Annotated in this window: 76 protein-coding genes (2 of these 76 running past the window's edge); 6 read left to right on the forward strand and 70 right to left on the reverse strand. The window is 36.4% G+C overall.

What is annotated here, in order from left to right:
• Positions 1-197 carry the 5' portion of an ABC transporter ATP-binding protein gene (locus AC4PID_RS00335; protein WP_492133592.1) on the reverse strand. 736 nt of this gene lie to the left of the window's left edge, so 197 of the gene's 933 nt are visible here — the first part of the coding sequence; its start codon is at positions 195-197; the stop codon falls past the left edge of the window.
• Between the two features lie 280 nt (positions 198-477).
• On the opposite strand from AC4PID_RS00335, the gene AC4PID_RS00340 reads away from it, so the two are divergent.
• Entirely contained in the window at positions 478-1587 is a 1110-nt protein-coding gene (locus AC4PID_RS00340; RefSeq protein WP_492133593.1) for a sensor histidine kinase, read from the forward strand.
• Between the two features lie 12 nt (positions 1588-1599).
• Positions 1600-2226 (forward strand): response regulator, encoded by a 627-nt coding sequence (locus tag AC4PID_RS00345; RefSeq protein WP_492133594.1) that lies wholly within the window; start codon positions 1600-1602, stop codon positions 2224-2226.
• 315 nt (positions 2227-2541) lie between these two features.
• On the opposite strand, the gene AC4PID_RS00350 is transcribed toward AC4PID_RS00345, so the two are convergent.
• The 16 genes from AC4PID_RS00350 to AC4PID_RS00425 all read right to left on the reverse strand — a co-directional run bounded on the left by AC4PID_RS00350 (position 2542) and on the right by AC4PID_RS00425 (position 16323).
• Entirely contained in the window at positions 2542-3069 is a 528-nt protein-coding gene (locus tag AC4PID_RS00350) for a stage III sporulation protein AH (protein WP_492133595.1), read from the reverse strand.
• A 150-nt stretch (positions 3070-3219) separates the two neighbouring features.
• Positions 3220-4074 carry an SDR family oxidoreductase gene (locus tag AC4PID_RS00355; RefSeq protein ID WP_492133596.1) on the reverse strand — a complete coding sequence of 285 codons (855 nt, stop codon included), beginning with the start codon at positions 4072-4074 and terminating at the stop codon, positions 3220-3222.
• Positions 4075-4485, reverse strand: coding sequence for a MarR family winged helix-turn-helix transcriptional regulator (locus tag AC4PID_RS00360; RefSeq protein ID WP_492133597.1), 411 nt, complete (start codon positions 4483-4485; stop codon positions 4075-4077).
• A 143-nt stretch (positions 4486-4628) separates the two neighbouring features.
• Positions 4629-5006 carry a DUF3592 domain-containing protein gene (locus AC4PID_RS00365; protein WP_492133598.1) on the reverse strand — a complete coding sequence of 126 codons (378 nt, stop codon included), beginning with the start codon at positions 5004-5006 and terminating at the stop codon, positions 4629-4631.
• 9 nt (positions 5007-5015) lie between these two features.
• Positions 5016-5336, reverse strand: a complete 321-nt coding sequence (locus tag AC4PID_RS00370) for a hypothetical protein (protein WP_492133599.1) — start codon at positions 5334-5336, stop codon at positions 5016-5018.
• Between the two features lie 215 nt (positions 5337-5551).
• Positions 5552-6961, reverse strand: coding sequence for a flavocytochrome c (locus tag AC4PID_RS00375; protein ID WP_492133600.1), 1410 nt, complete (start codon positions 6959-6961; stop codon positions 5552-5554).
• Entirely contained in the window at positions 6958-7656 is a 699-nt protein-coding gene (locus tag AC4PID_RS00380; RefSeq protein WP_492133601.1) for a response regulator, read from the reverse strand. The genes AC4PID_RS00375 and AC4PID_RS00380 overlap by 4 nt, the downstream gene beginning before the upstream one ends.
• Positions 7653-9215, reverse strand: coding sequence for a sensor histidine kinase (locus AC4PID_RS00385; protein WP_492133602.1), 1563 nt, complete (start codon positions 9213-9215; stop codon positions 7653-7655). The genes AC4PID_RS00380 and AC4PID_RS00385 overlap by 4 nt, the downstream gene beginning before the upstream one ends.
• Positions 9216-9337: 122 nt before the next feature.
• Complete coding sequence (locus AC4PID_RS00390; RefSeq protein ID WP_492133603.1) at positions 9338-11095, reverse strand: flavocytochrome c; 1758 nt, start codon at positions 11093-11095, stop codon at positions 9338-9340.
• Between the two features lie 210 nt (positions 11096-11305).
• Positions 11306-12556, reverse strand: coding sequence for an HD-GYP domain-containing protein (locus AC4PID_RS00395; protein WP_492133604.1), 1251 nt, complete (start codon positions 12554-12556; stop codon positions 11306-11308).
• 85 nt (positions 12557-12641) lie between these two features.
• Positions 12642-13076: an NUDIX domain-containing protein gene (locus AC4PID_RS00400; RefSeq protein WP_492133605.1), complete on the reverse strand. Its 435-nt coding sequence runs from the start codon at positions 13074-13076 to the stop codon at positions 12642-12644.
• Between the two features lie 42 nt (positions 13077-13118).
• A complete protein-coding gene (locus tag AC4PID_RS00405; RefSeq protein ID WP_492133606.1) occupies positions 13119-13493 on the reverse strand; it encodes a hypothetical protein in 375 nt (124 codons plus the stop codon).
• Entirely contained in the window at positions 13483-14235 is a 753-nt protein-coding gene (locus tag AC4PID_RS00410; RefSeq protein ID WP_492133607.1) for a nitroreductase family protein, read from the reverse strand. Before AC4PID_RS00410 ends, AC4PID_RS00405 begins: the two co-directional genes overlap by 11 nt.
• A 73-nt stretch (positions 14236-14308) precedes the next feature.
• Positions 14309-14881, reverse strand: coding sequence for a class I SAM-dependent methyltransferase (locus AC4PID_RS00415; RefSeq protein ID WP_492133608.1), 573 nt, complete (start codon positions 14879-14881; stop codon positions 14309-14311).
• Between the two features lie 13 nt (positions 14882-14894).
• Positions 14895-15587 carry a tyrosine-protein phosphatase gene (locus AC4PID_RS00420; protein WP_492133609.1) on the reverse strand — a complete coding sequence of 231 codons (693 nt, stop codon included), beginning with the start codon at positions 15585-15587 and terminating at the stop codon, positions 14895-14897.
• A gap of 181 nt (positions 15588-15768) precedes the next feature.
• Positions 15769-16323 carry a beta-class carbonic anhydrase gene (locus AC4PID_RS00425; protein WP_492133610.1) on the reverse strand — a complete coding sequence of 185 codons (555 nt, stop codon included), beginning with the start codon at positions 16321-16323 and terminating at the stop codon, positions 15769-15771.
• A gap of 213 nt (positions 16324-16536) precedes the next feature.
• Here AC4PID_RS00425 and AC4PID_RS00430 point away from each other — a divergent pair, with 213 nt between their 5' ends.
• Positions 16537-16953, forward strand: a complete 417-nt coding sequence (locus AC4PID_RS00430; protein ID WP_492133611.1) for a hypothetical protein — start codon at positions 16537-16539, stop codon at positions 16951-16953.
• Position 16954: 1 nt separating this feature from the next.
• Complete coding sequence (locus AC4PID_RS00435; protein ID WP_492133612.1) at positions 16955-17167, forward strand: helix-turn-helix transcriptional regulator; 213 nt, start codon at positions 16955-16957, stop codon at positions 17165-17167.
• A 91-nt stretch (positions 17168-17258) separates the two neighbouring features.
• Here the strand turns inward: AC4PID_RS00435 and AC4PID_RS00440 are convergent, their stop codons facing one another.
• The 6 genes from AC4PID_RS00440 to AC4PID_RS00465 form a co-directional block, all read right to left on the reverse strand.
• Positions 17259-17864 carry a class I SAM-dependent methyltransferase gene (locus AC4PID_RS00440; RefSeq protein WP_492133613.1) on the reverse strand — a complete coding sequence of 202 codons (606 nt, stop codon included), beginning with the start codon at positions 17862-17864 and terminating at the stop codon, positions 17259-17261.
• Between the two features lie 104 nt (positions 17865-17968).
• On the reverse strand, positions 17969-18472 hold the full coding sequence (locus AC4PID_RS00445) for a GNAT family N-acetyltransferase (protein ID WP_492133614.1): 504 nt from the start codon (positions 18470-18472) through the stop codon (positions 17969-17971).
• A gap of 3 nt (positions 18473-18475) precedes the next feature.
• Positions 18476-19111 (reverse strand): non-canonical purine NTP pyrophosphatase, encoded by a 636-nt coding sequence (locus AC4PID_RS00450; protein ID WP_492133615.1) that lies wholly within the window; start codon positions 19109-19111, stop codon positions 18476-18478.
• Between the two features lie 32 nt (positions 19112-19143).
• Entirely contained in the window at positions 19144-19683 is a 540-nt protein-coding gene (locus AC4PID_RS00455; protein WP_492133616.1) for a GNAT family N-acetyltransferase, read from the reverse strand.
• Positions 19683-20765, reverse strand: a complete 1083-nt coding sequence (locus AC4PID_RS00460) for a hypothetical protein (RefSeq protein ID WP_492133617.1) — start codon at positions 20763-20765, stop codon at positions 19683-19685. Before AC4PID_RS00460 ends, AC4PID_RS00455 begins: the two co-directional genes overlap by 1 nt.
• Positions 20766-20794: 29 nt before the next feature.
• Positions 20795-21061: a hypothetical protein gene (locus AC4PID_RS00465; protein WP_492133618.1), complete on the reverse strand. Its 267-nt coding sequence runs from the start codon at positions 21059-21061 to the stop codon at positions 20795-20797.
• Positions 21062-21212: 151 nt separating this feature from the next.
• Here AC4PID_RS00465 and AC4PID_RS00470 point away from each other — a divergent pair, with 151 nt between their 5' ends.
• Positions 21213-22349: a S8 family peptidase gene (locus AC4PID_RS00470; RefSeq protein WP_492133619.1), complete on the forward strand. Its 1137-nt coding sequence runs from the start codon at positions 21213-21215 to the stop codon at positions 22347-22349.
• 42 nt (positions 22350-22391) lie between these two features.
• Here the strand turns inward: AC4PID_RS00470 and AC4PID_RS00475 are convergent, their stop codons facing one another.
• The 6 genes from AC4PID_RS00475 to AC4PID_RS00500 form a co-directional block, all read right to left on the reverse strand.
• On the reverse strand, positions 22392-23006 hold the full coding sequence (locus AC4PID_RS00475) for a DJ-1/PfpI family protein (protein WP_492133620.1): 615 nt from the start codon (positions 23004-23006) through the stop codon (positions 22392-22394).
• 14 nt (positions 23007-23020) lie between these two features.
• A complete protein-coding gene (locus AC4PID_RS00480) occupies positions 23021-23554 on the reverse strand; it encodes an AAA family ATPase (protein WP_492133621.1) in 534 nt (177 codons plus the stop codon).
• A 136-nt stretch (positions 23555-23690) separates the two neighbouring features.
• Positions 23691-24392, reverse strand: a complete 702-nt coding sequence (locus tag AC4PID_RS00485) for a hypothetical protein (protein ID WP_492133622.1) — start codon at positions 24390-24392, stop codon at positions 23691-23693.
• Between the two features lie 19 nt (positions 24393-24411).
• Positions 24412-25194, reverse strand: a complete 783-nt coding sequence (locus AC4PID_RS00490) for a GNAT family N-acetyltransferase (protein ID WP_492133623.1) — start codon at positions 25192-25194, stop codon at positions 24412-24414.
• A gap of 70 nt (positions 25195-25264) precedes the next feature.
• Positions 25265-25483, reverse strand: coding sequence for a hypothetical protein (locus AC4PID_RS00495; RefSeq protein WP_492133624.1), 219 nt, complete (start codon positions 25481-25483; stop codon positions 25265-25267).
• Positions 25484-25613: 130 nt separating this feature from the next.
• Positions 25614-25988: a pyridoxamine 5'-phosphate oxidase family protein gene (locus AC4PID_RS00500; protein ID WP_492133625.1), complete on the reverse strand. Its 375-nt coding sequence runs from the start codon at positions 25986-25988 to the stop codon at positions 25614-25616.
• A 205-nt stretch (positions 25989-26193) separates the two neighbouring features.
• Here AC4PID_RS00500 and AC4PID_RS00505 point away from each other — a divergent pair, with 205 nt between their 5' ends.
• A complete protein-coding gene (locus AC4PID_RS00505) occupies positions 26194-26688 on the forward strand; it encodes an RrF2 family transcriptional regulator (protein ID WP_492133626.1) in 495 nt (164 codons plus the stop codon).
• 121 nt (positions 26689-26809) lie between these two features.
• Here the strand turns inward: AC4PID_RS00505 and AC4PID_RS00510 are convergent, their stop codons facing one another.
• From AC4PID_RS00510 to AC4PID_RS00710, 41 genes are all read right to left on the reverse strand, one after another.
• Positions 26810-28891, reverse strand: coding sequence for a methyl-accepting chemotaxis protein (locus AC4PID_RS00510; RefSeq protein WP_492133627.1), 2082 nt, complete (start codon positions 28889-28891; stop codon positions 26810-26812).
• A gap of 94 nt (positions 28892-28985) precedes the next feature.
• Positions 28986-29339 (reverse strand): YciI family protein, encoded by a 354-nt coding sequence (locus AC4PID_RS00515; RefSeq protein WP_492133628.1) that lies wholly within the window; start codon positions 29337-29339, stop codon positions 28986-28988.
• Positions 29340-29366: 27 nt separating this feature from the next.
• The gene (locus AC4PID_RS00520) at positions 29367-29609 is read right to left on the reverse strand and encodes a hypothetical protein (protein WP_492133629.1); all 243 of its coding nucleotides are present in this window, start codon (positions 29607-29609) and stop codon (positions 29367-29369) included.
• A gap of 30 nt (positions 29610-29639) precedes the next feature.
• A complete protein-coding gene (locus AC4PID_RS00525; RefSeq protein WP_492133630.1) occupies positions 29640-30161 on the reverse strand; it encodes a GNAT family N-acetyltransferase in 522 nt (173 codons plus the stop codon).
• Between the two features lie 26 nt (positions 30162-30187).
• Positions 30188-30604: a hypothetical protein gene (locus AC4PID_RS00530; protein ID WP_492133631.1), complete on the reverse strand. Its 417-nt coding sequence runs from the start codon at positions 30602-30604 to the stop codon at positions 30188-30190.
• A gap of 27 nt (positions 30605-30631) precedes the next feature.
• The gene (locus AC4PID_RS00535) at positions 30632-31012 is read right to left on the reverse strand and encodes an iron chaperone (RefSeq protein ID WP_492133632.1); all 381 of its coding nucleotides are present in this window, start codon (positions 31010-31012) and stop codon (positions 30632-30634) included.
• Positions 31013-31062: 50 nt separating this feature from the next.
• A complete protein-coding gene (locus AC4PID_RS00540; protein WP_492133633.1) occupies positions 31063-31704 on the reverse strand; it encodes a putative signal transducing protein in 642 nt (213 codons plus the stop codon).
• A 37-nt stretch (positions 31705-31741) separates the two neighbouring features.
• Positions 31742-32461, reverse strand: a complete 720-nt coding sequence (locus AC4PID_RS00545) for a hypothetical protein (protein ID WP_492133634.1) — start codon at positions 32459-32461, stop codon at positions 31742-31744.
• Positions 32462-32598: 137 nt separating this feature from the next.
• Entirely contained in the window at positions 32599-33429 is an 831-nt protein-coding gene (locus tag AC4PID_RS00550; RefSeq protein WP_492133635.1) for a hypothetical protein, read from the reverse strand.
• A 71-nt stretch (positions 33430-33500) separates the two neighbouring features.
• Entirely contained in the window at positions 33501-33926 is a 426-nt protein-coding gene (locus AC4PID_RS00555; RefSeq protein ID WP_492133636.1) for a VOC family protein, read from the reverse strand.
• A 49-nt stretch (positions 33927-33975) separates the two neighbouring features.
• Positions 33976-34422: a VOC family protein gene (locus AC4PID_RS00560; protein WP_492133637.1), complete on the reverse strand. Its 447-nt coding sequence runs from the start codon at positions 34420-34422 to the stop codon at positions 33976-33978.
• Positions 34423-34456: 34 nt separating this feature from the next.
• Complete coding sequence (locus AC4PID_RS00565) at positions 34457-34777, reverse strand: hypothetical protein (RefSeq protein ID WP_492133638.1); 321 nt, start codon at positions 34775-34777, stop codon at positions 34457-34459.
• 29 nt (positions 34778-34806) lie between these two features.
• Positions 34807-35106, reverse strand: a complete 300-nt coding sequence (locus AC4PID_RS00570) for a hypothetical protein (RefSeq protein WP_492133639.1) — start codon at positions 35104-35106, stop codon at positions 34807-34809.
• 24 nt (positions 35107-35130) lie between these two features.
• A complete protein-coding gene (locus AC4PID_RS00575; RefSeq protein ID WP_492133640.1) occupies positions 35131-35748 on the reverse strand; it encodes a hypothetical protein in 618 nt (205 codons plus the stop codon).
• 33 nt (positions 35749-35781) lie between these two features.
• Positions 35782-36582: an aminoglycoside adenylyltransferase domain-containing protein gene (locus AC4PID_RS00580; protein WP_492133641.1), complete on the reverse strand. Its 801-nt coding sequence runs from the start codon at positions 36580-36582 to the stop codon at positions 35782-35784.
• Entirely contained in the window at positions 36583-37617 is a 1035-nt protein-coding gene (locus AC4PID_RS00585) for a DUF5700 domain-containing putative Zn-dependent protease (RefSeq protein ID WP_492133642.1), read from the reverse strand. It lies immediately after the preceding gene.
• Positions 37618-37633: 16 nt separating this feature from the next.
• Positions 37634-38128 (reverse strand): hypothetical protein, encoded by a 495-nt coding sequence (locus AC4PID_RS00590; RefSeq protein WP_492133643.1) that lies wholly within the window; start codon positions 38126-38128, stop codon positions 37634-37636.
• A gap of 24 nt (positions 38129-38152) precedes the next feature.
• Entirely contained in the window at positions 38153-38701 is a 549-nt protein-coding gene (locus tag AC4PID_RS00595; RefSeq protein ID WP_492133644.1) for a hypothetical protein, read from the reverse strand.
• Between the two features lie 16 nt (positions 38702-38717).
• A complete protein-coding gene (locus AC4PID_RS00600) occupies positions 38718-39032 on the reverse strand; it encodes a hypothetical protein (protein ID WP_492133645.1) in 315 nt (104 codons plus the stop codon).
• A gap of 25 nt (positions 39033-39057) precedes the next feature.
• The gene (locus AC4PID_RS00605) at positions 39058-39261 is read right to left on the reverse strand and encodes a hypothetical protein (protein WP_492133646.1); all 204 of its coding nucleotides are present in this window, start codon (positions 39259-39261) and stop codon (positions 39058-39060) included.
• On the reverse strand, positions 39258-40115 hold the full coding sequence (locus AC4PID_RS00610; RefSeq protein ID WP_492133647.1) for an RsiV family protein: 858 nt from the start codon (positions 40113-40115) through the stop codon (positions 39258-39260). The genes AC4PID_RS00605 and AC4PID_RS00610 overlap by 4 nt, the downstream gene beginning before the upstream one ends.
• Before the next feature lie 160 nt (positions 40116-40275).
• Positions 40276-40416: a hypothetical protein gene (locus tag AC4PID_RS00615; RefSeq protein ID WP_492133648.1), complete on the reverse strand. Its 141-nt coding sequence runs from the start codon at positions 40414-40416 to the stop codon at positions 40276-40278.
• A gap of 126 nt (positions 40417-40542) precedes the next feature.
• Positions 40543-41325, reverse strand: a complete 783-nt coding sequence (locus AC4PID_RS00620; protein ID WP_492133649.1) for a class I SAM-dependent methyltransferase — start codon at positions 41323-41325, stop codon at positions 40543-40545.
• A gap of 29 nt (positions 41326-41354) precedes the next feature.
• On the reverse strand, positions 41355-42563 hold the full coding sequence (locus tag AC4PID_RS00625) for a S41 family peptidase (protein ID WP_492133650.1): 1209 nt from the start codon (positions 42561-42563) through the stop codon (positions 41355-41357).
• A gap of 16 nt (positions 42564-42579) precedes the next feature.
• The gene (locus tag AC4PID_RS00630; RefSeq protein WP_492133651.1) at positions 42580-43155 is read right to left on the reverse strand and encodes a GNAT family N-acetyltransferase; all 576 of its coding nucleotides are present in this window, start codon (positions 43153-43155) and stop codon (positions 42580-42582) included.
• A gap of 44 nt (positions 43156-43199) precedes the next feature.
• Complete coding sequence (locus AC4PID_RS00635) at positions 43200-43922, reverse strand: class I SAM-dependent methyltransferase (protein ID WP_492133652.1); 723 nt, start codon at positions 43920-43922, stop codon at positions 43200-43202.
• 10 nt (positions 43923-43932) lie between these two features.
• Positions 43933-44889, reverse strand: a complete 957-nt coding sequence (locus AC4PID_RS00640) for an amidohydrolase family protein (RefSeq protein ID WP_492133653.1) — start codon at positions 44887-44889, stop codon at positions 43933-43935.
• Positions 44890-44910: 21 nt separating this feature from the next.
• Positions 44911-45519 (reverse strand): YdcF family protein, encoded by a 609-nt coding sequence (locus AC4PID_RS00645; RefSeq protein WP_492133654.1) that lies wholly within the window; start codon positions 45517-45519, stop codon positions 44911-44913.
• Between the two features lie 39 nt (positions 45520-45558).
• Positions 45559-46182 carry a hypothetical protein gene (locus AC4PID_RS00650; RefSeq protein ID WP_492133655.1) on the reverse strand — a complete coding sequence of 208 codons (624 nt, stop codon included), beginning with the start codon at positions 46180-46182 and terminating at the stop codon, positions 45559-45561.
• Between the two features lie 20 nt (positions 46183-46202).
• Entirely contained in the window at positions 46203-46727 is a 525-nt protein-coding gene (locus AC4PID_RS00655) for a GNAT family N-acetyltransferase (protein WP_492133656.1), read from the reverse strand.
• A 27-nt stretch (positions 46728-46754) separates the two neighbouring features.
• Positions 46755-47159 carry a GFA family protein gene (locus tag AC4PID_RS00660; RefSeq protein WP_492133657.1) on the reverse strand — a complete coding sequence of 135 codons (405 nt, stop codon included), beginning with the start codon at positions 47157-47159 and terminating at the stop codon, positions 46755-46757.
• 58 nt (positions 47160-47217) lie between these two features.
• Positions 47218-47664 (reverse strand): hypothetical protein, encoded by a 447-nt coding sequence (locus AC4PID_RS00665; RefSeq protein WP_492133658.1) that lies wholly within the window; start codon positions 47662-47664, stop codon positions 47218-47220.
• 15 nt (positions 47665-47679) lie between these two features.
• Positions 47680-48087 carry an NUDIX domain-containing protein gene (locus AC4PID_RS00670; RefSeq protein WP_492133659.1) on the reverse strand — a complete coding sequence of 136 codons (408 nt, stop codon included), beginning with the start codon at positions 48085-48087 and terminating at the stop codon, positions 47680-47682.
• A gap of 13 nt (positions 48088-48100) precedes the next feature.
• Entirely contained in the window at positions 48101-48625 is a 525-nt protein-coding gene (locus tag AC4PID_RS00675) for a P-loop nucleotide/nucleoside kinase family protein (RefSeq protein ID WP_492133660.1), read from the reverse strand.
• Positions 48625-49233 carry a class I SAM-dependent methyltransferase gene (locus tag AC4PID_RS00680; protein ID WP_492133661.1) on the reverse strand — a complete coding sequence of 203 codons (609 nt, stop codon included), beginning with the start codon at positions 49231-49233 and terminating at the stop codon, positions 48625-48627. The genes AC4PID_RS00675 and AC4PID_RS00680 overlap by 1 nt, the downstream gene beginning before the upstream one ends.
• A gap of 20 nt (positions 49234-49253) precedes the next feature.
• The gene (locus AC4PID_RS00685) at positions 49254-49874 is read right to left on the reverse strand and encodes a hypothetical protein (RefSeq protein ID WP_492133662.1); all 621 of its coding nucleotides are present in this window, start codon (positions 49872-49874) and stop codon (positions 49254-49256) included.
• Positions 49861-50169: a hypothetical protein gene (locus AC4PID_RS00690; protein WP_492133663.1), complete on the reverse strand. Its 309-nt coding sequence runs from the start codon at positions 50167-50169 to the stop codon at positions 49861-49863. The genes AC4PID_RS00685 and AC4PID_RS00690 overlap by 14 nt, the downstream gene beginning before the upstream one ends.
• Before the next feature lie 208 nt (positions 50170-50377).
• Complete coding sequence (locus tag AC4PID_RS00695; RefSeq protein WP_492133664.1) at positions 50378-51091, reverse strand: LytR/AlgR family response regulator transcription factor; 714 nt, start codon at positions 51089-51091, stop codon at positions 50378-50380.
• 91 nt (positions 51092-51182) lie between these two features.
• Positions 51183-54107: a glycoside hydrolase family 3 N-terminal domain-containing protein gene (locus AC4PID_RS00700; protein WP_492133665.1), complete on the reverse strand. Its 2925-nt coding sequence runs from the start codon at positions 54105-54107 to the stop codon at positions 51183-51185.
• 34 nt (positions 54108-54141) lie between these two features.
• Entirely contained in the window at positions 54142-54660 is a 519-nt protein-coding gene (locus AC4PID_RS00705) for a hypothetical protein (protein WP_492133666.1), read from the reverse strand.
• On the reverse strand, positions 54657-55509 hold the 3' end of the coding sequence (locus AC4PID_RS00710) for a glycoside hydrolase family 3 C-terminal domain-containing protein (RefSeq protein WP_492133667.1). The gene runs 1544 nt beyond the window's last position; the window shows 853 of its 2397 coding nt (coding positions 1545-2397); its start codon lies beyond the right edge, outside the window; the stop codon is at positions 54657-54659. The genes AC4PID_RS00705 and AC4PID_RS00710 overlap by 4 nt, the downstream gene beginning before the upstream one ends.

Here is a 55509-nt window from a genome sequence, read left to right on the forward strand (position 1 = left end):
ATGGATTTCCCAAACAGCTCTATTTCGCCCTTGTCGTATTTGAGTAACGATAATAAACAGTTGATGGTCGTCGTTTTGCCAGAGCCATTTGGGCCAAGCAAACCGAAGATTTCACCTTCTTTTACATCAAAGTTGAGATGGTCGATAGCGACCAAATCGCCGTAGCGTTTAACCAGTTGATTGACTTTAACGATCATATTTTCCTCCTATAGTATAATGGATCATTATTTATGAGTTGATTAGAATACCTTTACTTATAGATTTACGTTTTTCATCAGGTTCTATTATTTGCTAGAATGTTGAAAGTTGACTAGATAAAACCTTTAAATCGTTTTTTCCTAGGTTACTTTTATTATAGCGATTAAATAGCAGGCTGTTCAGTGTCACCCATCATGAATCCTGATGACATTTGTCACCTTGTCACCTTTCATTTGTTACTGTAAACTGAATCTATACTGTTTCTATAGGAGGCCACTTTTGTCGATTAGGAAACTACCTGCATTCGCTGTCATTATACTGACCGTCATCACGATACAACTGAGTTTACCCAGTCATACGACTGCGGTTTTACCCTTTATCATATGTGCCATAACGACCGGTATCATTTTATACTTTGACGCGCTTTGGATTAGTCGGATTGCGCTGGGATTTTATGTACTGCTCAGCCTCTATCAGCACGACTATCTGTTTTTTCTGCCGATTCTAGGCTACAGTCACTATCGACTGAATGCACCGTTTGACGTTGGCATCCTGTTGCTTCCATTATTTAGCTATGCACTCGATGTACAGTTTAATACGTCCAGCTTCGTCCTCATCGGATTAACGCTTATGGCAATCGTTATCAAACATCAAGCGTTAAGCTATGACCACATCAGAGAAAAGCTACATATGCAAAGCGATAATATGCGAGAGCTATCCCTATCGCTGCTTGAGCAAAATAGGCAGCTTCTAGAACATCAGGACGAGTCGGTTCATCTCGCCACTCTTGACGAGCGCAATCGAATTGCAAGGGAGATACACGACCACGTTGGACATCAGCTCACACGTGTGCTTCTGCAAATAGGCGCACAGCTCACAGTGAATAAGGAAGATCCAGCACTGCTTTCGATGAAAGCCTCGCTAGACAACGCCATGGACAGCCTTAGAAACAGCGTCCACGATCTGCACGATACTTCTCTTGATCTAGAGAGTCAATTGAAGGGCATCACCAGCGACTTTGACTTTTGTCCGATTCGATTAACGCTTCATCTATCCGATACGCCATCGGCAAAGCTCAGTTATGCCATACTCGCCATCGTCAAAGAGGGTTTATCCAACATCATCAAGCACACGAAGGCTTCTAAAGCAAGTGTATCACTCATTGAGCATCCCAGCTTTTATCAGCTGATTATATTTAACGATACCCATGAGCAGGATCAATCCTACTCAATGAACAACCAGTCGATTCTTTCTCCAGACGAACTGGTTCAGAATACTTCCGGTATCGGGCTTAAGAACATCGAACAGCGTGTCGCAGATCTAGGCGGTCGCTTTTTAATCCGTACGCAGACAGGCTATGAGCTTTTTATCACCTTTCCAAAATCCTAAAAGGAGGCACCTATGAGAATCCTACTCGTCGATGACGATCCTATCGTATGTATGTCACTTAAAACGATTATAGAAGCTGATCCAGACCTCACCATCGTCGCTACTGGTACAAATGGTATGGAGGCGATCGCACTTTATAAGCAGCACCAGCCAGATATTCTGTTAATGGACATTCGCATGCCAGAGATGACGGGGATTGAGGCGGCAGAGTCACTGTTAAGTGACGACGCTGCTGCCAAAATTCTGTTTCTTACCACCTTCTCAGATGACGAATATATCATAAAAGCGCTCCGGATCGGTGCGAAGGGCTATCTACTGAAACAGCATTTTGACAGCATCGTACCGTCTGTTAAAACGGTGTTATCGGGGCAAAATGTGTACGGGGATGAGATTATGACCAGACTGCCTGAGATGATGTCGCGCCCACAGACGGTGTCTGCCGCCACAATCGGGCTGAGTGAAAAAGAGTTACAGATCGTAGAAAAAGTATCAGAAGGGCTGTCTAATAAAGAAATTTCAGATACACTATACCTCAGCGAGGGCACTGTCAGAAACTATATCAGTACCATACTTGAAAAGCTAGAGCTAAGAGATCGGACACAGCTAGCAATCTATTATTATAAGCATCTAAGACCTTAAACACTCTGTCTAACTAAGCCTAATAACAAACAAAATCCTGCAACACGCCAAAGTATGATTTATACTCACTTGGCCAGTTGCAGGATTTTTATTATATATTTTACAATGAAGCATTTTTATATTTTTATATTTTTATATTTTTATATTTTTATGTTTTTATGTTTTTATGTTTTTATGTTTTTATGCTTTTATATTTTTAAGTTTTTAAGTTTCTATTTTAATGAAGTTTAAGTATAAAAAAGCAGTTATTATCTAGCAAAGAATAACTACTCTATAAATACAGATTCTTTTGTAAATAATACCCTATTCTTATTATTAAGTAATATCAGTAAATTCATGAATAGAATCAACCTTAATATTTTTCAGTTTATTCCTATTGGTGAGAAAAACTTCATTGAGTTTATTGTCAATAAATGTAAATTCTTTTTCATGTGTAGTAGAAGTAAATATATATTTGCCTTTATAACGAAAAGATAAATCTTCAGGAAAGTTTGGTTGAACCCAATCAAATAAACCATTAGATAAATTAATGATTGATTTCATCACTTCTGAAGTACTTTTGTAATAATATACAGTTGCAGGTATAGTATTTTCATCAATATAAAGTTCAGTATTTGCCCAGCTAAACTGTTTTCTAACATCTATTAAATATGGTGATAACTGATTCAATATGATTTCTTGATTAGCATTTTTATTAATATCCTCTCTGGATACTAAAATAAATTCATCAGAATTATCAAATAAAATCTGAAGTAGCATATTAAAATCTTTATCTGTAACATTAGTACGTGAAATGTATGCAGTACACATTCTAGACATATCAATAGTTTGCTTTTCTGTCATAATTTAAAACTCCTTTATTCCATTAGTTTTATTTTAGAATATGTAAATCAGTGGAATCTCCATTTAATTATAATAGGATTAATAACTAATATTATTTAGGTTTTAGCAAGGTACAGCAATATTTTATTCTTTTTTTTATGTTTTATTTTTTCATTTTAGATTCCAAACAGCTTTATGATCTTCAATAAATTCTTGGATACTTCTAGGAGGGCGTCCTAGAATTTCATTAGCCGTTTGTGTCACATGATTGGCCATCCCTAGCTTGGTCGTCAAGTACAGCACGGTCATTACAGTGGCATACTCTTTTTTTACACCTGACAAAATAGCATCTTTTCTAAACCTAAGCAAACTTGGATTAGCATAGGTAATCGTTCTGCCAAGTGTCGTCGATAACCGCTTAGCTACCTCGTAATAGTCGATGGCTTCACTACCAGTAATCGTATATTTTTGATTGCGATGCTTTTTATCGATGAGACATTTCCCAATGATTTCACCAATATCTCTTGTATCTATAAAGCTTATTTTCGCTTTTCCTGATGGAATATAAACTTCATCTCTTTCAATGATTTCTTTTGCATGCGGCTCTATTAGATTCTGCATGAAAAAGCTAGGTCTAATAAAGGTAAACTCTACTCCTGAATTTTCTACGATTTTCTCAATCTTATGATGTGGTGGGAATGGATTTTTTTCAACGCCTAATAAAGATAAGAAAACGATATGCTTCACCCCTTCTGAAACACAAGCAGCAATAAAGGGCTCAAAGATTACCTTTACATCCGTTAATTGAGGGGGTCTCATTAAAAAGACAGATTCGATTCCCTTTAGTGCGTCATTAAAGGTCGTGACGTCTTCAAAATTCAGAGTTCTAATTTCATTTTCTGACTTAGTCTTTAAATACTTTTGAGATGAGCGAACGCCTATGTGATAGGGTATCTTTATCTCATCCAGATAATCACCGACTGCTTTCCCAACATTTCCATTATAACCCGTTATCAATATGGACATCTAACCCTCCAGATTTGTAAGTAATTTAACCAGATACGATTCAAAAGTCGCCATCGTTTCGTTATCAAAATCGCTAAATATAACCTCTGTCACTTTATCAGCGATTTGCCTTGCTTCATCGAGTCTATCTATACCTAACTCGGTAAGTGAAAGGTATTCTGCACGACGATCTGTCTCATGAGGTGTTTTTACGATCAACGACATCTGCCCCAATCTTTTAACAATCCCTGAAATGGTTGGCTTATCAGAACCCAGTTGAACAGCCAGTTCGGATGCAAGCACTTTATTATTTGAAATCTGTATGCGGTTAAGCACTGAAAACTGTGCTGCCGTTAAGTTGATTTGACCAAGCTCAATGTCGAGTTTATTTCTCAAATGTCTAGAGGTTTTAATAATCAAATAGGGTAACATATTCGCTCCTTAGAAAAGAAATGTCCATCATTTAGTTAGCACGCTAACCACATAGTTAGTGTACTAACTATAATGAAAATTGTCAACAAAAAAAAATAAAAAACGACTGCATTCTCTTTCAAGAAATACAATCGTTTAATTGGTTAAACTAAAAAGGTAAACGCAGCACAGATGACTGCCATTACCAAATATACAATTACTTGCATCAGATTAAATGGATAGAGATGCACTGGATTTTCAGTATCATAATAGACCTTATGCTTGTCGCCTTTTTTAAAGGAAAGCGGCACTTGAATCTTATTTTCTGATACGTAGTTTCTGCCTTCTACAGTATATTTCAGTGTAGCTCGCTTAACGTTTCCTCTTCGAACGAAAGCAGGTCGAGAAGTTTCTGTTTCCAAAATCTCACCTGTTGTTGTACCAGTGTGAGAAGCCTTGCTTTTAAACCATACCACTTGGTAAAGCGCAAATACCGCTAGACCTGCAGCCAATGTCCATAAAAGCATATCTTTTGTACTCATAATTACCCCTTATAAAAAATTAATGAACGCAACAATCGTAAATACGACGCCGGATATCCCCCAGTGCGCATATCGATTGATGGTCTTTTCGTGATAAGCCTCACGATAAGCATAGGATAAATGGTGATAAACAGCATCTTCATCAGCCTTTTGATCGCCTCTTTTATGGCTTAACCAAAAGAGACAGCCATTCCCTAACATAAATGGTATAAGAAAAGTGCCAGTATGTAAATAATAATCCAATAAATAAGTTATACCAAGTCCAATCCCAATGATCACGCTTGACTTAAGCACGAACTTAAAGAAATGCAAAAGCGACCTTTTAAGCATAAAACCCCACCTTTCGACTTTATTAAATCAAACTTATCACACAGGTATTAAAAATGGATTAAATAATCCTAAAAAAATCCCAACAAGTTATTGATTGCTGGGATTTCTTAATCTTCTCTTAAGTTAAACTCATATTTTCATTTTTAGATTCTTATTTCTTTGCTATTATTAAGTACTTTATTTTTTTGCTTTTACGCTTTTATGCTTCTATGCTTTTACTCTTCACCCAATCGTCCCGCGATTCTACCAAACACCACGGCATCTAAAAGTGAGTTCCCACCAAGGCGATTGAGGCCGTGAATGCCACCAGTTGCTTCACCAGAAGCATATAGACCGATGATTGGCTGTCCGCTTTCGTCTATCACTCTAGCACGTTCATCAATTAAGATCCCGCCCATACAGTAATGCACTCCGGGCAGTACTTGTATGGCATAATATGGCCCCTCCTCTAGCTTCCGTTCTAATGATTTTCTATCGAAGTCCAGATCGACACCTTCATTCACATAACGGTTATAATCCATTATCGTTTGTTCCAAGCTTTGACGGTCGACGCGAATGCTTTCAGCAAGTCCTTCGATTGTATCAGAGGCGTCAACGATTGCCATATTGATGTAGTCATTGGTAGCAGCAAGTGATTTTTTTATGGCTTCGTTAAACACCAGATAAACTTCCTGATCAGGCTGCATTAATATGTCTTCACTGAGCAAATCCCTATTTTCTAATTCGTCTGCAAATCGCTTGCCTTTATTGTTGACTAGAATACCACCGTTTCCCCTCAATGCCTCTGTGATCAGCATGCCGTATTCATAGGACACAGTCGGGTGTGTTTGAATGTACGACATATCGACCAGCTTAACCTTTAATGGCGCAACCAAACCGATAAAATCCCCAGTTGCACTAGGGCTGTTGGTCGTTTTATAGCCCTTTAGCTTCTGATTATAATACACGTATTGCTCTGGGCTACCACCAAAACCACCGGTCGCGATAATGACGTTTTCAGTGTGTATGGTATACGATCGACCTGTACGATCAATGACTTTCACGCCTTCGACAGAACCGCCTGCATCCGTTATAATCTCAATCGCCTTGGTTTCCAGTCTCAGGTCGATGTCCAACCCATCGATGGTTTTTTTGAGTATGCTGACGATTTCACTTCCCACTGGCTCGCCACCAGATGGTCGATGCGTACGCGCAACGCTGTGTCCTGCTAATATGCCGATATCTGAAAGATCTGCTCCCATCTCGATTAGCCAATCAAGTGCACTGGCACTTTCATCTGCAAGCTTTTCAACCATAATTAGATTATTTTCTGAATGACCAGAAACCAACACATCCGATACAAACAAATCTTTTCTATCCTCAATGCCTTTGAGCTTTTGAAACGGTGAACCAACGATGTTAATCCCAGCGGTCGCCCTTGCGGTATTGCCACCCACATAGGGCATTTTCTCTAATAAAATGACACTTTTCCCTAAATTATTCGCTTCAATCGCTGCACTCATACCGCTTGCCCCTGCACCGATGACGATAACATCTGCAGTATCGGTGACAACTGCACCTTTATAAATCAAACCTAGAATAAGAACGATTAAAATTCCTATGCCTAAGATTAAACCTTTTTTCACTCGCTTTTCCCCTTCCAAACATAGTATTTATTAGGTCTACCGATTTTACCATAATTGAGCTGTTCTTCGACTTCGTCAAGGCTAACCATATATTCCAGATACCGTCTAACCGTTACTCTTGCAAGCTCTGTCTTTTCAGCAATTTCCTGAGCGGTCTGCTTTTCACCAACTTCAAGCAACGCCTCCTTAACTAAGGTATACGTCATTGGATTGATGCCCTTTTCCATAAATGCATCTCGCTCCATTGTCACTGCTTTAGGAAGAACCTGCGATGTTGATAGCATTTTATCGATGTCCTCTTGAACGATACTTTGCTTTTCTGAAAAGACAGATCGCTTCTGAGACACCTTGAAAACCGCTTCACTAAACCTTTCAAAGGAAAATGGCTTTATTAAATAATCGATTGCACCCAGTCTAAATACCGTCGCTACAGTTTCATAGCTATTATCAGCGGTAATCAGCACCACTTCGATATCCAGTGCATTCGCCCTCGCCCAAGCTAAAAGATCAGGTCCTCTGCCTTCACCAAGATAAACATCGAGCAATATCAACTGTATGTTTTCCGTCTCAAGCACTGCCTTAGCAGATTCAATAGAACTCGCCTCATAGATTTCAAAGCTGGCATCGATTTTTTTAAGATAGCCTTTATTAATGGTTCTCACCATAGGATCGTCTTCAACGATTAATACTCTCATGCGTTACTCCGTTTCATAGGAATTGTGATGACGATAACCAGTCCATGATCATTGGATAAACTGATTTGTCCGCCAAGCGCCACTGTTATTTTTCTTACGATATCTAGACCGTATCCTCTGTCCTCGCCTTTTGTACTAAAACCTCTTTCGAAGCATTTGGCCATCAGTTCTTCTGTCATCCCCGGACCACTGTCTGAAACTTCAAGGGTCAAGGTATCATCATCCTGAAAGATGCCAACCTTTATTCGCTTTTCTTCAAACGGCTGAATTGCCTCTTCTGCATTGTCGATTAGATTACCCAGTATAGAGGTTAAATCCTCTTCCTTAGCTTGCTCAGGTAAACTCTGCAGATACGATTCTTCATCTATTGTAAACGTAATTTGTTTCTCTGTTAGCCTTGAATGCTTCGTCAACAGTAAGCCGCCTATTGAAGCCACTTTGATTTTATCCTGAATCGCTTTTAACATAGCTTGTCTTGGTGCGGTAATCGCTTCAATATATGCCAGCGCATCTGTATCAGCACCCAGCTGAATTAAACCAGAGATGGCATGTAGTTTGTTCATAAACTCATGATTTTGAGCTCTTAGAGCATGCGTCAACTGTTTCATCTCAGTAAGCTCCTCAGCACGCTTTCGCACAAGACTCATATCTTCAATTTTAATCAGGTAGCCCAGTTTATCATGGAATTGAAGGAGCTTGTGAATGCCCACCACAAGGATTCTACTTTGTGGCAGACGCCATTCAAACTGAAAGGTTGTTTTATCTCGCCAAAAAGCTTCAGTAAGATAGAGCTGGAAAGGTAGCTCTGAAATCGAGTCGCCTTCTTTTATGGACATGTCTAGTAAAAGCTTTGCATTTTCATTTACCAAAATAAAATGTCCTTTATGATCGGTTGCAAGGATGCCTTCGCCGATCTGCTCGATGATGATATCCTTCTGCTTAAGCAAAAGCGCAATTTCACTTGGTTCAAGACCAGATGTATCGCGTTTGATGTTTCTCGATAAGAGATATGCACTGATAACCCCTACACCTACGGCAACACCAGCGAATAGGGTTAGCCAAATGATCTGACCCTTCATCGTCTGCAAAACTCTTCCATTAAAAATGCCGACAACGACTATGCCAGTTTTCACACCATCGGTATAGATTGGCGCATAGCCTTCCACTGTGGCATCTAGGGATAGCGCGTAATAATACGAGGGCGTACTGCTCAGCAAATCACCTTTGATTTCATCGATGCCAAGTTTAGTATTGACCCGTTCTGGTAGTGGATGCGCGTAGAATCGTCCTTCTGTGTTGATCACATAGAGATACTGGATACCCGTTTTTAGGTAGAGACTTTCTACCGCTTGATTGACTGCTAAGTAGCCATTAGGTAAGGTCATATTCTGTTGTACATCTCTGTTTTCAGCGATGATAACCGCTTGATCCATAGCATCGAGAGCAACTTGCTTTTGTATAGAATCAAACCAGGTGCTATACATAACCGCAACCAGCACCATTACCAACGTCACCACCAATGTGGTCACCAAAGCCATCATTTTATATTGTAATTTCATAATTCACCTTTTTATATAGTCGTAGATATTTTAACATATTTATGTAAATGCAAAAAGAGAAGACTTCTCTTCTCTCATGCATTGGGGTCCTGCTTTTCATTTAGGTTGGTTATGAGGAATTTCTATTGTGTCACAGACAAAGCAGCATTTTTACCTGCGATACGTCCGAAAATTGTGATGTCTGCCATAGCGTTACCACCTAAGCGGTTGTTACCATGAACGCCACCTGTAACTTCACCAGCAGCGTATAAACCGCTGATAACGATGTCGCTGTTATTTAAAACTTCACCATTTGTGTTGATTTTTAAACCACCCATTGTATGGTGGACTGCTGGCGCAACTTCTACTGCATAGTATGGGCCAACATTAACTGGTCTTGCCATATCTTGTCTCGCAAAGTCAGCATCTGTGCCTTCAGCAACATAGCCGTTGTACGTGTCTAAAGTCGCTTGAAGTGTCGCTGCATCTAAACCCAGCTCAGCTGCAATTGCTTCTACTGTTTCGCCTTCTATTAAGAAGCCTTTTTTATAGTAACCTTCAATTGCTTTTAAAGATTCTCTTACACCTTGATCAAAGAAAAGATAGCCACTTGCACCTTCTTGTGCTAATAAAGCGTCTGAAACAACTGCTCTAGTATCTAACTCATTAACAAAACGCTCTGCATTTCTATTGACTAAGATTGCACCATTTCCTCTAACCGCTTCAGTAATCATGTAGTTGTTAGATGGCATAACTGTTGGATGCGTTTGGATTTGTTCCATGTCCACATAAGCAACATCTAAGTTTTTAGCAAACTCTAAAACATCTCCTGTTGCACCTGGATGATTCGTAGTGCCGTATCCTTCTAATGCTGGATCGTATTTCACTACAAGCTCGTTGTTTGCTGAGAAACCACCTGTAGCAACGATAACTGCTTTCGAGTTAATATTGAAGTTACCATTTGCTGACTCTACTACAACGCCACTTACAGCATTGCTATCGCCAATAATTTCAACGACTTTGCTTTCTAACAAAATCTCAATACCAAGATCCTGTGCTTTTGCATATAATACGTCAACGATGTGCTGACCTACTGGTGCACCACCTGTTGGACGATGTGTTCTATCTTTACTAGCGCCACCCATTCTACCAACATCGGTTAAGTCTGCGCCTAAGCTCATTAACCAATCCACAGTACCTGCTGAGTTTTCTGCAAGGACTCTTACAAGATCAGGGTTGTTTAAATTGCCGCCACCCTTCATTGTATCTTCAATGAAGATCGCAACTGTATCATCGATGCCTTTTTCTTTTTGTACACTTGTTTCAGCAGCATTGAGTCCACCTGTTGCGTATTTTGTATTACCGCCTACCATAGGCATTTTTTCAACGACGATAACTTTGGCACCGTTTTGTGTCGCTTCTATAGCTGCGGTTAAGCCAGCACCACCTGCGCCAATGATAACGATGTCTGTTTCTCTATCTTCTAATTTAACAGCTTCTTTTTCAGACTCAGTTGTCTCGATGGCTTGATTCGCACCTTCAACATAAGCTTTTGCTAACGCGTCATTTACAGCATCTAAAACACCTTTAGACGTTAAACTCGCACCAGCTATGCCATCTACTTGGCCTGAGTTTGCTTTAAGAATTTTATCTAATAATTGATTTGCAGGATCAACTGCAAACTCTGATTCGTGAAATTCTACTAGTTCAATTTTCTCGATTTCAGTTTCAGAAACAACCACAGACACTTTTATAACGCCTGCATGTCCTTGACCTTCACCTTCATAAGTACCAGCATTAAAAATTGCTTCACTAATTGTCTCTTCTGATTTGCTACAGCCTGCTAATGCACCCACTGTAAGCATTGTAAGAATGAGTACCCAGATTAAGCTCTTTCTCATTTTATCCTCCATGTTGTCTTTAGAGTTCTATACTCTAATTCATTGATCTACAAATGGAGTATATAAATTTGATAATACTTTATCAATATTCTGGTCATATTGAATCTTTTTGTTCATTTAGTTCATGAAAAAAAGTCTAAAACAGTGATGATCATCACTTACTTTAGACTTTAGGACATGTATTTATTAATAAAGTTTGCATTAAATCTTTTACTTTAACGTTAAGAGACACATTTGACTGCCTGCCCAAGCCTTTAAATTTTGAACAAATTCAAAGAGTTCATCGATATTGTTTAGAATAATTTGGTAGACCTCCATCGATAATTTTTCTGGTGCATATGTAGCGAGCAGTTCAACTAACTCTTCTTTTCCAAGTGCACTTCTGTAAGGGCGATCCTCAGTAAGTGCTGAGAAAATATCTGCATAAGCCAATATGTCCATTTGAATATCAAACTGGTTTTCACTTAACTTTCTTGGATAACCAGAACCATCGCGTTTTTCATGATGTGATGACGCCCACTTAGTGATTCGGTTAAATCCATGAATTGAGTTCAGGATAATATTGGTATATAACGCATGAGATTTCATGGTTTTAAACTCATTGTCATCCAAATAGCCAGGCTTATCTATAATTTCAGTCGGCACAGAAACTTTACCAATATCGTGTAAATAGCCTGCTATGGTGATGTCGAAGCAGTCTTCTTCAGTCAGTGACATCATTCTACAGATCTTATTTGCCAGCATTCCAACCGTCTGAGAATGCGTCGATGTCCAATGGCTTTTTAAATCGACAATTTTGGCGAAGATCACTGCCAGTTCGTTGACATCCTCACGTGTTATTTCTTGGAACTGGTCATCGATTGATAAAAATAATAGTTCACCATAAGCTTCGCTCTCAATGTTCTCCCAAAATTCCTCACTAGAGACGAGTGCATCAAACGTCGGTTTAAGTAATGGATTGAACACCTTACCAAAGCGTTTTTCAATTTCCATTTTAATTTGATAGAGTTTGTTTTCATCTTCAGCGTATCTGAGTGACAACACATCGATGCGGTCAGATAAGTTAAGCAGATAACATTCAAAAGGCACTTCATCTGCATCTATGCTGCCATCGATCACCTCAGAATAAATAATGTGATGATGCCGAACGATCTTAGAAACGCGTTCAAAAGGCTTGAAACCCTCTAGCATCTTTGCACCGAGCTCCTCATGTGGTTTGGGATCTTCAACATCGATTTCAATCAATCGATCTCGCTCAGTGATACTCAATGCGCCAATATCATGTAAGGACGCAGCTAGAACTAAATTATCGAGTGCAGTCTTATCTAAGCCATACATATTACCCAGTTGAAATGCGATAGATGCCGTTCTTCTGTGATGGTCCTTTAATAGATAATTGTATTTATCAATGGCCTTAACCACAGCTGATACAAGATTTTTAGTCGCTAAATTTTCACTCATAGGTCACCTCCAACAGGTGATTCATCAAAGGTTGATGCAATTTATCTTTAACCTATACCCATAGTGATAATTTTATAACATGATATCAATTCTCAGTGGCACGCTTTACCATCTCAGCCTGATACTCAAGCGAAAGACACGCAATCGCACTTTGTGGCGATACGAAAACGATGGTATGGTCGTCCTCTATCGGCTCAGCCACCTTCTCACCTAACTCAACTCTATAAAAGTAACCATATAGCTCATAATAATTCATACTCTTCATTGACTGCGTCAGCTGTTTCGCTTCTCCAATTTTCTCTACGATGGTGATCTCATATCCTGTTTCTTCTATAAACTCTCTTTTAAGGCACTCAATTTCAGACTCATCCGCCTCTATACCGCCACCTGGCAGATGATAGCCATTTGGAATCTCGATGATCATCACTTCTCCAGCAGCATTCAAAGCGATGCCATAAGCGCCTGGTCTCGGTATATATTCAATGTTCTTTTCTTTTTCTCCAAATAATTTCAATGACATAAATCCTCTTTCCAAATCCTTATTTAAAACCTTATTTTATTGCTAATGATCTAGTTTACCTATCATAATCAAAATCTCTTTCACTTTTTCAGCTTTTAAGTTCGTAAATGTACAATGAAAGCTAAAACGGTATCGTTTTGACTTAGACCAAAGCTTACCTTCAGCCGCACCAAACTTACCGTGACTTATTGCGGAATCAATCTTTCCACTATCAAAGGGAAAATCCATTTCCATAATACTCTCTATACCATTGTTTTTATTAATGACCTCATCTGAGAATAAAATCTGAATTTCAACCTCAGGTTCAAGTAGGTCGATTAATGCACCTCTATCTTTCTCAAAAACAGCTGTAAGAGCTTCTTCTACTTTCTGGTTCTTCGGTGAATTTTGACAACTTCCAGTTCCTTTAATCACCATGTCGCCTCCTATAAGAATACTTAACCCAAAATTGATTCGATTCTTCCATTATTCGCCGTTCATAACTATAGCCATGATGGTCAAACCACGTTTCTAAACAAATCAACTGTATTCCCAAATCGATATAATTGTAAAATGGTCTCTTTTCTTTTGGAACGAGCATCTTTTCTTTCGGTTTTATGTGGACTGTCAGCTGATTTTTATCAGCCTTAAAGTACCACGGTTGAGAGTTGCAGGTACTTGGGGCATACTTGATATAGCTTACACAAGTCATGCCATCGATTCCATAAATGGCTTCACCCTCCCAAAGCTCTTCGTCGGATTTTCGTTTTGCCTTTTTATAATCTTTACGAAATGCCTGTGGTTCAGCTTTACCGATAGCGAGCATAATTGAAAACGGCAACCCTTCATGCCTATGCATGCTTTCGACTTTTCCCATGCCATACCAACAAGCGCCTATACCTAAACTTGCTAAATAGAAATCCAGCTGTTCTATAACATATCCCAAATTCATCAAAGCTAATCTTGATTGCTCAGAATAGATAAGAATACAGTATTCACCTCTTTTGCAGGTCGTTTGTTCTCTTTGGACGATTTTATATTGAAGTGACTGATCAGCAGAGAGAAAGCGAGTCATATGCATTAGGTAGGATTCAACACTTTCCAGTTCCTCACTCGTCAAGTTCAGCTCAGGATTAAATCGTCTAAACGATTTTCTTTTAAACATCATCTCATAATTCATAAAGCCTCCTAGGTTAGTTTCACACTATCACGGCTTAAAATTATTATCAAAGACAATTTTAAAGTTACTTTATCTATGCTTTAACTTTTTTTAAGATGAAGGTAACGAATCCACCACGCTCATCTGTAGTCACTTCTTTTTTGAGCCACTCAAACTGATCCTTTAAACCATCAAAATCTGTTATTCTAATCAAATCCTCACTGTGGATGCGTTCATCTACTCTATGATGCTCTCCAAATCCAGATACAAACAAAATCCCATCCTCAGATAAATGCTCCGCGACTTGAGATAACTTACTAGCATCCAATCGATAATGGTTGATGACGATATTATCAAACATTCCTAGCCCATCAAATGGCCACTCTGAAGACAAATCTACCAATTTCAAATTCGCTTTGAGCTTCTTTTCGTGTAGAAAACGTCCTAGCCTAACCAAAGCTTTACTGCTAAAATCAATACCTGTCAACGCATAACCCTGCTCTGCCAAGTAAATGGTATTTCTACCATCGCCACAAGCGACGTCTAAGACTGAACCAAATTGAAGTAAGTTTATATTTTCAACTAGTGACTTCTCTGGTGACATAATGCCACCACTTCTCTGCTCGAACTTTTGATCCCAAAAGCTCTGATTGCCAATGTATTGCATATTTCCTCTTTTCTTATACGCCAAGTAGCTTAACTCTGATTTTCTCTACGGTGTTTTCTTTAAGTTCAAGACTGTCCAAATAGTTCTCAACGGTGTGATATTTGTCGTAGAATAACTCAAGGCATCTCTGCATGTATTCTGGTTTCGAACCCCCACGCCATTTTTCGATATGTGGAAAAGCTTCGTGAAAAGCCTTAATTTCTTTATGAAGATAAGTGGCAGAGAGTTGATAATCGGCAATAATATCCTCTTTTGGCACATGACAGAGCATTAAAATCACTGCGGTGACAATTCCAGTACGATCCTTTCCCACAGCACAGTGATATAGCACAGGCCCTTTTGCATCCGAAATCGTTTCAAGTATGGAACGCATTGTCGCTTTTTCTTCCATCATCTCTAGATAGATTTCACTTAAATTTTCTTCAGTTTTAGGTGGCTCATGTCCTACTTTAAACTCTAAATTGTGATAACTCACACTAGGATGATTTTGAAAGTAGCTTGGCGCGGAATCAATTTCCTTTTGTAATCTAAAATCAATGACCGTCTCGATATGTAGTTTTTCAATGGCTTTAATATCCGTATCATCGAAATTCTTAGGACAATCACTTCTCAATATTCTACCGTACTGTGTGTAACCGCCTTCTAGTGTTGGATAGCCACCTAAATCTCTAAGATTCGCTAACGACGGTACTGCATACCTTTTCATAATGCCTCCTAAGGTTCTGTCTTATATAATTATGATATCATCTATTTTCTATCTCACAAATAACTTTAGGACATCTAAGAAAATTTTAAGAATAAAAAATCCTGCCTCTTAGTCGTTTTATAAACCACTTTGATAGCAGGATTTAAATTTTCAATTGATTTTGCTTAGACATTAATTTGGCTTATACATTAATTTCATTTACTAAAGTCAGCTTACCTGTATTAGAGTCAATAATTAACCCATAAATTCTAATTTCTTCAGGAACCAAAGGATGGTTGCGAATCATTTCAACTGATTTCAAGATAGACTTTTCTAGATCTTCAAATCCCCCCAACCATTGATTAAAATCGACACCATAATAACGAATCATATCGATATTTTTCGGGTCAATGCCTCTACTTGTCATTTTATCGATCATCTTAATCCTGTCGGTTCTTCTCGCCCCGCAATCCGTATGACCGATTACCAAGATCTCTTCGATCTCCAGTTCATAGATGCCAATCAAAAGGCTTCTCATTGCACTTCCAAAGGGATGTGAAATCACGCCACCAGCATTTTTAATAAACTTTGCATCTCCGTTTTTAATCCCGAGCGCTGCAGGTAGAAGTTCAGTGAGTCGCGTATCCATACAAGAAACCACTGCAATCTTCTTTTCAGGAAACTTATCTGTCTCGTACTGTTTATAGGCTTCTTGCTGTACAAACGATTCATTGTAGGCCAGTATCTCTTTTATCATCAAGTCGTTTCTCCTTACGTGATTCATCGATTTTCGATATTATAACTTAATTTTGTGCTATTGAAAAGAGTTTAAGGCTTCATCACAACTTATGAAAGGCATGTGTTGAAAATAATGTGAAATATTTATAACTTTATAGTTGACGCCATTAAGCTCGTGTGATATATTTGTAACATCAAAAGTGCGAAATATATCACATAAGGAGATACTAATATGAATAAGAGAATTACATTAAAAGAAATCGTCGGAACTAAAATTATCTATACCATTATCCTTGCTGTGTATTATTGGATGTGGTCTAGATCGGACTGGAAGGATTATTATCAAACCATTCAAGGTACTTTAAGTGTTGTGGTTATAGGATTCTTTATATTTCAACTATTTCGTATTAAGAAATATAAAAGTGAAGGTATCGACGAAATGGCTGAGCACAACCTAAAAAGATGTGATTCCATTTGCTTGAAATTGTTTTTAGGAGCGATGATTATTACTGCTTGGGCAGGTGGCGTTTTAGGACATATTGATGCGATTACAACGACACAAATGGGTTGGATCATCATTATCTCTATCTTTTTAATGTCTGTCATCCGTACGGTTCTATTTGCCATCATGGATAGTAAAGGAGTCTAATATGGCACTAATCACAAAAATTAAAGCATACAGAGAAAAAGCCGGTTACAAACAAAACGAACTTGCAGAGCTGGTCGGCGCCAGAAGAGAAACCATTGTTCACTTAGAAAATGGTCGATACAACCCCTCACTTAAGCTCGCTATGGACATAGCAAAGGTATTTGGCGTCACCGTCGAAGAATTGTTTGAGTTTACAGATGAACCTGAAAAATAATTTAATTAAAAATAAAAGAAGTCAATTGTGAATTCACAGTTGACTTCTTTATTTGCTAATTGATTAATTCCGATAAAAGTAGGTTCATTTCCTAAATTATCGACTTCTTTCGTCCTATCACACTTAAAGTATGCCAGTGTTTGGTCACAATTTCACCATTTGGTCGCATACTCGTCCCTTCATTTTCAAGTTCCTCAAGATGTATGAGATCGTATGCTTTAAAAAGCGTTTCGATTTCGGACTTTGAGTGAAATGTAAATCGTTCAGTCCATTCTGCCCAAGAGTCGTTTTTCCCAAAGAAAATCATTGCGATGGTAGCGCCGTTAGGTATTTGAGCTTCAAGTTGATGCCATCTTTGCTCAAATAATTGGGTTGGACAAAATGGCAAGCTAAAACTTGCGTAGACACAGTCAACTTGAGGCAACTTCATTTCATATAAATCCGCCTTAACTACCTCAAGTCCATTAATGTTTTTATTAGATAACTCGATTTTTAGATCCTCAAGTACAGTTGTTTCACGATCCACTGCTATCACTGTATGTCCATTTTCGATAAAGTGTTTGGCATCTACACCAGCTCCAGCGCCTAAATCTATGATTCTTGAAGGCTTTGCAAGTACTTCCATAAGCTTCTTCGCCAAAGTTCTTGGTTCTTCGTTTTTAGTTTTTTCGTGAAACTTTTTATCATAACTACTCATGTGAGATCTCCTTTGCAACGTCTAGAATAGAGTTAAATGCGTCTGGGCAATCATTCTAAATAGTACCGTATCGATCTATGTACACAACATTCATGGCACCTCCATCAAAACATATACTCATAAAGTGCACAGTTCTTAATCATTTGATTCTTGAGTATGCCTTCTTTATACGCTTCGATTTCAGTGGATTCCTCTGAAATACAGACAAATCCATTTTTTTCATAAATTTGTCTTGCCCAATCTGCTTCCTTATGTGCTAACAAAATCATATGAGTAAAACCATCTTTTTTTAATCGATGCGTTAATGTTCTTAATGCAGTTTTTCCGATACCTTTTCCTTGAACGTCCCTAAAAAGGTAAAATGCTAACAAATAGCAAATTTTCTCTGTTAATTTGATGGTACCTATTATCCCTACTGGTAAATTATTATATTCTATTATTTCACTAAAATAGGTTTTGGGTATGCCTTGGACTTCTATAAATGCAGCGTACTTTTCAAATGCACCTGGCATAATTGGATCATATAAAGGGATGTTTGATCGCATGATTTTGGCAAAAAAACCAGAGTCTTCTGGATTAGCGGATCGTATCATAACTGAATTTTCCATTGCCTACTCCCCTTCAAAATATTCACTTTTAATTCGTTCAAAAAATTTCACAAAGCCATCCTCTTGAAGATCAGGTTCACCTATACCGGTTTCAAGATCATAATAATATTGATTGCTATTAATTTCTACAGATAGCGAATCCAGTGGAAAGCCTTCATTATATCTCTCGTGTGGTTTCTCAACCACGTAGAAACGCTCTGACCACAAATCCTCACCATCATACGAGATGACCGTTGCATCATCTAAAACCAGACAAATCGCATTCTTATAGTAAGCAGTAATTTTACCACCGTAACGTTTTGCCATTTCGCTATAATAATCCAGCATTTCACGATAAGTGAAGCTTTGCCCGTCTCGTCTTCGTACCATGGTTCCCGGTTGGTCTTCTTCAGCGACACCTTCAAATACGAGTCCTGTATCACAAGAAAAAAGCGGTGCTTTTAGCTGATCGAAGTAACCAACGGCCTTAAGCGTCGCATTTTCTATCGGTGTTTCTCCTGATTCTTCGGGAGAATGAAGCGAATTTTCTATTTCATTTAATCCAATAATTTCGAGATCTAACCCTGCCACTCTTCGTTTCATACTCTCTACTTTAGCAGGGTTATATGTGCCATAAATCAATTTCATTCTCGTTTTCAATTTTTGCTCCTAACTATATATATCTGATGAATCTACTTTAATACAAATTCCATTTGAACGTCATAGGGTTCTTTTTCTGCTAAATCTCGGTTGATTTCTTCTGCTTCAACACAGCATATTTTGCGATAAAAATTCTGCGCATTCTCACAAGACGAAGCTGAGATATAAAAAGCCTCAATCCCTAAGTCATTCGCATAGCTTTTCAAGTGCTCAAACAAGACTCTGCCATATCCTAGTCCTCTCGATTCACAACTCACATGAAGTGCTGACAAGTTAACATACTCTTTCATTTGACCAAACTTTCCAGCCTCAAGTGCAGCGAATGCTAACACGCGAAGGCTACTAGGATCATGGATTGCAACGACATAACCGCCACTTATAACTGTCGATTTTAATGACTGCGATTGCTTTTTTAAGTCCTCGTTGTCCCAAAACTCATCATATCTTGCCTCGGTTAGCTTTAATCCATTCTCTGTCTTCCTATAAGCATAATAGACGGATTCCGATCTGTCAAAACCGTTTAGGAATTCATCACCTATTGATTTGGCATCATGCACTTTAATTTTTATCATTATTCTTCCTCTAAATAAAATAGTCTATGATAGCTTGAAAAATCCTTACCATCTGACTCGGCGACGATTGGCCCCTTCATTATCACCATATCGCCTTTTGCATTATCATTTGCAACACCGAGAAAATGCTTATGATACACCAATCGGTCTAAGCGTTTCATGTTCATGGGGTCATATGCCTTCGCTTTAAATTGACCTGATTTTTCAACACACATACTGCTATTCAAAACCTTATTCATCTCACTGCGAATCATTTCTTCTCTTTGTGAAATTAATACATCAATCCGCGAATCTCTAGACGCCCATTTAGACGCCATAATCGTTGAATCCACCTGAGCATCTATTCGATTACAGATAAAGGGCAAGTTCGGTTCAAGCTTATCTTTAAACTTTAAACCAAGCTCATCTGCAATCAAGTTTAAAATCATTCCTGAAAAATACGCGATTCTTCTAACCTCTAAGAAGCCTTGATCTAGTGCTTCTAGTCTGCTGAGTGCGTTGTTTACCTTCTCTTCATAAAGTGCGGGGTTAATTAGCTTTAATACCATTAGCCCAATATATTCTGCTGACCCTTCAATGGTTTCAATGCTTTTTTCATAATCCGCATAGCTACCCAATAATGTGAAACGGTATCGTCGTAATGAGAAAAAGGATTTAAGGATCTCATATTTTTTACTTAAATCTAACTCACGATAGGCTTTAGAAAGTAGCATAAAAGCCTCTTTCTTCATATTTAAAACTACGGCATCAAGAGGATACGACAAACCTTCTAAATCACTGCTAAACCTAGTTTCACCTGCTTTAAGCTGATAAGAATGAAACATTTCGTGTACAATATTTGAAGTGAGTAAATCTATGCTAGTAAGATCAGTTTCTGTCACATGCCAAATGGCAACTTGTTTTCCTTCAAAATTAATAGATGTATTTCCCATAAACTGATCTGTTTTATTAATTTTACCATCTTTCAGATAAACCCATTCTTGATCGTATAACGCAAAGTCCGTTCGCTCAAAACCTTCCCACAATTGGCCAAAATCTATGTAATCAAGCTTGTTATTTATCTGTTCATATAAAGTCCTCATTTCGCCTCCTTCTTTCAAAATCAAATCATTCATTGTATAAAAATAGAAAGGATTCCCGCTAGGATGAAATATTCAAAACTGACCACTACAATACTTAGAAATATCAATAATCCAAATCTAAACTCTGCATATAAGTCTTTGCCATATTCACCTCTAAAAAGTGAAATAATATTGGGAATAAAGAGATAGTTTAATGACTCATTAAAATCATTGTCATCTTCAAAGAAGTGATTTTTAAGAAATTTGTATATCGGAATATTGGCAATTAACAGTACAATTAATAATGCAATTTTCATATGTAAACTCTCCTTTAAGTGAATCTGTCTAGCTTTTTATTTTTCACTGACTATAAATATTTAACAATATGAATACACCTACGTAGATAAAGATAATCGAGAATAATTTTCAGTAAAATGGGTATACATAATATAATTGGAGGTGAAGAAAATGAAAGCATTTATTTTTATGCTTATTTTTGTTTTAGTCGTTTCATTGGCGACAACTTCATCTTTTTCCGAAGTAAGAAATGATCGATTCCTCATTTTGCTTTCGGAGAACAACTTTAACGAAAAAGTTCAGGAAGTCTTCACAAATCATGGTATTTCTGTAGAAAAATTTGAAAATATTAACGGATTTATCGCCACAGGGAATGCACAGTCCATTATTAGCTTATCCAAAAAATACAACGTTCGTAGCATAGAACCTGACCAGATCGTATACGTTATCGGCAAACCAATTTCAAATGGTAAACCAACCAGTTCACAGCCAACCCAAACGATAGAATGGGGCATCAATGCAGTTAAGGCGCCTAACATGTGGGCATCTTATCAAGGTGCAGGTGTTAAAGTTGCTGTAATTGATACTGGGATTGATTTATCACATCCAGATTTAAAAGTCGTTGGCGGTAAAAATTATGTTAGAAGCGCCAAAAGCTATAATGATGATAACGGCCATGGCACACATGTTGCTGGTATTATCGGTGCTTTAAACAATAATATTGGAGTTGTGGGAGTTGCGCCTCTAGTTGACTTATATGCGGTGAAAGTATTAAGTAGCAGCGGTAGCGGTTATCTTTCAGATGTTGTTAGAGGTATTGATTGGTCTATATCAAATCATATGGATGTTATTAACATGAGTTTAGGTGCAAACACCGGAAGTGCAACACTTGAACAAGCTCTAATTTCAGCTGAACAAGCGGGCATAATAACAGTTGCAGCTGCAGGAAACGATGGCACAGATGTTGACTTTCCAGGTGCATATAGTAGTACGATTGCTGTTGGTGCTATCGATTCACTTTATAACTTAGCTTATTTTTCATCAGTTGGTAATGAAGTTGATGTCGTAGGACCTGGTGTATCTGTTTTTTCAACGTATAAAGGTGGTACTTATAAAACGCTAAATGGTACTTCAATGGCAACACCACACATTGCTGGACTTGCTGCACTTTACAAAGATAAATATCCAGGTGCAGACTTGAATAGCTTCAGAAACATATTGAAGCTGATCAGCACAGATTTAGGTCCAATAGGATTTGATCCAGGGTATGGGTATGGTTTACCAAATGCAGTCTCGTTATTACAGTAAAAAAGGTTAACAGAAAAGGAATGGTTTAATGCCATTCCTTTTTTATTTTGCCACAAGCGAATCAATAGCAAAAGGATCATCACAACTGTTGGAGTTCCAGATGTATTCAATTCTATGGCTGATTTTAAGTGCGGTTGCTTCATCAACAACATCTTTAATAAATCTAAGCGTCATATCCATACCGGCTGAAATGCCCGATGAAGTATAAAAATGATCCGACTTAACCCATCTTGCATTTCGTTTCCATATCACTTTATGATTTTGATCAGTAACCCAATCAAATGCGCGTTTATTGGTTGTCGCCTCTCTTCCATCAAGCTGCTTGGTTTTTGCAAGAAGTGCAGCGCCAGTACACACGGATAGCGTATAGTTCGAGTAGTTTGAAAGTGCATCTATATATGCAATAAAATCTCGATCTGCCACTAAATCTCTCGTTCCTTGACCTCCTGGGATCAATAGTACATTTATATAATCATCCTCTTTAACATATCTTTCAGTAAGTATCTTTGTTCCTTGGGCACTTTCTACAACACCACCATTCTTTGAATAATACTTTAAAAGAAAGTGCGACGCCTCTTTTCCAAAAATCTCCGCTGGACCAAATGCATCTAATAGTTCAAATTGATCAAAAAGAATAATGCTAATTTTGAATTTCATATTTTCTCCCTTTACTAAAAAAACTTCCGATTATACAACTGCTCAAGGTCTGCCAATATATATTCTGAGACAGCCTCAGCGGTTACCGATTCTGTACTTATGACCTTTTCAAATTTTTTATTATTTGGATCAATATAACAGCGTTCGATTTGGTCAAAAACCCAAGCCTCTTCATCTTCTCCTCGTCCAAGCAAACGCTCTCTTAGGGTTTCCTTTGAAGCCCATAGAAAGTAATGGCTTACCTCGATGTTCTTCAGTCGAAGCCTTTCAATAATTTCATCATAATAGACTTGATCCACAAGAGTCATAGGCACGATGAGTGTACCACTATAATAAGTCGCAATTTCACGTAAAATGTGGTAATTCAATTTGCGCCATAACATAATATCTTGAAAGTCATTTTTGAGCATTTCTTTAGGTAAATTACTGCGCAAATAAAACCCAGTTTCTTCAGGATCAAAGATAAACGAGTTTTCAATTTTTTCATGAAGTCGAGTTGCCACGGATGTCTTACCACTCCCAAAAGAACCATTAATCCAAATAATCATAATTGGTTGATCTCCTTCATTATATTTGTGAGATTGCTTCGTTTTTATGTACTCAAACTTGATTTTATCAATTATTTTACTAAATTCACACTCAATCAAGTAATATGGTACGGCCACATCCTGACACCAATCCGTTCTACAATTGAGACTTAAGTAGTTCTACCCAATTTGCATCCATTTTCAACAGCCTATTTTTCTTGAGATTTTCTGTAATAATCCATCGAATATGCTTACATGTCTTATATGCCATGAGTCGTTCAAACTTGGATCGATCTGCATCTTTCCCACACAAAACAACACTCCAGCAATAACCCAATGCTTTTCTTAACACTTTTTCTGCCTCATTCAATTTTTGATCGTGTTTGAACTTTGAAAGTGTCATCGTGTATAAATCATCAAGAATGCGATTAGAATCAATATAGCCATTTAAAAGAGCAGGCTCTGAAACGGTTGCGATATAGGTTCTAAGTTCTAAATCACTTCCAGTTATAAGAGGTTCTAAGGTTTGGACAAACTCCTGCGAAGAAACTATTTTTATAGATTTTTGGAAGCCAATGCAAACACTCTCGCGTACACGCCAACTTTCATGATTGGCATAAGGCATAAATTCAAAAGAAAAAGAATGACATTTATCCATACTCAAGTAAATCCCTGCTGCGACACCACAGGCCAATACAAACTCATCTGGCGTATTTTGTAGATTACTTGATTTCACTTGAAGACAAGCTTCAACCTCTTCTACAGTTGCAAATTCTATAAAGTTATATAGAAGCTCTAAATTTGCTCTAGGACCAGGTAAATTAGAATGCTCACGTAAATCATCGATAGAAAAACTCATATTTCGCTCCTACTTACTATCATTTGATTCTTTCAAGTACCCACCATACTGAGTCACCATTGAATCCACATTTTCGATAGAGCCGCTCTGGGTTTGTCAAGTTATCGGCTTCACCGGATACTGTAACGAAACTCGCTTTGCTTTTTAGTCGGTTTAATAGCTCCTCAACGATATACTGTCCAGCTTTTAGCCCCCTGTAATCTGGATGCACCTGTATCCATTCCAGTGCCCCCTCAAGTACATTTGAATCAAAATCAGCGATACCAAGCGCTATTTTATTACTATTTTCATCCAATAACCAAATCCAAAGGCTAGGATCAAATACACTTTCTTTCGTCCAGCTGAATACTGTCTTTTCTGATGGTTTAATATGTTCATAGCAATTACTGATAAACTCCGAAATGATATGTATTTCGTCAGGAAACACTGCATTACAAAACCGATATCCCTCTGGTAGGATAACAGACTTAACTTGTTTTAGGTCGTGTTTTAACTTAAAAAATGGAGTTAGCTTCCTAAATGGGACGTTAATACTGTTCAGCATTCGTTCGTTGATCATCATTATGTCAAAATTGGATGCAAGTTGGTTTAAAGGAATATCAGAATAATCCATCTTTTGCCAAGCAAATTCCAAACAATCACCCTTTGCACCATATATCCATTGTAGATTATTTTCAGAAACCATGTAGTTGCTCTCTTCTGGCGAGATTCTAATGAGTGCCTTCCAATAGGCGTACGGTAATACCCCTGTAGGGTCTAATACATACTGGTCTAAAAGCTGATCGAAAAATTGCGATACCATCAAAAACCTCCATCCTAATCATAATTAGGATATTTTAATCATTTACGATATTCTAATCAGTTGCGATTTACTATCTTTCATTCCCATGTTTAAAATTTCCAGTAGCTTTAGCTAAAATAAGCTGTTGTTCAAATGCGTTAGCGCTCATCAATTTTTTAATTAAGTCTTCTGCACGCTTCTCTTTAATAATCATGATCATTTTATTGTTATAACTTATGTGTAACTTATGGTCTTTCGTAACTCTATAACTAAAAGGTGTTTCGCTAAGTTTATTTCTCTTATCTATCATGATCGCCTCATTGTTTAGTTATTCTCTTATTAATATTCTACAGGTTTCAAGGTTGGATTTGTATTAAATTACAATTAAAAAAGCCTTTAGTCAAACTTATGATTATAAGCTTGACTAAAGACTAATGTTTTTAGAGCATTTGTTTTGCGCTTGTAACGGTAACTTCAAGTACTCGTGTAAGGAATGAGAACTTTTCTTTCATCATGTCGTATTTTTCACCTTCTGAAATGAATCTACCTGTTCCATTGATGATAAATCCTGTACCTTGATAATTATTGTAGCCTTCTACTGCTTTACTACCGAGTGCTATTTTCACTTGCTGATTGATATCGATGTTTTTTTCAGTTCTTCTAAACGCCCAAGCTGGCATAAGCAATCTTTGATCTTCAGTAACGACTATGAATGAGTTCCATGTATTGACGATATGAGGTTCACCTTCACCCCAAGATACGATTGATACCACGCCTTCGTTTTTTAGTACTTCATAAAATTTTTCAGATAACATTTTTTACGCTCCTTTTGAAGATATGTTTTATCGTGGATATATTTTATCCGCGATACTTTGTGTCTTTATATTACTATTTTAAATCGTGTCTGTCAATAAAATAATTCAAATTATTAAATTGTTAAAAACCTATACTTAACAAATTCCAATATCTTTGATATTATATAGACATATCTTATCCACAATTATTAAAAGGAGTGTTTATATGCAATTCTCTGTTGGGGTTGAATACAGTTTACATTGTCTGCTCTATTTGGTAGATGTTAACGAAAGATCTGTTGGGATAAAAGATTTGGCTGCCTATCAGGGGGTGTCAGAATCTTACCTCTCTAAATTTTTCGCAAAACTTAAGAAAAACGGCATTGTAGAATCGGTCCCTGGCGCTAAAGGAGGATATCGATTGGCGAGAGCTCCTGAAACTATTACCTTCTGGGATGTTGTAGAAGCCGTTGAAGGCTCAGAGCCTTTTTTTAAATGTACAGAAATTCGCCAAAACGAAATTATACTAGATCGATCCAATCTACCAGCATCACATACAAAATCACCTTGTTTGATTCACAAAGTGATGGATGAGGCAGAAGTCCAGATGAAACAATACCTCCAATCAAAATCGCTGAAGTGGCTCTCTGATGAGGTTCAAAATAAAGTGCCACCTGTTCATATTCAGGCGACAAAAGAATGGTTTGAGCGTAACTTATAAATATAAAAAAAGAACTGTTGAAAATCTATATAAGATGATCAACAGTTTTTTTATACAAATAATTTATTAACCGATTTTTTTATTGATTTGTCGATTGATTAGGAACTACTTGAATTTCGAATTATATTTTAAAGACACTAATTTGTTTATCAAGTTCAACCGATAAGCCATTTAATTTCTCAGCACTTCGTGCGACTTCTTCAACTGCTTTGCTTTGTTCCGTCATTGAGGCATTGACCTGCTCAGTAGAAGCAGCTGTTTCCTCGGACACCGCAGAAATATTTGCTGTAACTGTAACAAGTTCATCTTTGCTATGATTGAGTTCCATCAGTTCTGAAGTAATCATTTCAATCTCTTTTGTTATTTTGTCTACCGACTTAAAGATGACATCGAAAGACTCATTAACATTTACAACTGCATTGTGTTGATCTAAGGAGACTTCTTTTAACTCGCCCATAACCGCAACGGTTTCAGCACTATCGGACTGAATCGCTTTCATAATGTCGCTAATTTCTTTGGTTGCTTCACCAGAATCTTCTGCCAGTTTTCTAATTTCCTCAGCGACAACCGCAAAGCCTTTACCAGCTTCACCTGCTCTTGCAGCCTCAATGGATGCATTTAAAGCCAGCAAATTGGTTTGGTTGGCAATCGAAGCAATTGTAGAAATAATTGCAGTAATGTCCTTTACTCTTGATTCAAGGTTTTCAATTGCCTTCTCAACTTTAAGATTCGAATTTTCAGCGACTGAGGAGGTATCTTTAAGCACTTTTAATGCTTCAATACCAGCTTTATTCATTTTTATCGCATCATCAGCACTTGTTTGCATGGTCATGCTTTTTTCTTTCATCAAAGTCACTTTTTCATTTATTAGATTAGCAATTTTTGCACCTGCCTCTGACTCTTGAGCTGCACCTTGTGCACCTATTGAAATTTCATTGATGGCCAACGCGACTTGATTGGTTGCAGCATTTGTCTCTTCTGACATAGCGGCTAGATTATTGGCCTCTAGTAACATTTCTGAAGCAACAGTTCTAACTTCTGATATTAAGCATTGAACACTATTTACCATTAGATTTAAGCCATCTGCAAGTAACTTGGTTTCATCGTTGTTAGTAGTTTCTACATTAACCGTAAAATCTCCATGACTGATTTTATCAGTTGCTGCAACTACATCAATAATGGGTTTACTGATACTTCTACCGATAAAGAAAGCTACGATAACAGATACAATAATTGCAAGGACTAATACAACGATCATAATTAAGGTAATCAAGTTAATCACACTGTTGACTTCACCCACTGGTATAGTTGCAACCAATATCCATCCATTGTCTAAATGGTCGTAAGTGATAATGTTCTTTCCATCTCCTGCATTGTAATCAAAAATGCCTCTAGGTTCATTGTTCATTCTAGTGAGCATAGCTGAATAATCGCCATGATCTTTGATATTGGCAGGCGTACCATCTTCCTTCCACTCAATACTTGGATGTGTGATTAAATTTCCTTCATTGTCCATTAAATAAAGATAACCCGTGTCAAATAGCTTTATGTGATTTAATGTTTCTTGTATGTCACTCATATATAAGTCCATACCAACTAACCCGATATTCACACCGTCTTTTATAATAGGTGTGATATAACTAGAGATTGCGGTGCCTGTCTCTGAGATATAAGGAAAGGTCCAAGTGGAAACCCCATCATCTATCGGAAGATTATACCAAGCATTGTAATCACTATAGTATTCCATACCGAAAGGGTCTTGTAATTGGAAGCCATTTCCGTCTGCATTGTCAAAATACCAAATATCAATTTCTTGATTGAACATTGCGACATTATAGTAGACGTAGACACTCCTAGTAATACCAAGATCTTCGCCTAATTTTTTAATCAGTGCTCTTTTACTTGCTTGTAAATCCTTTAAATACTGTGGATCGGACTTAGCTTTTGCTACATCAGTTGCATCAGCGAACTCCACTGCAATGGATTTTACTGCTGATTCTATGGATAAAAACCCCTGCTCCACATAGTTTTTATTGGACATAATTTGACCAATAGTGTACTCATTTGATAAATTGCCAACTCTCGTATTGACGACAACACCCACTGAAACACCTAAAATCAGTAATGCGACTACATTAATGACGATGATGTTTCGAATAATTTTCCTAGAAATTTTTCCCGTTTTTTTACTTTTTTTCTCCATAATAAAACCTCCAGTGTGGAATGCTGTAAACTGTATGTAACAAGTTTACCCACTGGAGGTTTATCCAATCATAATTGTTAACAAATCATAACATTTATTCGTGAACGCGTCTAAGTTCAACCTGGCCTTGTCCAAAGCCTTGTGGATCAGGCATCTTAAGTGCCCATTTTACCGCTTCTTCATGAGACTGGACTTCTATCAAGATGAATCCAGCAAAGACCTCATCAGATGGTATAAAAGGACCTTCAGTAATTTCAGGAGATGCATCAGGTTTTTTATATGAAATTCTCATTCCAATTGAGCTTGGATAGAGCCCCTTTGCCATAACTCTAACACCTGCTTCTACAAGTTCTTTATTAAAAGCACTCATCGCTTCTCTAAGTTCTAAACTCGGAAGATTACCAGCTTCTGAATTGTCTGAGCCTTTCACGATTAACATATATAACATAAAATTGCTCCTTTCAAACTTTAAACTTCAATACCAAACATCATCAAGCCCAAATAAAAACTTCACCGTTTTTGTCGCTTTCTGCTCTCCTACGTGATATTCCACGACGTATATGCGATCTCTAAACGATAATCGAGTGACATAATCAATTTCACCACCAAGAGCTTCTATTGCTTCATGTATTCTCTTATTAATGAATTTTCTTGTAAAGATTAAATAGCCAATTAATCCACCGATTAATATCGCATAGACGATAAAACTGACAACCATAACTGCCCCCGAACGTTTAATTTTCAATGATTATAAATGAATATGATATCGCTGTGTAATTCTATAGTCCTCTGGTACTTCATTGATTAATTGACCACCATTATTGATGATTGTTTTTGCAGATCCTAAATTTTCTTTATCACAAGTCACTAACACAGGCGAAATTTGTAGCGCTTTACAAACATCAAGTGCAAGGTTAAGCATCTCAGTTGCATACCCTTGTTTTCTCTCTGATCTTTTTATACTATAACCGATATGACCACCAAAATTCTCTAGATAATCATTCAATCTATGTCGAATATCAATCATGCCAACCAGTCGATTTTCCTCTATGGTTACTGCTAAATAAGTTGAAGCAGGAACAAGACCTTCTCTTACAGTTGCATCACAACTGTTATCGACGAGCATAGTCAACCATTCATCATAATCTGATGTAAGTCTAAGGCCACCGCTACCTGCAAAGTCTTCATGATTTTCAATAAATTCCTTTTTATAGTCCAGTACTTGTTCCTTATAAGATTTGTCTGGGCTGACGAGTTTAATTCTTTGCATGTAGCCTCCTATAAATATGTCTTAGATTAATTAAACAGCTGTGATAGAGCCAAATCAACCTCTTCTTTTAAATCCTTCGAAAGGTAGATTCTTATTTTTCGTTTTACTTTAAAAACGCCCAAAAGTTTGATATATGCAAAAATATGAAGCTCAGACTCGATTTTATTATTTTGAGGCCATTCGTATTTGATTAAGTCCTCTTTTTTTATTTTGTGGAAGTTGGTTCTTATACGATCTTCGTAAATTTTGATTTTTTTCAACTCTTTTATTCCCAATACTACCAAAATAAATATTAAAAAAAATAATACACCAATAATTTCATACATATAATTTCTTGTTATTCGCGCATACGATCCTAAAAGTGACCCAAATAAAGATAAAAGTGAAACTGGTATCATCAACCACTTGTTAGTATTTTTAAATGCAATAATAGGACGAGACATATTTTCCCCTTTATTAATTAGAATTAACTAACGTGTTCCCACCCGCCAGAAGTTCGTCATCTCTTTTTTATCTTCTATGTTAAACGCAATCATTTTGTCTATTAGTTCAAAGTTCACTGGAGAAGCCCAAGGTAATTTTAAAAGCATTTTTGTTTTTGCATATCCTGCAGCCTTAATCTCATCTTCAAATAGTTCGAGTGTTTTAGTCTCTGGCGACATAGCAATGTGCATTTTCGACATACTAAAACCAACGATAAAAGTACCATGATCAGTAAACATAGGCTGATTCCACTTCACTTCTTCGATCAGGTTTGGAAAAGTGTCTTTAATATGATCTAAAATCATTATCATACGCTCTTTTTGTTCAGGGTTATCGATTTTATCTAAGTACACATCAAATGGTCTCATAATAGCTCCTTTCAATCTTAAATCTCTTCAAATTTGGATATCTTTCAAAATTACTGTAGTAATAAACTAATACCCATTAAGATGAAAGACGTACCAAATACAAATACCATAAATACCTTTAAGAAAGTTCTTCTTTGATTCATTTTTTTATTGTATTTAGCTCGATAAGCTCGCATATCTGCATCATCATCGTTTTTATGATGCAGATTCTCTTTTTTGGAATGTTGCTTTTCTTTCTTAGAAGTTGAAACTGCAGCAGTATTTGAAGACTTAGTCACTTTAGTTGCTTCATTTTTAACGGACTCAGTTAAAGATTCTTCAGAGATACCCGTTTCGTTTGCCTTCCAAAACTCATCGATTAAAGCTTTCGCTTCAGCTGCTTGTTCCTCAGAAACACAAATCGTCGTTCCAAGATAGTTCACACCACTATAGATTTGAAGATAGGAACCAATGCCCTTGCTTCTAAGTTCGGATACAATTCCATTTTCTGTTAAAAAGGTTTGAACCATCATTGCATCACTTTCTAAATTGGTTTCATAGACTTCAACCAATTGAATTTTTATTTCTTCAACCTCATTGTTGGATTTCTTTTCTTTTATGTACTCAATCTCTGATATCAATGGCTCGACACAATCTGCACAAACTTCTGCATATTCTTCATACTCCGTGTTACATTTATCGCACCATTTCATAATATCACCTCCATAATTTCTAATAATTAATTGTTACTTATTCTATAGTTGCTAATGATGTTGCTTTGACTTGTTGCTCTTTTAGATGCTTAGGATAGTAATATATTATAAATACTGAAAACATTACATACAGAGCTAATATAATTATATCAATAGTAATTTGGCCATTTAAACTACTTAAAGTAGCTACACCTGTTAAAACTGTATAAAACGTTAAGAGTTTTACTTTACCATTAATCAATTGTATTAATATGTTATAAATAATTGTCGTACTTCCCCACTTATATAGCAATTCTATAAAAGTGAATGAATTTATATCTAGAGTTTCTTTCCAAGTGTAATTTATGATTATACAGTTTAAAATCATAAAAACAAAAATACCAAATCTGTTTATTGTGAATTGATTATTCCATTTCTTTTCTGAGTCTATTATTTTTTTGCCACTAAGTTTATCGCCGACTGACATAAATTTTACGTTCTTTGATATGAAAAGTTGATAAATTATGGATGCAGCTAGCGAAATAGTAATAAGACCAAATAATAGTCCTTGATGTTCAAGAAAATTTAAATTCAACATACCAGTTACATCACTATAAAAGCTTATGATTTTTAATATAGTAGCTGAAATGCATAAAATAATCATACTAACAAAAAAGAAATCAAAATAAATCGCTAAGATTGGATGTTCATATACTTTTTCTTCATCTTTTGGAAAACTAATACCTTTTTCACTTTGTAATTTGTTATTTGTAATCATGTTTTTTCCCCCAATTACTACTGTATATTTTTCATATTATTTTATAAAAACAACCTATTCTCTTCATCTGTAGTTCATATAGTCACTTGATATTCAAGGTTATTTCATTTATATAACGCTTCAACCGATCATAGCATTTACCTCAAATAGAGCGAGTCTTCCATTTCTTGCATTTCAGTTTCTTGGGATTCTTCTTCAACCAATCTCTTAAATATATTGAGCTGATAGAGACTTACAAATGGCGTTATACCAATTGTAAATATTGCTGTCAAAAGTAATTTGATCCCTTGAGCACTTAGTTCAAATTGACTAAAATACGGAATTTTATCTATTACCCATATAGGCATAGAGAGTACAATCGGTAATAACGTCAATAATGCAACTTTTATATATTTCTGTTTTACGATTTGAAAACTTTTTTCAATAACGGACTCATCGCGTTTTCCAAGTACGGTTATGAAAGGCACAAATTGAAGTGCGACATGAAGCAAGAACGCAATTATACCACCGATCAATGCCATAATGATTCGCTCTGTTGGTCTTGGAACCCTAAAAAGATTAAAGTTATAAAGTCCTAGCATCATCAAAGGAATAAAAGTAATGATGCCCGTCAAAATACTATAACCAATATATCTCCCAGTATTGTACTTTGCTTCTTTATAGCTATGACGTATTGCCACCTGATTGCCGTTATAAGCATCATTAGCTGATGATATCAGTGTTACGGAAAGCCTTGATACAAAGTATAAGTTTATGATCCATAGGGTTAAAGTGATTACTAAGGATAAAAACAAATACGAGTTGACCCCAACGATTCTCAATGAGGTAATTGGTACGATTAGCATAAGCCCCTGGAAAACGATACTGATTGCGGTTGAGATTAACGCGATTAACATGAGAGGCTTCCAATAGTTTTTGAATGTAGCTAAAGTGTCCGTCAATATGTTATTAAAATCTAAATCTTTCATATGTATCCTCCTATTTTTATTTATTCTATATGGAAAACATTAGGAAATTCTTAAGTAAATGATAAAAATTTCTATTTTTCAAACCTTTTTGCTATAGGATGATCTTGATTGAGCTGTAACAAATCCCATAGATTCCCGTATAAGTCTTTAAATACAGCAACCATGCCATACTCCGCTTGTTTTGGTTCCCTTACAAACTCTATTCCTACTGACATCATTTGATGATAATCTCTCCAAAAATCATCCGTATTGAGAAACAGGAAGACTCTACCGCCAGCTTGATTTCCAACAAACTCCTTTTGAACTGGCTTGGATGCTTTGGCGAGTAATATGGTTGTCCCATTAGAACCTCTAGGCGCTACAACTACCCATCTTTTATCCTGCTCAGGTTGATAGGTGTCTTCTAGTAGCTCGAAGTTGAGTTTCTTTGTGTAAAATTCGATTGCTTCGTCGTAGTCGTTCACGACAAGTGCTATATGGACGATGTTTTGATGCATGATTTCCTCCTATGACCTGTACCCTAGACTGTTTTTCATTCATTTTTAATTATTCAACTACTTTATCGTAGTTTCCTGTGATCTCAATTTGGTTACCATCTGGATCCTCAATTACAAATAAATAATAAGGCATCGCTACATTAAGATACATAATAGGTGTAAGTGTTCCAATATTAGCTGCTTTTAATCTTTGATATTCAGCTTCTAAATCATCTATATAAAAATTTAGTACTACATTATTGCCATAATTTATCTGAGTTTCTTTTTGATAATTGATATAATTTTTGCTATAGATCCCTTCAAGTGAATTACCACTTTCAATAAGCTGTTTGTCGTACTCTGGGTTCCAAAGCGCAATACAGCTGTTGTGGAAATTAAACTGTGCCCACCTGGTGTAATTCTGTGACGTCACCTTCATGTCGAGTAATTTTTCGTAAAAATCAATAGATTTTTGCATGTTCTTAACGATTAGATAGGTCGATCCAAGTTTTAACATATTTCCCCCAATCCGCTTTTCTATATATACTTTTTTACATTTTCAATAAGCTGATAAAAACCTTTCCTACGATCGATACACCTATCATCATGAAAAAGCAGTAGTACCAATAATCCTTCACAAATCGACTCTTTTTATCTTGATTTCTCAGGTACAACCAAAATAAAAGCAAGATTGTTAGTAAGATCAATGTCGGCACATAGAAACCCGTGTCACCATTTAAATGAAAGTATCTAATACCAAGTTTTGAAAATATGATTTCTACGAGTGGCTTATCTGAAAACCAATTGATATTAAGCGCTAGTAACACCATCGTAGCTATGTAAATAATTATAATTTTCGTTTTTGCTCGCATTTGTTTACTCCTATTTTTAGAATATATGTTTATGACTTGTCCCATTTAATCGGTTTTGTGATAATTGAAGACAGTGAAAAATAATAAAGTATCCCAAAATTGAAACCGTACATGCCTGCATATATGTATTTTGAATCTTGAAATTTTAAAACAAAATAACTAATTAGTACAAAGCATGTAAACCCTAACGCAAATGCAACAAGCCAGTGCGTCCTTTGTATCAACTTTTTCCTTAGTTTAAATTTTCTCTCCAAAAAGACTTCAAAAAATAAGATTGAAAGCAAGCTGCCTAAAAGTAGTGCTGGTAATTCACTGATTGTATGCTTCATATTCCCTCCAAATGCTTTATGATTTTACTCTAGAAATGACCCCATGATAATGTATTTGATCTCGTCATTAATCAATACAAAAGTACAATCGAAGTCATCATCTAATACAACTGATTGCACAAATCGTTCATTGTAAAACTCCATAACAAGCCCATATTGACCAACCGCATAGGATTGATAATCGTCACTAAGTTGATAAGTGATTTCTTCATTTGATCCTTTTGCAATAATAGGGACACCTGCTTTAAGCTGCTGATAATAGTCCTTGCTTACCACTTTCCCATAGATGATTTTGACTTCCTTTTGACTAATTTCACTTTCTGTCCAAATATTTCCGATGATTTCAAGTCTCGATAGCCTCGCATTGATGTCACCCATGTCATAATTACTCATTGAAGCGAAGTCCTCTTTCAGTTGATCAAGCTCTTGTTCAAAATTAAGTGCACCACTCTGGTTGCTCGCAAGCTCTTGCTCAAATCTTTCATCAAGAAGCACATTTATGCTTTTTTCTATACTTTGGATACTTATATGCTCTTTGTCAAATTGGTCTGTTCTGATAAATAGAACGACAAATAGAGCAACGTTAACGATCAATACTACTACAAGAACGTGAATCCAATACTTCTTTAAATCAAACTGCATAAAATCACCTCTCTTAATTCAAACATCATAGCATTAGTTTAACTTTCTCAAAGGTTTCACTTCCGGTGAAATTGCTAATAATTTAGAATTGATTTGCGCAATCAAGAGATTAATAAACGTAACCAAGTCATCATGTGAAATCAAATCTTCACTTTTAAGTTTGGGATCATAGCTCGAAAGGCAAGCTTTTATTATCCTACCGTAACTCTGGTGATACTCTTCCAAAGCCTTGCTTCCACCTTCTACTTTGGAGTAGATGCCGCCATCTTTAAGGTAGTAGTAAAACCTTAAAAGATTGAGTACATAGTAAGTCATGTTGGCCTCTGAATCTAGCTTCAAGTCATTAAGATCGTAGAGGATAGCATCGATAAAATCAAGTGGCTTCACCGCTCCAAAGACCTTCTGGATGGCTTCACCATATAATCGGATGCCCCTAGCCTTAGTCACCATCACATGTGCGATTAAATCTGGATCATACCCATTTTCACAGAGATAATTTTTATCTGACAAATACCTTTCCAGATGAAAATAAGAAAAGTGCAGCTCAAAATAAAGCGGATGCTTTAAAGCTTTAGCAACTGACGCAGTTATCACAGATACTTCAAATCCCTTTTTAGGTCCAAAATAGGAAAGCTCAATCAGCTTATCAATAATCGCCCGTTTGGTTCGCTTGTTTAACGTTTCTCTTACAACGACTAATAGATCAATATCGCTCGTTATAGGATGGTAGCTATTCATCGCATAGGAACCGTGGAGATAGATTCCCACTAAGGATTCTCCTAATAGTTCCAATAAGTTATGATTCAATTGCTTTAATAAGATTTCTGGTTTCATTTATACTCCAAACTCACCTAGTAATTGCTCACTAAATACGAATCCATTTTCGGTCACATTCGCTTGATTGTAATAATCAAAAATTAACATTGGATTCTTTATAACATCAAAAATCGCATTTCTTCCCAAGTGTTTCTCAACACTATAGCACATGTGATAGCCTATGGTTTTATTGAGCGGTTCATTACCAGAGGGATCGTAGCTGTATTTAGAAAATAGCGTTTCAAGATGCTCTTCATTCATCTCATTTGATAGAATATCCGATAAATCTTGCTCAAAAAGTTTTAGCAACGCTTCTGTATCCGTCTGCCGATCATTCACTGAACGTTTAAAATTCTCGGCAATCGCTTCGCCATGTGATTCAAGTGCAAGTGGATATAAATCATCGCCACTGGTAAAATATAACGTCGCTAAGCCCTCACCTACAAGTGAACTGATAAAGTACGCCATAAAGCTCTGCGCAGACTCGAAGACACTCTCAAATTGCTTTCTTTTACTTAACCAATACTTCATGCCAATATGGTGATACTCATGTGATAAAACATCTCTGATAACGGGAAGATATTTTGCATCCGATGGCCAAAGCATTGTATTTACTAACATTACATGATCACCAACGATACTTGCGCCATTAATCCCATCAAACACAAAATAAAGATCAATTTCTAACTCTGTCTCATCAGGTAAAGTCTCATTTAATGATTCAACGATGCTCTCAAAATCAAAAGCTTTAATGAGTAAAAGCTTATTTTTAAGCTTAATCACATCTGTATTTATCAATTTTAACAGATTATAAAGCATGCTGAGACCTTCATCCTCAGGCTCTAAAGGTATGTGATTCAATGCTAAAAACAGTACCTTTTTATAGGTTTCATAGTCATATGTATGCTGATAAAAATTGAGCATTTGCTGCATGCCCTTGTTATTTGACAGTTCAAGCATAACATTATCAAAGGCCAATGGGTCTTTATATTTCTCTGACTCAATTAAGTCTACTATTGCTTCCGCTACTGTGTAATCTACTGTAATTCTCATGTGTCTCCTTTTCTAATCAATGTTCTCTCACGATTGAAAACTCTTTTAATACATTCCCTACATTCTCTTGCGCTTCAATAGGAACATACAAAAACTGCACGATAACTTCCTTTTCAGAAGCCACTCTCAACTCAAAAACCTTGCGGTTGTTATTCTCTCCCTCTTTTACAGGTAAAAACGCGTCAAAGAATGAATGTTTTTCTGATATTTCATATGAACCCAAAAGTTCATAGCAATCATTATATTCTGATGCTAATTGCCATTTATAAGCAATCGTTATGTTTTCAAGTAATGCAACCTCAATTTGATCATTATTATTTAGCGCTAATAAAATGTTATTCTCACTTAACGCTTCTAATTGATAAAGTTGCCAATTGTTTTGGTTAATACGTATGTATACATCATCTAGATTATTTGAGAAATCCGTTTTATTCAACTGAGAAATTATCCCTACTCCTGTTATCAAGGCTACTAGGGTAATTAACAGTATAAGTTTATTTCTCTGCCACATACTAGGTTTCCTTTCTTATTATTTTCAAATATCGTAATTATAAATCGCAATTTTTTGTCCATTATTATCATAAATTACAACTTGAAGATGAGATAGCATATAATCTAAATCTCGATGCATCGTGATCCCTAGACTATAGACTTGATTATCAATATACACTATATCGTTTGGTACTGGTGATGCATAAAGCTCAAGTGCGCTACTAAACTCAAGCATCGTCGAAGTTAGAGGAATCTTATTATAGTTTAGTTCGAACTCACCAATTTTAATTACACCGAAAAAATCATAACGATAACTATAATTAAAGAAACCTTCTTTAATTATTGCTGGATTCACTTTCTTAATAACATTCCCTTCAATTGTAATAACCGTTGGAATATCAATGGCATCCACCTGAAAGTCTGACATTACATGAGTCGGCGTTTGAGTGTAGGTTTCTGAAACAGCAAAGGTTTCTACCCGACTATAAAAATAATTGTCCAAAGCGACTATGCATATAAGTATAAGTATACTTATACTCATTAATATTTTGAAATTCTTAATACTAATTTTCTCAGTATCACTTTTTAGCATTAAACCTCCTTAAACTTCACTTATTTTTAAGATTAAAATACCAAACTCTAATCTCATAATAGACAATGGTTATAATGAAAAACAAAAGTGTTATAATCCCTGTCATGGTAACAATTTCAACAATTCTTCTTGAGATTTCATGATTTTGATCAACGATGGCGTACCTATAGACACTTAGAAAAATAGAAATCAAAAGAAAGGTTCTAGTTTCTCTAAAATAAAACTTGAACCGTTCCTTTCTCCCCTCTTTTGAGTTAGAAGCAGTAATGCTTTTACCAAATAAAAGTTTTATTTCGGGTGATTTTTCTTTAATTAAACTTTTATTTTTCATTGGACTCTCCTATTTAAAACAGAAATTATTGTAAAGAAATATAGCCTAAATACTCTAAAATTCCTACAATGATCAAAATCAATCCAATTACATAGTATACGATAGAAGTCGCACCATCGCCGATGAGTTTCCTTAAACGCATCGCTTTTCTACTGTCCCAATAAAATGGAAATTTACCAATTGTACACACCAAAACAAAGACCCCAATTAATAAAAAAACAATACTCATAAGCCCAACTCCTTTAAATAATCTTTTACTTCTGAAAAGCTAATAAGAAACTTCTGCGGACCAGCAGCACCATATGACAGTGCATACTTAGGGTAAATAACAACAAATCCCTCTTCAGTTAAATAGTAATTCTCAAACTTAAACTCATTTTCAATACTTAACTTACCATCATCGTAAGGTGATTCAAATGTAAATGGATTTCCTGAAGTACTGTTTTTAATTGTTAATGCAATTTGTTTTGATATAATTTCAATAAACAATGATTTTACTTCTTCACTAGAAATCATAAAGAAATCATTAAGCAGCATTGGGTCGCCTGAGAGTAAATCATAGGTTTTACCAGCGATTCCTGTCCATCCAACGCCACCAGCACCACCATCTACTTCAGCAGAAAATGAAATCAAGTGATTTTTGGCGTATGCGACCTCATAAATGGCACTTCTAAAATATCCCGAGGCGCTACCCTTTATTTTATTTTGAGTATAATCATAATCATCGGAACTCGGAAGCTCAGGTAATTCGTTATAATAAAAGGCTTCTAACGCCATTAAATCTTGATTGATCAAACCGATTGAATCACCTTCTCCATTAATCTGAGGCAATTTCAAAATGAGTTCGACGTAACTTTCCTGTTCATTGTAAAAGATTTTATCAATATCGATGTATTCTACTTTGAGTTCTGAAGCATCCATAACTTCTGACAAATGGTTCTCAGTTATCAAAATTTCTGATGTCTGTTCAGTTTCATTTTCTATATTTGATGGTTGTGCACATGCAGCTAGTAATACCGTTACTAATACAAGCGATACAATCAGCAAAATTTGTTTTCCTTTTACGAGACTTCTCTCAAACATGTCTCACCTCATTGTTACTAAAGACTTTCATACTAACTTAATATAAGTTGTTCTTACTTTAAAGATACAATTGGAATGAAAATACTAAAAATCAAAAGGAGTACGCCACTAATCTGAGTGGTTACGAGATAAAACTCTGTTGGCTCACCACCTTGGATATCTAAGATTCACCCAAACTAACTGTTTTATTGGATTGATCATGGATGAAAAGAATTATACTCCCTATTAAAAGGGTTACAAACACAAGTAGTATAAATACTTTCTTGTTGCCAATACGATTTATTTTATCTAATAAATCCATTTATATCTCCTTCACAGAGTTCACAATAAAACCAATCAATATTCCCATATAATTACTATATGTGGAAATTTTACTTATATCAACAAAATAGCTTTTATTTTAATTTGCTTTTAATAATCCTGTCCATTATTTTTTTCTCAAGATAATCAAGCCGTGTTCACTTGAGCCCAATGAAGATCTTTCCTCACAAGTTTTAAGATGAAACTGCATCCATTTTGAAAAATCATTCTCATTGAAAGCGTTCACTTTATCTTTAATAAAATACTTCATTCCATCCGTTCCAACGTGATTGAGCACTTCCACATCAAACAAACGCAACTCATCTTCAACTTGCTCTGGTGAAGCACTGAAAAACACTTTATTTTTCGAATGATAACCCAACTCATAATAAGCGTCTAGTAGTTCAAAATCATCTGTGAACATATCTAAGAACTTATAAGTGTTTGCATGACGATTCACATATGCTAATGCATAGATCCCGCCCGATTTTAAAACGCGTAAACTTTCTTCAATTGCAGCTACCCTTTGTTCTTTATCCGTCAAATGATAATAAGCCCCCATATTGAGCACCACATCAAAAGTTTCATCATCGAACTCACCTAAGTTTAAAATACTGCCCTTTTGTATATCTACAAAATCAGCATGCTGCGCCTGATTCGTTTTAATTTCTTCTATATTCTTCTCCACCAAATCTCTTACAAAAACCTCTAAACCACGATCGGCATAATAAAATGCATAGATGCCAGCACCCGCACAAGCATCTAAAAGCTTATCGCCGGCCTTTATGTAACGATTCAAAAACTCTGTTGTTGTTAAAAATTCGATTTGATTGGCATTGCTTCGTTTCAACCTTACTGACTCATCTATGGATTCATAGAAAGTTACCACTTGATCTGTTTTAAGCTCCAAAATATATTGCCTCCTCGATAATATTCTAGCTAATCAGCCTCCATCTTTAACATCTCTGATAAGGCTCGGTCAAAGCCTTTGAAATAGTCTTCTGCTCTTTCTGGTACTTTAATTTGCGGAAACAATGCTGCCATCTCTTGTGAATAATTTTTGTAATACTGAGTCGAATACATTACTTCTATGCCAAGATTAGTTAACTGAATAAACATCAACTCTCCAAAGTGATTTGGCTTTCCACCAGTTGGTTCACCGACCAATGTCACATTAAATTTCTTTTTTAGTTTAATTGCATTGAGTAATGCTGAAGAAAAAGTTGATCTACCAATTAAAACAATTACATTACTTTTGAATTTTGGTCTTTTTTTCAACGCCTTTAGAAAAGGGGAAAGAATCATAGAATTGCCACCCCCGTTAAATCTTAAATCAATTATCAATTGATCTACTTGATTTTGGTCGATCAACTCAAAAAGTTCTCTATTAAATTCTCTAAAAGTCTTATTTGGATCATTCCTGCATGCATTGTATTGAAAATACAAGGTGTTTTTATCTGTGAAATATGTAGACCAATAACAACGCTGAAGATGCTGCCTGCCAAAAGGCAACTGCATAACATATGAACTCGCAAGTTGTATTTGTGTTTTATCAATAGGATAAACTAACTTGGAGACCGTGTTTCCCTCATTGGATTCAAATGAGAATGAAGCACGATCCTCAAATATAATTGATGTCCCCATTAGAATCTCAGGGACGACGAGATATTTAACAACACCATTCTTAAGCTGTTGTTCGTTATCACAGCTAACTAATGGTTGAATTATCTCAAGGACTTCGTCTATGGCAACTGTATTGATATGTGTCAACTTCATCCCGACTAAATCAACGTATTGTTCTGTCGCTTTTGTAACAAATATCCCTTCTTCAAAATAGTAAAACTCAAAAGGATATTGCGCCGTATGATTTACCAATACTTTAGTGTGTCCATCATTCACCCTGGCAACGCATGCCATAAGCTCAACGATGAGCTTTTCTCTACTTTTAGCCGTGGCAGACGCTTTAATAAGATCCATACTTTTGAAATAGACTTGCTCGTCTAGACTATAAAATAAATTCTTATGTCTTTTGGCCAGTTCAAGTTTCAAAAATTCAATATCTGATTTCCATCCTTCGCTGACTCGCTCATTATCGCTTGGACTTTTTATAGTTCTCATCCCCAATAGACCTTTGATAAAAGTTAGCATGTTCCCCCATTTCATCTTATCTGAATGTATTTATTTCTCGTAGCATTAAAAAAGAATCTTCTCTCTCTTCATAGACCGAAAATCCAACTCTACGATAAAGCTTTAGTGCATAGTTATCTTTCGCAACAGAAAGGCTTAGCTTTGGAAAATCGTGCATCGCTGCAACCTTAAATAGTGATTCCATGAGACTTACCCCTATTCCACGTCCTTGATAGTCAGATTTTATAGCAATTACGACAATTGGAATGTCTTCATGGATAAAGCCATTGAAAGCATTTTGTTCCTCACACAGTCTTATATAGGCCGCACCAACTTTCTTTTCATCGTCATATGCGATGACCGCTATATCACCAAATCTTTCACCCAAACTATCAATAATGTTACTGAAAAATGGTAGCTGTGAAGCTTCTTCAATTGAAGGACGATTTATCTTATCTCTCCAAAAAACAGCTTCATAAGTCATTTCATTTAAAAAAGTTTGCTCATGACTTTCAATGTTTTCAAACAACTCAAAAGCTTCAAAGTCTTTAGGGCAATTATTTTTATTATCACTAGGAAGATTACATGTGAATGCTTTGAAAGTGATTGTCATAAGCCCTCCTTTTGTATTATTCAAGATAGCTATTTACACAAAGCTTAACGCTTTCTCAAAAAAACGTGATGAAATAAAGATATCCCTTTAAAAGCCTCTAATTCAGACATCTCCATCTCGAGTTTCAACACGGAGGTCATCCATTTATCTTCGTTCATTTCATCACGATTCGCTTGTAGCCCAAAGAAAATTTGAAGTCCCAATACTTGTACGATTTCAAGTGATTTTCCCCATTGAGTTAATTCATTATGATCATAAATGGTTACTTTTCCAAAAGTGTTAGCAATATGTCCGCCGTTTAAAAGATCCTTAGCACCTTCAATGTCATTTGAGACGGCTTTAAAAAGTATTCTTCCTTCATTATTATTTTTAACGATCGATAGCATACCACCTTGCTTCAAAAGTCTTTCAAACCCAGCGACAATTTTTGCTCTCTCTTTTGCAAATTCAAGTACATTATGACAAATAATCAAATCAAAGGATTCGTCTTCAAAATCATCCAATTTGTTATAATCTCCAACAATTTGTGTATATTGATGGTCTTGTTCTCTGGCTTCAACCATATCTGCATTTGGCTCAATGGCATACACTGTATTCTCTTTTGCAAAATAATTGGCAGTGGTACCAAATCCACTTCCAAAATCCAATATCCGAATGTTTTTTACTGGAGTGTATTTTTCGATTTGTTTCCATTTCAGATTATAAAGCATCTGAATCTTAGGGCTATAACGATTGTCTTTGAAATTTTGTAGGTATTCATTCAGCATATTTTACTCCTCAAATCTTTGTTTTTAGTCCATTAAGTCTAATTAAATTCAGATCGATCGCACTTAAAACGCCACTTTCATATAGTCTTAGATACTCTTTACTTACATCACTATCAAAGATTAACAAGTCGTCAGAGTTAATGGTGACATCAATCCCATTTTCAACCAATCGACCAATTGGGTGCTCTGCATAACTCTTTGTTCGACCTAATAAGATATTGCTTGTAGGCGTTAGGTTCAACCTAATATGGTTCTGCCTCAAATAGTCCATCACATCTTTAGAAGCTACCGCACTTATGCCGTGCTGCACTTCATCAAGCTCAAGTATTTCAACGGCATGACGAACATCCTCAGCACTTCCCCATTCACCAACATGCGCCTTAACCTTTAATCCCTTGAATTTCGCTTTTCTATAAATACTTTTAAAATTTTCAATCGGCTGGCTGAGCTCATCTCCATATAAATCCAGTGAATAAAACGCATCGTTATCCCAAAAGGGTTCTAAACAGCGCTCAAGATAAGGTATACTACAATGTCTCGAAAGTCCAATCTGCAACCTGAGTTCTATATCAGGCGCAAACTGTTGATGTGATTTTTTAAAGCAGTTGACCAATTCTTCAATATCGTTATCGAAGTACTCGCCTAACCCCCAAACATCTTCTCCTATTTCTAAGATTTTTACACCATCCATCTTTGCTTGATAAAAAGCAGCATCTATCATTAATTTTCTTCTCTCAGAAGTATGAAAATGATCACCAAGATTTTCAGCTACCCATTTATGCATTTCATCCATTGATTCTAATGGTTTTGTGAGTGGTATTATATTGAGATTGGTTTTTTGATTTATAAAGTCTCTATGACCACTTAAAACAAAATGATTGTGCAGATCCGATTTGGGAACTAATTTTATCGTCTCTAGATCATGGTTCTTAAGTGCTGTTATAAACTGCGCTGATAATTTGTCCATATTGCTCCTCTTGATCTCTATCTATTTTTCTGATAAACGCATAAAGTCCTCAGTAAATTGAGAAGAAATACGTTCTAGTTCTCCTAATACGCGTTTAATCCCTTTCTCTGTCTTAAACCATGTATCAAAAGTAATTGGTACATCAACTTCATAATAATCGTAAGGCACCACTAAAAATTCAGTTTCGGGAAACGCCAATTGATAAAACATCAACGCTCTTCTTGCGTGAAATGATTTACAACAAAGGATTGCTTTATCCACTTTCAGACCTATCTTTTCCACTTCTTCTTTTGCGAAAAAAGCATTCTCTCTTGTGGTTCCCGATTGGTCTTCACGTAATATTTTCAGTGGGCTAACACCATTTTTAATCAAAACATCCTTTAAAAATTCGAACTCAGTCGCATAGGGTTTGTTATAGATATCGTGTTTAGCTTTTGGACCATTAAACTTTCCAAATTTTGTACTAAACCTACCACATGGCATAACATAATCCGCGTAGCCAATATGGATTAACTCAGCCGCTTTTTCAGCAAGTTCAGGATGTGAGCCACCAGGAATGAATATGATATCCACTGATTCTGGTTCGTCTTTTACAAAGATAAATTTGCTGATATCTTCAATGCTTTTCATAATTCCACTCCCTTAATAATCTGCTATTAATTACATATACTATTTTATCTTCCTGAAGAGATAATATTCGGATTGATTTTGATATTTAGGTCCTTTCATCTGAAGTCTAATTTTATCTATATCCACCGGTCTCTCCCTTTTAAACTTAAAGTATTGGTCTAACTCTTCCGTTTTGATTTTTGCGCCATTTTGAAGTACTTCAACAACGCCTATGAATGCGTAATCACGATCATAAAAAGCCAAAGTTGCATCACCATGGCTATCGTTTACAAGTAAAATACCATTTGTTTTAAGATACGCTTTACAATGTTGCGATATAAAACCTGAATATAGTGAAATTAATAAGTCATAATAATTGATCTTCGCTTTTAAAACCGATGTAAAATCAGCTGCTTCATAAGCAATTTGAGCGTCTTCAGTATATTGCTTATTTTGATTGACGTATTCCAGTGGCTCAGATAACACCTCAAAAAAGCGATTTGCATTTTTATCTAAATCATTGTAGTACATCTCCGGGATCACCAAAGACGGCGTAATATGAACAAATGAGCCAGGGTATAATCCACTTTTAATTTGAAACTGCTCTGCAATTTTTTGAAAAACGTCCAATTCAGAGCCTCTTTTATCTATATAATCGTGATACAGTTGGATGGTATTTTTCATTTCAACCTCCCTGTAAAAACTTAATGTTCTTTGGCTATTTTTGTTAAAAAGTCTCCATAATCAAATCTAAATAAATCAACCATAATTCTTCCTTCAAAGACTGGAAAAGTTCTAATGACTTCTCCACCTAGATAACGATAGTATTTATTTGAGTCTGATGGCACATAGTTATAAACGACAACTTCATTAAATCGATCCTTTTTAAAGTGACTTAAGATCGCTTGTAAAAGCTTATAAGAAACACCTCTACCGCGATAAGCTTCATCTACAAACAAATAGTTTATCTCAATACCAGACTTTGCATCTGACTCATCAGCAATACTCGCACCGACAAATCCGACAAACGCATCTTCAAAAAAAGCGCCATATAAGACCCTTATGTCTTGATATTTTTCTGCTGAGTTCATCCAATCGATCATAAAATCAAGCTCCTCTTGCTCACTTGAGTTGTAGGGAACTTGATGCTTTACTTCTTCATCAAAACAGCTAACCTTTAAAGCAATTGCTTTTTCGTATTCAGTTTCTTTTAATAGTCTTATCTTCATAGGTATAACTCCGTTATTTTATTTGGTTTATTCAGTTGGAAAACGATCAAACTTTTTATAAGTTTCTAGCTTCTCATCCCAATTGGCTTTATCGGATATAAAAATATGTCCATCCGGTTGTTTATCCAGTTGACTGTCTAAGCTTCCTGCTGGAACAACTAATAAGCTACCGTTCATTTGTAGGTTTGGAAGAGCAGAACCACAATTACTACAAAAGCCTTTTACGTGATTTGTATCCTTTAACTGGAAGGTCCTTACGTACGCCTCCCCCTGAAGCCATTTTAGTTTTGCGCTTTTAGAAAAAAGATTGGCTGCATGCGCTGAACCTGAATCCTTACGGCAGTATTTGCAGTGGCAAAGATAAAAGTCCTCGAATTCACCTACAACTTCAAATTTTACAGTTTTACATAAACATGAACCTTTATACGTCACTTGATCTACCTCCTTAATTATTCAAATTATACTTTAAGATTTTATGATTTTGTGATTTTCAACTTATGTAAACGTTATGATGGCACGTCAAAACCATGCCATTCTTGAATCGAATGTTGAAATTTTCTACATTGCCATCAACATGCATGATCTCACTTAAATCAACTTTAAATTGTACGAAATCACTTATGCTCGCGGCTCTCATGATGAGGTTGCCATTCATCCAAATCTTCAACCAATAGACGTTTGAAAGGGACTCGTCCTTTACTAATTTGCCTCTTGAACTGGACACGTACTCTTTTAGTAGCTCAGGTACGATGCGCATCGCGTCTTCACCGGTATAGGTGAAGTTGATGTATGTATTTTGAAAGGTTAGATTATCTTTTGAGTATTGCTTTTCTAATGCCTTTATGGCTTCCTTGTCGGTCATAGAGCCATCGCTGAAATATTTAGACTTGAACGATGCGGTTAGTAAGATCTTGTGTGAGCCAATTTGAGTAATCATTTTAGATTCCTTTCTTTAAATTAATTTCACCAAATCCTTTACTACAGTTCTTATAGGCTCCCATTCGGTATAATCATTGATTGAGGTTAGATTGATCCATTCAAAGATCTCATGTTCATGTGATAAAGTAATATCAAATGGATAAGGAAGTCGCATTAAAAAACACACGTCATTCATATCCATTAGAACGCCATCTTTGGTAGTTTTATAATCGAACTCGTATGGAAGCTTAGTAAGTGATGAATTACAGGTAATACCTGTTTCCTCGTGCACTTCTCGCTTTGCAGCATCTATTGCATGCTCTCCAGGCTCAATGCCACCACAAACAGGCTGCCAATTCCCCGATCGCTCTTGTGTCCTTTTTAAAAGGAGTAATTTGTTGCTTTGGCTTTCAAGAATATAAACTTGCACATTTCTTCTCATGATTTGCTCCCAACTATCTGGTCATCTCGAGGTTTAGATACTTAACGATGGCCCCAATATCGATTTTGCTAAAATCCGAAGTGTCCACCGTTAGTGCGGTAGGATGCTCTGGTTTTATAGATTGATCAAAGGTTCTATAGTAATTTTCTTCAGTCGTCGTTTGAATCTGCGTATCAAGTGCCTGACGAGATTGTAATCTGCTTTGAATCACCTCGTAGCTTGGAACCAAGCACTCTATATACTTATAATGCACCTTTGTACCTTCGCAGAGTCTAACGCCTCGTTCTACGATTTCTTTATAAAAACAAGGGGTGTCCACAATGACACTCTTTCCACTATTTATATATTTTTTTGCGAGTTCAAATGTAATGTTATAGGAGACTTCTGCGAGGATTTTTGCCTCTAAACCAAATCCCAACATTGCATTTTTGATCACATCTCTGTCGATGACGATAGCACCTGTTTCGACAACTATCAGTTCTGCTAAACCTGTTTTACCTGAACCCGGAAATCCCGCCATTTGAAGTAGAAACGCCATTATAATTTCCTCACGATGTAATCGACAAAGCCTTGTCTGATTCTATCGCCCTCAAATATGCGCTCGATGATTCTTCTTTCCTTTAACACAAATCCCATATCTTCAAAGTACTTTTCTGCCTCATCATACTCAAAATACGAGTGAATAACCGGTTCATCATCCATTTGTTCAAACTGGTTATCCCCTAAATCAGGACCTTCTCCAAATCTAAAATCATCAACGGACAGAAAGTTGACAAACATAAGACCACCTGGCTTTAACACCCTTTTCATCTCAGAGATCGACTCTGCAATCTCTACCTTCTTCATATGAAAAATCGAATTATAGGAGTAGACAAAATCAAAGCTAGCATCCTCGAAAGGAAGCGCTCTCATATCCCCTTGTTCGATCCCTAAATTGACATCTTTAGAACTTGCATTCGCTAGCTCAACCTGATCTTGATCGTACTCAATCCCATGAGTCTCATAGCCATATGAGTGAAACAAATATAGTGGTGGCATACCTCCACCAGCGCCACAATCCAAAATCTTAGGGCTTTCACACGTTTTTTCTGCATTACAATATTCTAAAAATCGATACAGTGGGGTTTGCTTTAAAATCTGATTCATACTTGCTCCTTATCCGTTAATTATTTCATAAATTCAAAAATCCGATCGGCTAAATCACTTAGAATTGCAAGACTCTCTGTATAGCTCGAAGTGTTCATCGAGTGATCTGCATCCTGATAGGCTTTAACTGCAACGTGGCTTAAACTAGAAACAGTCGCTATGTCTTCACTTGTAAAAAACGGGTCATCCGTCCCTGTGATCACCAATGACTCAAATAATCGCATTGCCGGTAGTGCCTTTTTTACTGGTGTTAAAAATACGTGTTTGATAGTAACACCTACTAGCTCTTCAGATAATACACTTTGAACGACAGTCCCAAAGCTCTTCCCCACAAAAATAATGTTTTTGTATGGATAAAACGTCATAGCTTCATCGATAGCATGTCGACAATCGTCAATAATGAATGGCACCTCACTGGCATCATAGAACTTGCCAACCTTTTGAAAAGCATATTCAATCGCTAGAATATCATAGCCTAGTTCAAGCCCTATGCCAAAGGTATAATAGAGCATCGGCGCTTCTATACCATAAGAGTTGCCAGGAAGTAAGATGATTAAAGTGTCACTATTTTTTTGAATATAGTCGAAGGTTAGTTCAATATCCATATAGGATTGAATGGTTAATTTATTAGGCTTGATCATGGTGTTCACCAATATTAATTTTAACCTCATCTGAATCTGGAATATTAAGCCACTTTGCAAGAGCTAAAACGCTCCCAGCTATCCCCAAAACAAGTAATGTAAAAGTGGTTGAGAGGTAGAAGATCATCGCACTAAATAGCTGCTTATTTAGTAACGAGGTGTCCATAAAGCCACCATTTTTATTAATAATACTTATTTGAGTGCTATTGCTCCACGATTGGAAATACCCTAACATAATGAAGGCTATCAGTAAAAACAAAGTTGAAATAATGGCAACGGTTTTTAGCTTTTTCATAATCGACTACTCCTCTCACTTATTTATAAGACCCAATTTGAAATCTCAATATTCAGTCAAATCAATTATATCAAATTGTACAGTAAAAATTATCCAATAGCAGTTATTGTAATGTAAATATCATTAAATAAAAAATCTAATGGAAAACTAAGAATCAAAATAAAAACCCTAGATGTCAAAGTATACGCAATACTTTTTCATCTAGGGTTTACCATCCAACGCGTTGATAATATTCTAAAAATGCGTTTTGAACAGCTTTACGCCTTGATCGACTCATCTTTAATTCGTGATTGCCATACATGACGACATTCTCTGAATTGACTTTGGAGACGTGCTTTAAATTAATCAAATAGCTCTTATTGCACATAATAAAATGGTAGTCAGAAAGCTGATCATTCATCTCCTTTAAGCTACCGAGCATCTTATACTCAGCATCCTTGGTAATAATATAAAGCCAGTGATTTCTAACCTCAATGTATATGATTTCACTAATTGCAACATTTCTACTGCCTTCTTCTTGTGGTAAGAGAATACTAAACGCGTCCTTAGAGTGAATAGCAGACAATGCCAAGCTGAACTTTACAGCAAAGCTCTCATATTCAAGCGGTTTCATCATATAATCAAAAGCGCTTACCTCATAGCCTTTTACAGCATATTTTGCTGAATTGGTAATAAAAATAATCACCACATGTGGATCTGATTTCCGGATTTCTTTTGCTACTTCGATCCCATTAAGGTGGGGCATCTCAATATCTAGAAAAATAATATCGTAGATTGGTTTAAAATCTGAAACCAGCTCAAATCCATGTGAGTAGGAGGTAACCTGAATCTCTAAGTGATGTGCTTCACTGTATTGCAGGATTTTTCTATATAGTTTCTCTAGATACATAAAATCATCATCAACAATAGCAACCTTTATCATGATCTCCCTCCTTAAAAATATTCTTCACATTTATTTTAGCACAAAAGAAGGGTTCGTTCGAACCCTCCTTAAAAGTGAAATTATAATCTTTTTACTTTTCTAAATGCACTGGATCATTTTTTCGTCTTGTTCTCGAAACGATAAAGCCTATGATTAATAATGCAATAATGACGCCATCTACGACACTTCTAACAATTTTCCAAGTTGCTGTCTTGTAATAAATAGTCGATCCTGGAACGATACCATTCATTGCATTGCTGTTTGCAACTGTATAAAGTAAGCGATGTGCCGATTTTCTTAAATTTGATACCGCTGTTGCACTGGTTGTATCTTCGATTGATTTCATTGAATCAAAAGTAATGTAGTAATCCGTACCAGCAGCTATACCTTGATTTGCATACATGTAGTCATAAAGGTTAAAGTCTGAAATAACGACCCCTTCAAAGCCCCATTCATCTCTTAGAACATTTTCTTGAAGTGCTTTACTACCACCCGACCAAGTTGCACCGACTCTGTTAAATGAGCTCATTAATGCAGTTGACGCTTTCATTTCTTTTTCAATCATATTGCCATTTTCATCAGCGATATAATTGATTGTAGTGGTAGCATTTTTAACTGTTTTTTCGAAACCTTTAAGATAGATTTCTCTAATCGCTTGTTCATTTGCCCAAGTTGCGATACCGTTGTTTACTCGGTTTGTCTCTTGATCATTTAAAGCAAAGTGTTTGATAAAAGTATAAAGCCCTTTTGTAGCTGCACCTTCCACAACTGCTTGAGTAATTTTTGCACTTACGATTGGATCTTCAGAATAATACTCGAAATTTCTACCAGCAAATGCTGATCTATGAACGTTTAATGCTGGTGCATACCATCCGTTAACGCCTTTATCGAGCGCTTCATTTCCAACCATTACACCCATTTCTCTTGCTAAATCAGTGTTAAAGGTTGATGCGATTACAACTTCAGCTGGATATGCAGTTCCCTTGATTTCAGCTCCCATAAATGAGCTTAATCCTGCAGGTCCATCGATGTCTACGGTTACTGGTTTAGCAACAGATGGCATTTCTAATGTTGTATACGCACCATTCATAATCACTTTTACAATTTCAGCTGGATCAAGTTGATCGAGTAAGACATCCCAAGCTTGATCATTATAATCTTTTCCTCTTAAATCGATTAAAGATAAACCATTTGATGCTTTTGTCGTCGGCATCACTGCATTTTCATCTAAATGATCTGCAGCAACGTAAGCTTGGAAGCCTTCGATGATTGCATCGTTTGCAACTTTGTCTGCATCAGTAGGTGCTGTTGGGAAAGTACCCGCAAAGTCAGCGCGTGACATATTGAGTGCATAGCCTTCAGTTGCAGTATCTGTAAACATTGCAGATACATCGTCAAATTGATTAGTCGCTTCGATCAAATCAGAAGTACGTTTGTTGTTTTCATCGTAAACAACTGTTTTTGCAACTTCATAAGAGATTGAATCAATTCCTGGTTTCATATTGTGTGAATCCGTTTGTACTCTAATATCGTAGTTACCGCTTTCAAGCACATAAGCTTTTTCAGTTTTATAATCATATGAAGCCATATCTTCAACTGCAAAAGTTAATGTAACGACTTGAGACTCACCTGGTGCTAATAAGTTCGTTTTAGCAAAATCCCCTAAAACAACTTCTGCTTTTTCGATGCCGCCCTTAGTATAAGGTGCCGAGTAGTAAACTTGTACCACATCTTTCCCTGCAACTGCTCCGGTATTGGTTACCTCGATATCAAGTGAAATCGATTCATCGGTTTTTCCTAATTTTTGATCGACAACCTTCCAATCAAATGTTGTATAGCTTAAACCATAGCCAAAAGGATAAACAACTGCTTCGTCATAATTGATGAAGCCTTCTTTTGCAGCGGTTTCATAATATCTGTAGCCAATATAGATGCCTTCTTCATACTGAACAAACGTTGCATCGCCAATAGCATTGTCTTTATTGATATTTGAATATTGGTTGTGTCCAACATTGACGAAAGTTGGATCTTTAGTTAAATCTGCTGCGTAGATATCAACGGTATGGCCAGAAGGGTTAACTGTACCATTTAAGATTCTACCAACTGAGTTGAAACCTGTTTTTCCAGGGAAACCGATCATTAAGATTGCATCAATTTCTGGATCATTTTCAAGTACGCCTAGTTCCATTGTTGCACTTGAGTTCACAAGGACGATGACATTTTCAAAGTTCTCTTTAGCAAGTGCGATCACTTGTTTTTCATCGTAGTTTAACTCTAATTGATGTTGACCCGCTTCATAGTGTGCATCCCAATCCTTCATATCTCTTGAAAGGTCGCCACCTTCTCCGGCTGGACGGCTGATGGTGATAATAGCTGCGTCGCCGTAAGCTTTAAAGCTGTCAATGGCTTCACTTGTATAAGCATCTACCGGCATCTCGCCAATCATATAAGTTGAAGCCGCTGGATTATCCATAACGATCGTTGATTTTGGATTGTCATAAACTTTTGATGGCCCAAACATCCCTTGTTCCATCGTAAATGAAGCAAAACTGTTTAAAATATCATATACCGTACCATTAACTTCAAATCCTGCGTTTGTTAAACCCAATCTAAGGTCGATAAGGCCTTCAGATGATGACGATCCAGAACCTGAACCACCATAAACTGAATCGACGCTACCTCTACCCAACAAGGTTAACTTCGAATTTTCGCTTAATGGTAAAACGCCATTATTTTTAAGTAGAACAAAACCTTCATCAGCAATATTTGTAACCAAATCTGCTGCAGCGGTTGCTAGTGCATCAGCATCACTATAATCGCCTTTGTAATAATCGCTTTCCCAATTTTCTGAGCCTTCTGATTTCTGAATGACCATTTCGCCTGTACCTAAATACAAGTTTGCATGTCCTTCAAAAACAACAGAAGCGATATTAACGATTAAGACGAGTACAAGAAATACTGCAAGTACAATCTTTCCTACCTTTTTCTTACCTTTTTTTGCTGTGTTGTCAACCATGACATAACCTCCTGAAATTCTCTCCTACTCAAATCTAATTCTTTGTTACTCCTGGTTCTGGAATTTTTTTCATAACGACAAATTTCAGAACTGGATAAATGATAATGACTTGAACCAAAATATTAATTGCGTTGGTTAAGTTCATCCCCCAAAAGCTGCCAACAATTGCCGAGATAGGTTCAAGAACAAGTGTTGGAATATACAAACAAATCACATAGACAATCATCACCGTTAAAAGATAAATTGGAATTGCACTTCCTAGTTTGTTGTTTGAGTTAAACACCAAATTTCTTTGAACGATGAAGTTTACAGCTTGTGCACAGAAGAAACTTAGTAAGAATGCTAAGAAACCTCCTAAGCCACCACTTTCAGTTTTGTAGTTGAAAATCCAAAATGAAAACGCTGTGTCCGTTAATGATTTGAAAAGTATCGAATTGCCAATGTTTAAAACGATAAAATTTGTAATCGTTGCGATGTTGCTGAGTAAGTTAAACAGGATGAACTCATAGAGCTCATAGTGTTTCGCTTTGAAATTCTTTAACACCTGTATCATTCAGTTAGTCCTCTCTTTCTATATTTAACAAAAGACTTAACCAATCCACTGATACCTTTGAAGAAGTGTCCATTGACTATGTCCAAAATATTACGTGTCATTGCTAATGAAACCGCACCATTTGACATTTTAGCAATCGCCCTAAAAGGCATGTTTGATAAGAAAAATAGATTTAAATCCGGATTTCCTTTTTTAACCGATCTATTTCTAAGTTTTACCAAAACGCCGATTGCAAGTCTCGCCAAAATACTCTTAGCGTACACCATTTGAGCAAGTGAATCGTTTAGACCTAATGGTTCAGATGGATCCCATCTAGAAGGTGGTACGATATCTCCGTAGAGACTTTGGAACGTTTCAAAGCTAATGTCAGTTACATTTCCGTCAAAATAAACTTTTAGTGCCTCTGAATCATCTCTCTCAGGGGTAATACCTTCGATAACGATTGAGTCGGTCAACTCAATATCCGCTGATGAACCTCCCAAATAAAGTGTGTATGTGCCACCTTCAACTTCAAATCTACTTTCGTTTGCATCGTAGTATCTAAAAGTATATTCATCAAAGAGAATCTCTACCTCAGCCGATTCACCCGGTTCCAAGTACACTTTTTTAAAGCCCTTTAACTCTTTTATAGCACGGTGAATATTAACTTGCGCTTTACCGACATATAACTGTGCGATCTCTGCACCAGCTACAGTGCCTACATTTTTGAGTGTGAATTTCACACCAGCTTGTGTCACCAATAGATTCGAATACTCAAATTGCGTGTAGCTTAGGCCATAGCCAAATGGATAACGGGTTTTTACATTGGCTTTATCATAATATCTATAACCGACATAGATGCCTTCGCGA

It is taken from the genome of Fusibacter sp. QWL-12 (assembly GCF_058683495.1).

Excerpts from the sequence above, each read along its gene's own strand:
- AC4PID_RS00345 (WP_492133594.1), top strand. The coding sequence starts at position 1,600 with ATGAGAATCCTACTCGTCGATGACGATCCTATCGTATGTATGTCACTT.
- AC4PID_RS00350 (WP_492133595.1), bottom strand. The coding sequence starts at position 3,069 with ATGACAGAAAAGCAAACTATTGATATGTCTAGAATGTGTACTGCATAC.
- AC4PID_RS00355 (WP_492133596.1), bottom strand. The coding sequence starts at position 4,074 with ATGTCCATATTGATAACGGGTTATAATGGAAATGTTGGGAAAGCAGTC.
- AC4PID_RS00360 (WP_492133597.1), bottom strand. The coding sequence starts at position 4,485 with ATGTTACCCTATTTGATTATTAAAACCTCTAGACATTTGAGAAATAAA.
- AC4PID_RS00365 (WP_492133598.1), bottom strand. The coding sequence starts at position 5,006 with ATGAGTACAAAAGATATGCTTTTATGGACATTGGCTGCAGGTCTAGCG.
- AC4PID_RS00370 (WP_492133599.1), bottom strand. The coding sequence starts at position 5,336 with ATGCTTAAAAGGTCGCTTTTGCATTTCTTTAAGTTCGTGCTTAAGTCA.
- AC4PID_RS00380 (WP_492133601.1), bottom strand. The coding sequence starts at position 7,656 with ATGAGAGTATTAATCGTTGAAGACGATCCTATGGTGAGAACCATTAAT.
- AC4PID_RS00385 (WP_492133602.1), bottom strand. The coding sequence starts at position 9,215 with ATGAAATTACAATATAAAATGATGGCTTTGGTGACCACATTGGTGGTG.
- AC4PID_RS00390 (WP_492133603.1), bottom strand. The coding sequence starts at position 11,095 with ATGAGAAAGAGCTTAATCTGGGTACTCATTCTTACAATGCTTACAGTG.
- AC4PID_RS00395 (WP_492133604.1), bottom strand. The coding sequence starts at position 12,556 with ATGAGTGAAAATTTAGCGACTAAAAATCTTGTATCAGCTGTGGTTAAG.
- AC4PID_RS00400 (WP_492133605.1), bottom strand. The coding sequence starts at position 13,076 with ATGTCATTGAAATTATTTGGAGAAAAAGAAAAGAACATTGAATATATA.
- AC4PID_RS00405 (WP_492133606.1), bottom strand. The coding sequence starts at position 13,493 with ATGGTGATTAAAGGAACTGGAAGTTGTCAAAATTCACCGAAGAACCAG.
- AC4PID_RS00410 (WP_492133607.1), bottom strand. The coding sequence starts at position 14,235 with ATGAATTATGAGATGATGTTTAAAAGAAAATCGTTTAGACGATTTAAT.
- AC4PID_RS00415 (WP_492133608.1), bottom strand. The coding sequence starts at position 14,881 with ATGCAATACATTGGCAATCAGAGCTTTTGGGATCAAAAGTTCGAGCAG.
- AC4PID_RS00420 (WP_492133609.1), bottom strand. The coding sequence starts at position 15,587 with ATGAAAAGGTATGCAGTACCGTCGTTAGCGAATCTTAGAGATTTAGGT.
- AC4PID_RS00425 (WP_492133610.1), bottom strand. The coding sequence starts at position 16,323 with ATGATAAAAGAGATACTGGCCTACAATGAATCGTTTGTACAGCAAGAA.
- AC4PID_RS00430 (WP_492133611.1), top strand. The coding sequence starts at position 16,537 with ATGAATAAGAGAATTACATTAAAAGAAATCGTCGGAACTAAAATTATC.
- AC4PID_RS00435 (WP_492133612.1), top strand. The coding sequence starts at position 16,955 with ATGGCACTAATCACAAAAATTAAAGCATACAGAGAAAAAGCCGGTTAC.
- AC4PID_RS00440 (WP_492133613.1), bottom strand. The coding sequence starts at position 17,864 with ATGAGTAGTTATGATAAAAAGTTTCACGAAAAAACTAAAAACGAAGAA.
- AC4PID_RS00445 (WP_492133614.1), bottom strand. The coding sequence starts at position 18,472 with ATGGAAAATTCAGTTATGATACGATCCGCTAATCCAGAAGACTCTGGT.
- AC4PID_RS00455 (WP_492133616.1), bottom strand. The coding sequence starts at position 19,683 with ATGATAAAAATTAAAGTGCATGATGCCAAATCAATAGGTGATGAATTC.
- AC4PID_RS00460 (WP_492133617.1), bottom strand. The coding sequence starts at position 20,765 with ATGAGGACTTTATATGAACAGATAAATAACAAGCTTGATTACATAGAT.
- AC4PID_RS00465 (WP_492133618.1), bottom strand. The coding sequence starts at position 21,061 with ATGAAAATTGCATTATTAATTGTACTGTTAATTGCCAATATTCCGATA.
- AC4PID_RS00470 (WP_492133619.1), top strand. The coding sequence starts at position 21,213 with ATGAAAGCATTTATTTTTATGCTTATTTTTGTTTTAGTCGTTTCATTG.
- AC4PID_RS00475 (WP_492133620.1), bottom strand. The coding sequence starts at position 23,006 with ATGAAATTCAAAATTAGCATTATTCTTTTTGATCAATTTGAACTATTA.
- AC4PID_RS00480 (WP_492133621.1), bottom strand. The coding sequence starts at position 23,554 with ATGATTATTTGGATTAATGGTTCTTTTGGGAGTGGTAAGACATCCGTG.
- AC4PID_RS00485 (WP_492133622.1), bottom strand. The coding sequence starts at position 24,392 with ATGAGTTTTTCTATCGATGATTTACGTGAGCATTCTAATTTACCTGGT.
- AC4PID_RS00490 (WP_492133623.1), bottom strand. The coding sequence starts at position 25,194 with ATGGTATCGCAATTTTTCGATCAGCTTTTAGACCAGTATGTATTAGAC.
- AC4PID_RS00495 (WP_492133624.1), bottom strand. The coding sequence starts at position 25,483 with ATGATAGATAAGAGAAATAAACTTAGCGAAACACCTTTTAGTTATAGA.
- AC4PID_RS00500 (WP_492133625.1), bottom strand. The coding sequence starts at position 25,988 with ATGTTATCTGAAAAATTTTATGAAGTACTAAAAAACGAAGGCGTGGTA.
- AC4PID_RS00505 (WP_492133626.1), top strand. The coding sequence starts at position 26,194 with ATGCAATTCTCTGTTGGGGTTGAATACAGTTTACATTGTCTGCTCTAT.
- AC4PID_RS00510 (WP_492133627.1), bottom strand. The coding sequence starts at position 28,891 with ATGGAGAAAAAAAGTAAAAAAACGGGAAAAATTTCTAGGAAAATTATT.
- AC4PID_RS00515 (WP_492133628.1), bottom strand. The coding sequence starts at position 29,339 with ATGTTATATATGTTAATCGTGAAAGGCTCAGACAATTCAGAAGCTGGT.
- AC4PID_RS00520 (WP_492133629.1), bottom strand. The coding sequence starts at position 29,609 with ATGGTTGTCAGTTTTATCGTCTATGCGATATTAATCGGTGGATTAATT.
- AC4PID_RS00525 (WP_492133630.1), bottom strand. The coding sequence starts at position 30,161 with ATGCAAAGAATTAAACTCGTCAGCCCAGACAAATCTTATAAGGAACAA.
- AC4PID_RS00530 (WP_492133631.1), bottom strand. The coding sequence starts at position 30,604 with ATGTCTCGTCCTATTATTGCATTTAAAAATACTAACAAGTGGTTGATG.
- AC4PID_RS00535 (WP_492133632.1), bottom strand. The coding sequence starts at position 31,012 with ATGAGACCATTTGATGTGTACTTAGATAAAATCGATAACCCTGAACAA.
- AC4PID_RS00540 (WP_492133633.1), bottom strand. The coding sequence starts at position 31,704 with ATGAAATGGTGCGATAAATGTAACACGGAGTATGAAGAATATGCAGAA.
- AC4PID_RS00545 (WP_492133634.1), bottom strand. The coding sequence starts at position 32,461 with ATGATTACAAATAACAAATTACAAAGTGAAAAAGGTATTAGTTTTCCA.
- AC4PID_RS00550 (WP_492133635.1), bottom strand. The coding sequence starts at position 33,429 with ATGAAAGATTTAGATTTTAATAACATATTGACGGACACTTTAGCTACA.
- AC4PID_RS00555 (WP_492133636.1), bottom strand. The coding sequence starts at position 33,926 with ATGCATCAAAACATCGTCCATATAGCACTTGTCGTGAACGACTACGAC.
- AC4PID_RS00560 (WP_492133637.1), bottom strand. The coding sequence starts at position 34,422 with ATGTTAAAACTTGGATCGACCTATCTAATCGTTAAGAACATGCAAAAA.
- AC4PID_RS00565 (WP_492133638.1), bottom strand. The coding sequence starts at position 34,777 with ATGCGAGCAAAAACGAAAATTATAATTATTTACATAGCTACGATGGTG.
- AC4PID_RS00570 (WP_492133639.1), bottom strand. The coding sequence starts at position 35,106 with ATGAAGCATACAATCAGTGAATTACCAGCACTACTTTTAGGCAGCTTG.
- AC4PID_RS00575 (WP_492133640.1), bottom strand. The coding sequence starts at position 35,748 with ATGCAGTTTGATTTAAAGAAGTATTGGATTCACGTTCTTGTAGTAGTA.
- AC4PID_RS00580 (WP_492133641.1), bottom strand. The coding sequence starts at position 36,582 with ATGAAACCAGAAATCTTATTAAAGCAATTGAATCATAACTTATTGGAA.
- AC4PID_RS00585 (WP_492133642.1), bottom strand. The coding sequence starts at position 37,617 with ATGAGAATTACAGTAGATTACACAGTAGCGGAAGCAATAGTAGACTTA.
- AC4PID_RS00590 (WP_492133643.1), bottom strand. The coding sequence starts at position 38,128 with ATGTGGCAGAGAAATAAACTTATACTGTTAATTACCCTAGTAGCCTTG.
- AC4PID_RS00595 (WP_492133644.1), bottom strand. The coding sequence starts at position 38,701 with ATGCTAAAAAGTGATACTGAGAAAATTAGTATTAAGAATTTCAAAATA.
- AC4PID_RS00600 (WP_492133645.1), bottom strand. The coding sequence starts at position 39,032 with ATGAAAAATAAAAGTTTAATTAAAGAAAAATCACCCGAAATAAAACTT.
- AC4PID_RS00605 (WP_492133646.1), bottom strand. The coding sequence starts at position 39,261 with ATGAGTATTGTTTTTTTATTAATTGGGGTCTTTGTTTTGGTGTGTACA.
- AC4PID_RS00610 (WP_492133647.1), bottom strand. The coding sequence starts at position 40,115 with ATGTTTGAGAGAAGTCTCGTAAAAGGAAAACAAATTTTGCTGATTGTA.
- AC4PID_RS00615 (WP_492133648.1), bottom strand. The coding sequence starts at position 40,416 with ATGGATTTATTAGATAAAATAAATCGTATTGGCAACAAGAAAGTATTT.
- AC4PID_RS00625 (WP_492133650.1), bottom strand. The coding sequence starts at position 42,563 with ATGCTAACTTTTATCAAAGGTCTATTGGGGATGAGAACTATAAAAAGT.
- AC4PID_RS00630 (WP_492133651.1), bottom strand. The coding sequence starts at position 43,155 with ATGACAATCACTTTCAAAGCATTCACATGTAATCTTCCTAGTGATAAT.
- AC4PID_RS00635 (WP_492133652.1), bottom strand. The coding sequence starts at position 43,922 with ATGCTGAATGAATACCTACAAAATTTCAAAGACAATCGTTATAGCCCT.
- AC4PID_RS00640 (WP_492133653.1), bottom strand. The coding sequence starts at position 44,889 with ATGGACAAATTATCAGCGCAGTTTATAACAGCACTTAAGAACCATGAT.
- AC4PID_RS00645 (WP_492133654.1), bottom strand. The coding sequence starts at position 45,519 with ATGAAAAGCATTGAAGATATCAGCAAATTTATCTTTGTAAAAGACGAA.
- AC4PID_RS00650 (WP_492133655.1), bottom strand. The coding sequence starts at position 46,182 with ATGAAAAATACCATCCAACTGTATCACGATTATATAGATAAAAGAGGC.
- AC4PID_RS00655 (WP_492133656.1), bottom strand. The coding sequence starts at position 46,727 with ATGAAGATAAGACTATTAAAAGAAACTGAATACGAAAAAGCAATTGCT.
- AC4PID_RS00665 (WP_492133658.1), bottom strand. The coding sequence starts at position 47,664 with ATGATTACTCAAATTGGCTCACACAAGATCTTACTAACCGCATCGTTC.
- AC4PID_RS00670 (WP_492133659.1), bottom strand. The coding sequence starts at position 48,087 with ATGAGAAGAAATGTGCAAGTTTATATTCTTGAAAGCCAAAGCAACAAA.
- AC4PID_RS00675 (WP_492133660.1), bottom strand. The coding sequence starts at position 48,625 with ATGGCGTTTCTACTTCAAATGGCGGGATTTCCGGGTTCAGGTAAAACA.
- AC4PID_RS00680 (WP_492133661.1), bottom strand. The coding sequence starts at position 49,233 with ATGAATCAGATTTTAAAGCAAACCCCACTGTATCGATTTTTAGAATAT.
- AC4PID_RS00685 (WP_492133662.1), bottom strand. The coding sequence starts at position 49,874 with ATGATCAAGCCTAATAAATTAACCATTCAATCCTATATGGATATTGAA.
- AC4PID_RS00690 (WP_492133663.1), bottom strand. The coding sequence starts at position 50,169 with ATGAAAAAGCTAAAAACCGTTGCCATTATTTCAACTTTGTTTTTACTG.
- AC4PID_RS00695 (WP_492133664.1), bottom strand. The coding sequence starts at position 51,091 with ATGATAAAGGTTGCTATTGTTGATGATGATTTTATGTATCTAGAGAAA.
- AC4PID_RS00700 (WP_492133665.1), bottom strand. The coding sequence starts at position 54,107 with ATGGTTGACAACACAGCAAAAAAAGGTAAGAAAAAGGTAGGAAAGATT.
- AC4PID_RS00705 (WP_492133666.1), bottom strand. The coding sequence starts at position 54,660 with ATGATACAGGTGTTAAAGAATTTCAAAGCGAAACACTATGAGCTCTAT.